Annotated in this window: 57 protein-coding genes (2 of these 57 only partly in view); 31 read left to right on the top strand and 26 right to left on the bottom strand. The window is 73.4% G+C overall.

The features are described from left to right. The 4 genes from ACGFWJ_RS04930 to ACGFWJ_RS04915 form a co-directional block, all read left to right on the top strand. Window positions 1-1,108, top strand: partial view of an aminotransferase class V-fold PLP-dependent enzyme gene (locus ACGFWJ_RS04930; RefSeq protein WP_392945305.1) — the 3' portion only. It extends 62 nt beyond the left edge of the window; only the last 1,108 of its 1,170 coding nucleotides appear in the window; the start codon falls outside the window, past its left edge; the stop codon is at window positions 1,106-1,108. Between the two features lie 89 nt (window positions 1,109-1,197). Beyond that, the gene (locus tag ACGFWJ_RS04925) at window positions 1,198-1,848 is read left to right on the top strand and encodes a hypothetical protein (RefSeq protein ID WP_392945303.1); all 651 of its coding nucleotides are present in this window, start codon (window positions 1,198-1,200) and stop codon (window positions 1,846-1,848) included. 147 nt (window positions 1,849-1,995) lie between these two features. Further along, window positions 1,996-3,198, top strand: coding sequence for an MFS transporter (locus ACGFWJ_RS04920; protein ID WP_392945301.1), 1,203 nt, complete (start codon window positions 1,996-1,998; stop codon window positions 3,196-3,198). Continuing rightward, on the top strand, window positions 3,195-4,397 hold the full coding sequence (locus ACGFWJ_RS04915; RefSeq protein WP_392945299.1) for an ATP-grasp domain-containing protein: 1,203 nt from the start codon (window positions 3,195-3,197) through the stop codon (window positions 4,395-4,397). Before ACGFWJ_RS04920 ends, ACGFWJ_RS04915 begins: the two co-directional genes overlap by 4 nt. Window positions 4,398-4,406: 9 nt before the next feature. Here ACGFWJ_RS04915 and ACGFWJ_RS04910 read toward each other — a convergent pair whose 3' ends face one another. From ACGFWJ_RS04910 to ACGFWJ_RS04900, 3 genes are all read right to left on the bottom strand, one after another. Next, window positions 4,407-4,928, bottom strand: a complete 522-nt coding sequence (locus tag ACGFWJ_RS04910) for a GNAT family N-acetyltransferase (protein WP_392945296.1) — start codon at window positions 4,926-4,928, stop codon at window positions 4,407-4,409. Window positions 4,929-4,969: 41 nt separating this feature from the next. Continuing rightward, a complete protein-coding gene (locus ACGFWJ_RS04905; protein ID WP_392945294.1) occupies window positions 4,970-5,296 on the bottom strand; it encodes a putative quinol monooxygenase in 327 nt (108 codons plus the stop codon). Window positions 5,297-5,627: 331 nt separating this feature from the next. Continuing rightward, window positions 5,628-6,710 (bottom strand): PRC and DUF2382 domain-containing protein, encoded by a 1,083-nt coding sequence (locus ACGFWJ_RS04900; RefSeq protein ID WP_392945292.1) that lies wholly within the window; start codon window positions 6,708-6,710, stop codon window positions 5,628-5,630. A 211-nt stretch (window positions 6,711-6,921) separates the two neighbouring features. Here ACGFWJ_RS04900 and ACGFWJ_RS04895 point away from each other — a divergent pair, with 211 nt between their 5' ends. The 3 genes from ACGFWJ_RS04895 to ACGFWJ_RS04885 are packed head-to-tail and all read left to right on the top strand — an operon-like array spanning window position 6,922 to window position 9,785. Beyond that, a complete protein-coding gene (locus ACGFWJ_RS04895; protein WP_392945290.1) occupies window positions 6,922-7,299 on the top strand; it encodes a hypothetical protein in 378 nt (125 codons plus the stop codon). 30 nt (window positions 7,300-7,329) lie between these two features. Next, complete coding sequence (locus tag ACGFWJ_RS04890; protein ID WP_392945287.1) at window positions 7,330-8,229, top strand: ABC transporter ATP-binding protein; 900 nt, start codon at window positions 7,330-7,332, stop codon at window positions 8,227-8,229. Beyond that, entirely contained in the window at window positions 8,226-9,785 is a 1,560-nt protein-coding gene (locus ACGFWJ_RS04885; RefSeq protein ID WP_392945285.1) for a hypothetical protein, read from the top strand. Before ACGFWJ_RS04890 ends, ACGFWJ_RS04885 begins: the two co-directional genes overlap by 4 nt. A gap of 836 nt (window positions 9,786-10,621) precedes the next feature. On the opposite strand, the gene ACGFWJ_RS04880 is transcribed toward ACGFWJ_RS04885, so the two are convergent. The 3 genes from ACGFWJ_RS04880 to ACGFWJ_RS04870 form a co-directional block, all read right to left on the bottom strand. Continuing rightward, window positions 10,622-11,290, bottom strand: a complete 669-nt coding sequence (locus ACGFWJ_RS04880) for a class F sortase (RefSeq protein WP_392945282.1) — start codon at window positions 11,288-11,290, stop codon at window positions 10,622-10,624. Continuing rightward, on the bottom strand, window positions 11,287-12,045 hold the full coding sequence (locus ACGFWJ_RS04875) for a hypothetical protein (RefSeq protein ID WP_392945280.1): 759 nt from the start codon (window positions 12,043-12,045) through the stop codon (window positions 11,287-11,289). Before ACGFWJ_RS04875 ends, ACGFWJ_RS04880 begins: the two co-directional genes overlap by 4 nt. Window positions 12,046-12,196: 151 nt before the next feature. Beyond that, window positions 12,197-13,453 carry an aromatic acid exporter family protein gene (locus ACGFWJ_RS04870; protein WP_392945278.1) on the bottom strand — a complete coding sequence of 419 codons (1,257 nt, stop codon included), beginning with the start codon at window positions 13,451-13,453 and terminating at the stop codon, window positions 12,197-12,199. Window positions 13,454-13,658: 205 nt separating this feature from the next. Here ACGFWJ_RS04870 and ACGFWJ_RS04865 point away from each other — a divergent pair, with 205 nt between their 5' ends. After that, window positions 13,659-14,873: an MFS transporter gene (locus ACGFWJ_RS04865; protein ID WP_392945277.1), complete on the top strand. Its 1,215-nt coding sequence runs from the start codon at window positions 13,659-13,661 to the stop codon at window positions 14,871-14,873. Between the two features lie 23 nt (window positions 14,874-14,896). Here the strand turns inward: ACGFWJ_RS04865 and ACGFWJ_RS04860 are convergent, their stop codons facing one another. From ACGFWJ_RS04860 to ACGFWJ_RS04825, 8 genes are all read right to left on the bottom strand, one after another. Further along, on the bottom strand, window positions 14,897-15,106 hold the full coding sequence (locus tag ACGFWJ_RS04860) for an arylamine N-acetyltransferase (RefSeq protein ID WP_392945275.1): 210 nt from the start codon (window positions 15,104-15,106) through the stop codon (window positions 14,897-14,899). 33 nt (window positions 15,107-15,139) lie between these two features. Then, entirely contained in the window at window positions 15,140-15,982 is an 843-nt protein-coding gene (locus ACGFWJ_RS04855; protein ID WP_392945272.1) for a helix-turn-helix domain-containing protein, read from the bottom strand. Window positions 15,983-16,030: 48 nt separating this feature from the next. Then, entirely contained in the window at window positions 16,031-16,915 is an 885-nt protein-coding gene (locus ACGFWJ_RS04850) for a class I SAM-dependent methyltransferase (protein ID WP_392945269.1), read from the bottom strand. Next, on the bottom strand, window positions 16,912-18,390 hold the full coding sequence (locus ACGFWJ_RS04845; RefSeq protein WP_392945267.1) for a 4-hydroxyphenylacetate 3-hydroxylase family protein: 1,479 nt from the start codon (window positions 18,388-18,390) through the stop codon (window positions 16,912-16,914). Before ACGFWJ_RS04845 ends, ACGFWJ_RS04850 begins: the two co-directional genes overlap by 4 nt. Continuing rightward, window positions 18,387-18,932: a flavin reductase family protein gene (locus tag ACGFWJ_RS04840; RefSeq protein WP_392945265.1), complete on the bottom strand. Its 546-nt coding sequence runs from the start codon at window positions 18,930-18,932 to the stop codon at window positions 18,387-18,389. Before ACGFWJ_RS04840 ends, ACGFWJ_RS04845 begins: the two co-directional genes overlap by 4 nt. Beyond that, window positions 18,929-20,758: an asparagine synthase (glutamine-hydrolyzing) gene (gene asnB, locus ACGFWJ_RS04835; protein ID WP_392945263.1), complete on the bottom strand. Its 1,830-nt coding sequence runs from the start codon at window positions 20,756-20,758 to the stop codon at window positions 18,929-18,931. Before asnB ends, ACGFWJ_RS04840 begins: the two co-directional genes overlap by 4 nt. Beyond that, window positions 20,758-21,510: a hypothetical protein gene (locus tag ACGFWJ_RS04830; RefSeq protein ID WP_392945261.1), complete on the bottom strand. Its 753-nt coding sequence runs from the start codon at window positions 21,508-21,510 to the stop codon at window positions 20,758-20,760. Before ACGFWJ_RS04830 ends, asnB begins: the two co-directional genes overlap by 1 nt. Window positions 21,511-21,633: 123 nt before the next feature. Continuing rightward, the gene (locus tag ACGFWJ_RS04825; RefSeq protein ID WP_392945258.1) at window positions 21,634-22,101 is read right to left on the bottom strand and encodes a helix-turn-helix domain-containing protein; all 468 of its coding nucleotides are present in this window, start codon (window positions 22,099-22,101) and stop codon (window positions 21,634-21,636) included. A 73-nt stretch (window positions 22,102-22,174) separates the two neighbouring features. Between ACGFWJ_RS04825 and def the strand changes: the two genes are divergently transcribed. Beyond that, the gene (gene def / locus ACGFWJ_RS04820) at window positions 22,175-22,822 is read left to right on the top strand and encodes a peptide deformylase (protein ID WP_392945256.1); all 648 of its coding nucleotides are present in this window, start codon (window positions 22,175-22,177) and stop codon (window positions 22,820-22,822) included. A gap of 37 nt (window positions 22,823-22,859) precedes the next feature. Then, window positions 22,860-23,201, top strand: a complete 342-nt coding sequence (locus ACGFWJ_RS04815) for a hypothetical protein (protein ID WP_392945253.1) — start codon at window positions 22,860-22,862, stop codon at window positions 23,199-23,201. Here ACGFWJ_RS04815 and galE read toward each other — a convergent pair. From galE to ACGFWJ_RS04800, 3 genes are all read right to left on the bottom strand, one after another. Further along, a complete protein-coding gene (galE, locus tag ACGFWJ_RS04810; RefSeq protein WP_392945251.1) occupies window positions 23,185-24,186 on the bottom strand; it encodes a UDP-glucose 4-epimerase GalE in 1,002 nt (333 codons plus the stop codon). The two genes, ACGFWJ_RS04815 and galE, sit on opposite strands and share 17 nt — an antisense overlap. Window positions 24,187-24,272: 86 nt before the next feature. Continuing rightward, window positions 24,273-24,746, bottom strand: coding sequence for an NUDIX domain-containing protein (locus ACGFWJ_RS04805; RefSeq protein ID WP_387635789.1), 474 nt, complete (start codon window positions 24,744-24,746; stop codon window positions 24,273-24,275). 317 nt (window positions 24,747-25,063) lie between these two features. Next, on the bottom strand, window positions 25,064-26,488 hold the full coding sequence (locus ACGFWJ_RS04800; RefSeq protein ID WP_387635787.1) for an amino acid permease: 1,425 nt from the start codon (window positions 26,486-26,488) through the stop codon (window positions 25,064-25,066). Between the two features lie 222 nt (window positions 26,489-26,710). Here ACGFWJ_RS04800 and ACGFWJ_RS04795 point away from each other — a divergent pair, with 222 nt between their 5' ends. The 4 genes from ACGFWJ_RS04795 to ACGFWJ_RS04780 all read left to right on the top strand — a co-directional run bounded on the left by ACGFWJ_RS04795 (window position 26,711) and on the right by ACGFWJ_RS04780 (window position 31,277). Next, window positions 26,711-27,121: a hypothetical protein gene (locus ACGFWJ_RS04795; RefSeq protein ID WP_392945248.1), complete on the top strand. Its 411-nt coding sequence runs from the start codon at window positions 26,711-26,713 to the stop codon at window positions 27,119-27,121. A 634-nt stretch (window positions 27,122-27,755) separates the two neighbouring features. After that, entirely contained in the window at window positions 27,756-28,505 is a 750-nt protein-coding gene (locus ACGFWJ_RS04790; protein ID WP_392945478.1) for an ABC transporter ATP-binding protein, read from the top strand. Further along, complete coding sequence (locus tag ACGFWJ_RS04785; RefSeq protein ID WP_392945246.1) at window positions 28,502-30,892, top strand: FtsX-like permease family protein; 2,391 nt, start codon at window positions 28,502-28,504, stop codon at window positions 30,890-30,892. Before ACGFWJ_RS04790 ends, ACGFWJ_RS04785 begins: the two co-directional genes overlap by 4 nt. Before the next feature lie 202 nt (window positions 30,893-31,094). Then, on the top strand, window positions 31,095-31,277 hold the full coding sequence (locus tag ACGFWJ_RS04780; protein ID WP_392945244.1) for a hypothetical protein: 183 nt from the start codon (window positions 31,095-31,097) through the stop codon (window positions 31,275-31,277). A 111-nt stretch (window positions 31,278-31,388) separates the two neighbouring features. On the opposite strand, the gene ACGFWJ_RS04775 is transcribed toward ACGFWJ_RS04780, so the two are convergent. Beyond that, window positions 31,389-32,222 carry a LuxR C-terminal-related transcriptional regulator gene (locus tag ACGFWJ_RS04775; RefSeq protein WP_392945242.1) on the bottom strand — a complete coding sequence of 278 codons (834 nt, stop codon included), beginning with the start codon at window positions 32,220-32,222 and terminating at the stop codon, window positions 31,389-31,391. Window positions 32,223-32,789: 567 nt separating this feature from the next. Between ACGFWJ_RS04775 and ACGFWJ_RS04770 the strand changes: the two genes are divergently transcribed. The 6 genes from ACGFWJ_RS04770 to ACGFWJ_RS04745 all read left to right on the top strand — a co-directional run bounded on the left by ACGFWJ_RS04770 (window position 32,790) and on the right by ACGFWJ_RS04745 (window position 40,125). Continuing rightward, the gene (locus ACGFWJ_RS04770) at window positions 32,790-33,737 is read left to right on the top strand and encodes an ABC transporter permease (protein ID WP_392945240.1); all 948 of its coding nucleotides are present in this window, start codon (window positions 32,790-32,792) and stop codon (window positions 33,735-33,737) included. A gap of 46 nt (window positions 33,738-33,783) precedes the next feature. After that, window positions 33,784-35,484 carry a dipeptide/oligopeptide/nickel ABC transporter permease/ATP-binding protein gene (locus ACGFWJ_RS04765; protein ID WP_392945237.1) on the top strand — a complete coding sequence of 567 codons (1,701 nt, stop codon included), beginning with the start codon at window positions 33,784-33,786 and terminating at the stop codon, window positions 35,482-35,484. Then, window positions 35,481-36,329 carry an ABC transporter ATP-binding protein gene (locus ACGFWJ_RS04760; RefSeq protein ID WP_392945235.1) on the top strand — a complete coding sequence of 283 codons (849 nt, stop codon included), beginning with the start codon at window positions 35,481-35,483 and terminating at the stop codon, window positions 36,327-36,329. The genes ACGFWJ_RS04765 and ACGFWJ_RS04760 overlap by 4 nt, the downstream gene beginning before the upstream one ends. Beyond that, entirely contained in the window at window positions 36,326-37,930 is a 1,605-nt protein-coding gene (locus tag ACGFWJ_RS04755; protein WP_392945232.1) for an ABC transporter substrate-binding protein, read from the top strand. Before ACGFWJ_RS04760 ends, ACGFWJ_RS04755 begins: the two co-directional genes overlap by 4 nt. A gap of 35 nt (window positions 37,931-37,965) precedes the next feature. Then, window positions 37,966-38,979 carry an LLM class F420-dependent oxidoreductase gene (locus tag ACGFWJ_RS04750; RefSeq protein WP_392945230.1) on the top strand — a complete coding sequence of 338 codons (1,014 nt, stop codon included), beginning with the start codon at window positions 37,966-37,968 and terminating at the stop codon, window positions 38,977-38,979. A gap of 66 nt (window positions 38,980-39,045) precedes the next feature. After that, complete coding sequence (locus ACGFWJ_RS04745) at window positions 39,046-40,125, top strand: LLM class flavin-dependent oxidoreductase (protein ID WP_392945228.1); 1,080 nt, start codon at window positions 39,046-39,048, stop codon at window positions 40,123-40,125. Between the two features lie 341 nt (window positions 40,126-40,466). On the opposite strand, the gene ACGFWJ_RS04740 is transcribed toward ACGFWJ_RS04745, so the two are convergent. Next, window positions 40,467-40,946: an ATP-binding protein gene (locus ACGFWJ_RS04740; protein WP_392945226.1), complete on the bottom strand. Its 480-nt coding sequence runs from the start codon at window positions 40,944-40,946 to the stop codon at window positions 40,467-40,469. Between the two features lie 227 nt (window positions 40,947-41,173). Between ACGFWJ_RS04740 and ACGFWJ_RS04735 the strand changes: the two genes are divergently transcribed. From ACGFWJ_RS04735 to ACGFWJ_RS04705, 7 genes are all read left to right on the top strand, one after another. Beyond that, window positions 41,174-42,046, top strand: coding sequence for a helix-turn-helix domain-containing protein (locus ACGFWJ_RS04735; RefSeq protein WP_392945224.1), 873 nt, complete (start codon window positions 41,174-41,176; stop codon window positions 42,044-42,046). A 2-nt stretch (window positions 42,047-42,048) separates the two neighbouring features. Then, window positions 42,049-42,279: a DUF397 domain-containing protein gene (locus tag ACGFWJ_RS04730; protein ID WP_392945221.1), complete on the top strand. Its 231-nt coding sequence runs from the start codon at window positions 42,049-42,051 to the stop codon at window positions 42,277-42,279. 209 nt (window positions 42,280-42,488) lie between these two features. Next, window positions 42,489-42,719 carry a DUF397 domain-containing protein gene (locus tag ACGFWJ_RS04725; RefSeq protein WP_387635753.1) on the top strand — a complete coding sequence of 77 codons (231 nt, stop codon included), beginning with the start codon at window positions 42,489-42,491 and terminating at the stop codon, window positions 42,717-42,719. A 794-nt stretch (window positions 42,720-43,513) separates the two neighbouring features. Continuing rightward, window positions 43,514-43,798, top strand: coding sequence for a hypothetical protein (locus tag ACGFWJ_RS04720; protein WP_392945219.1), 285 nt, complete (start codon window positions 43,514-43,516; stop codon window positions 43,796-43,798). Then, the gene (locus tag ACGFWJ_RS04715; protein ID WP_392945217.1) at window positions 43,795-44,061 is read left to right on the top strand and encodes an ABC-three component system middle component 6; all 267 of its coding nucleotides are present in this window, start codon (window positions 43,795-43,797) and stop codon (window positions 44,059-44,061) included. The genes ACGFWJ_RS04720 and ACGFWJ_RS04715 overlap by 4 nt, the downstream gene beginning before the upstream one ends. Next, complete coding sequence (locus ACGFWJ_RS04710) at window positions 44,051-44,290, top strand: hypothetical protein (RefSeq protein ID WP_392945214.1); 240 nt, start codon at window positions 44,051-44,053, stop codon at window positions 44,288-44,290. Before ACGFWJ_RS04715 ends, ACGFWJ_RS04710 begins: the two co-directional genes overlap by 11 nt. After that, entirely contained in the window at window positions 44,262-44,552 is a 291-nt protein-coding gene (locus tag ACGFWJ_RS04705; RefSeq protein ID WP_392945476.1) for a DUF2326 domain-containing protein, read from the top strand. The genes ACGFWJ_RS04710 and ACGFWJ_RS04705 overlap by 29 nt, the downstream gene beginning before the upstream one ends. Window positions 44,553-44,614: 62 nt before the next feature. Here ACGFWJ_RS04705 and ACGFWJ_RS04700 read toward each other — a convergent pair whose 3' ends face one another. After that, on the bottom strand, window positions 44,615-46,666 hold the full coding sequence (locus ACGFWJ_RS04700; RefSeq protein ID WP_392945212.1) for an MMPL family transporter: 2,052 nt from the start codon (window positions 46,664-46,666) through the stop codon (window positions 44,615-44,617). After that, window positions 46,663-47,613 (bottom strand): RNA polymerase sigma factor SigJ, encoded by a 951-nt coding sequence (sigJ, locus tag ACGFWJ_RS04695; protein WP_392945209.1) that lies wholly within the window; start codon window positions 47,611-47,613, stop codon window positions 46,663-46,665. The genes ACGFWJ_RS04700 and sigJ overlap by 4 nt, the downstream gene beginning before the upstream one ends. 277 nt (window positions 47,614-47,890) lie before the next feature. Between sigJ and ACGFWJ_RS04690 the strand changes: the two genes are divergently transcribed. The 4 genes from ACGFWJ_RS04690 to ACGFWJ_RS04675 all read left to right on the top strand — a co-directional run bounded on the left by ACGFWJ_RS04690 (window position 47,891) and on the right by ACGFWJ_RS04675 (window position 51,838). Then, window positions 47,891-50,140, top strand: a complete 2,250-nt coding sequence (locus ACGFWJ_RS04690; RefSeq protein WP_392945207.1) for a hypothetical protein — start codon at window positions 47,891-47,893, stop codon at window positions 50,138-50,140. Between the two features lie 87 nt (window positions 50,141-50,227). Continuing rightward, window positions 50,228-50,761, top strand: coding sequence for a GNAT family N-acetyltransferase (locus tag ACGFWJ_RS04685; RefSeq protein WP_392945205.1), 534 nt, complete (start codon window positions 50,228-50,230; stop codon window positions 50,759-50,761). 324 nt (window positions 50,762-51,085) lie between these two features. Further along, complete coding sequence (locus tag ACGFWJ_RS04680; RefSeq protein ID WP_387635726.1) at window positions 51,086-51,343, top strand: hypothetical protein; 258 nt, start codon at window positions 51,086-51,088, stop codon at window positions 51,341-51,343. Between the two features lie 3 nt (window positions 51,344-51,346). Beyond that, entirely contained in the window at window positions 51,347-51,838 is a 492-nt protein-coding gene (locus tag ACGFWJ_RS04675; RefSeq protein ID WP_387635723.1) for an acyl-CoA thioesterase, read from the top strand. 183 nt (window positions 51,839-52,021) lie between these two features. On the opposite strand, the gene ACGFWJ_RS04670 is transcribed toward ACGFWJ_RS04675, so the two are convergent. The 5 genes from ACGFWJ_RS04670 to ACGFWJ_RS04650 all read right to left on the bottom strand — a co-directional run. Next, window positions 52,022-52,147 (bottom strand): hypothetical protein, encoded by a 126-nt coding sequence (locus ACGFWJ_RS04670; RefSeq protein ID WP_387635721.1) that lies wholly within the window; start codon window positions 52,145-52,147, stop codon window positions 52,022-52,024. A gap of 48 nt (window positions 52,148-52,195) precedes the next feature. Next, complete coding sequence (locus tag ACGFWJ_RS04665) at window positions 52,196-53,542, bottom strand: hypothetical protein (RefSeq protein WP_392945201.1); 1,347 nt, start codon at window positions 53,540-53,542, stop codon at window positions 52,196-52,198. A 233-nt stretch (window positions 53,543-53,775) separates the two neighbouring features. Further along, a complete protein-coding gene (locus tag ACGFWJ_RS04660) occupies window positions 53,776-54,243 on the bottom strand; it encodes an SsgA family sporulation/cell division regulator (RefSeq protein ID WP_392945199.1) in 468 nt (155 codons plus the stop codon). Further along, entirely contained in the window at window positions 54,240-54,398 is a 159-nt protein-coding gene (locus ACGFWJ_RS04655) for a hypothetical protein (protein ID WP_392945197.1), read from the bottom strand. The genes ACGFWJ_RS04660 and ACGFWJ_RS04655 overlap by 4 nt, the downstream gene beginning before the upstream one ends. A gap of 130 nt (window positions 54,399-54,528) precedes the next feature. Next, window positions 54,529-55,549 carry the 3' portion of a hypothetical protein gene (locus ACGFWJ_RS04650; protein ID WP_392945195.1) on the bottom strand. The gene runs 89 nt beyond the window's last position, so only the last 1,021 of its 1,110 coding nucleotides appear in the window; its start codon lies off the right edge, out of view — the gene reads right to left on this strand; its stop codon occupies window positions 54,529-54,531.

Genomic DNA, 55,549 nt, shown 5'->3' with positions numbered 1-55,549 from the left:
CGCGGGCGCCGCGCTGCGCACCGAACACGTCACCAACACCGTCATCGACCACCTGACGCTGGAGAACCGCCTCGGCGGCTACGCCGCGGCCGAGCAGGAGGACGACCGGGTCGAGGCGGTGTACACCTCGGTGGCCCGGCTGCTGAACGCCCGGCCCGAGGAGATCGCCCTGGTGGACAGCGCCACCCGGGCCTGGGACATGGCGTTCTACTCCATCGCGTTCCGCCCCGGCGACCGCATCCTCACCTCGCGCAGCGAATACCCGTCCAACGGCCTGGGGTACCTGCAGGCCAAGCAGCGCTTCGGCGTCTCCGTCGAACCGATCCCCGACGACAAGCACGGCCAGGTCGACCTCGACGCGCTCGCCGAGATGCTCGACCAGGGCGGCGTCCGGCTGGTCGCCGTCAACCACGTGCCGACCTACAACGGCCTGGTCCAGCCCGCCGCCGAGATCGGCGCACTGGCCCGCCGGGCCGGCGCGCTCTACCTGCTGGACGCCTGCCAGTCCGCCGGCCAACTCCCGCTAGACGTACGGGAGATCGGCTGCCACCTGCTGTCCGCCGCCGGCCGCAAGTACCTGCGCGGCCCGCGCGGCACCGGCTTCCTGTACGTCGACCGCGAGGTGGTCACCACCCTGGAGCCGCCGGTGCTCGACCTGCGCGCCGCCACCTGGACCGGCCCCGACAGCTACCTGATCCGCCCCGACGCCCGCCGCTTCGAGAGCTGGGAACGCGGCGTCGCCGACCTGCTCGGCCTCGGCGCGGCCGTGGACGAGGCCCTCGAGCTCGGCATCGGTCCGATCCGCGAACGCATCGACACCCTCGCCGAACAGCTGCGCGCCGGGCTCTCCGCCCTCGACGGCGTCCGGGTGCACGACCGCGGGCAGGTCCGCAGCGGCCTCGTCACCTTCACCAAGGACGGCCGCGACACCCAGCACCTGGTCGACGGCCTGCGCGCCGCCGGAGTGATCACCCTGCTCTCCCGGCCGTCCGCCGCCAAGTTCGACACCCACCCGGAGAAGCCCACCGAGGTGGTCCGCGCCTCCGTGCACTACTACAACACCGACGCCGAAATCGGCCGCCTGCTCGACGGAGTCGCGCAGCTGTGACACCAGGAACCGACCGCGGCACCGGCGCACCACCTGGCGCACCACCCGGCGACCGCACGCGCACCCGCACCGAGGCCAGGCAGCAAGGCATGACGTACCGGTTCTTCACCGTCGACGACACCCGCTCCGGCGAAGGCCCGGCGGCGGCCTCGCTGCTCACCAGCACCGCGATCGGCGTGTTCCGCACCGACCCCAGGCGGCTGATGGAACGGCACTTCGACATCCACCTCGCCGCCTCGCCCTGGGGCACCCGGGAGGTGATCTTCCGGCTGCCCGGGGGCGGCGTCCCGCCGGACCTCGCCCAGCAGTACGGCGCCGAGGCGTGGACAGTCGGCGAACACTGCCTGGTCGCGTTCCGCACCGACTTCGCCGGCCGCGGCGCCAGGGCCGACCACCCGCTGGAGCGGCTGGCCGGCGTCCGGGCGGGCCTGGCGGCCGGCGACCACCGGGCGCTGTACCTCGGCTGGCTCGCCCTGCTGGGCAACCCCGAGCAGTACGGGCCGGACGAACTGCGGGAACTGGCCGAGGAGTTCGAGCCACCCGTGCCCGCCCGGCTGGCGGAGCCCGACGCCGGACTGCGGCTGCTCGCCGAGATCCTCTGCGTGGACACCCGGCTGCTGCGCGCCGCCACCCGCCCGGCCCCCGGCCCGACCCGCCCCGTCGCCGTCCGCGCCCGCACGGTCGCGGCGCTGCTGCGCGCCGCCGCCGCCCAGGGCCTCGCCCGCCAGGAGGCCGGCTGACCGCGACGCGCCCAGACACCACGCCCCATCCCCGGCCGGGCGCCTGCCACTCGCGGCAGCGCCCGGCCACCGCACGAGAAGGGATTCGCGGATGCCCCCGGCCGGCCTCTTCGAACGCTCCGTCACACCCACCGGGCGGTCCGCCCGGTGAAATCGTTCTGGCTCCTCACCGGCGCCTCCGCGGTCTCGACGATGGGGAACACCTTCCTCTACGTCGCCGTCCCGCTGGCGCTGCTCCAGTCCACCGGCTCCCCGCTGCTCGCGGTGCTGAGCGTCGCCGCGCAGAACCTCCCGTATCTGCTGGCGCCGCTGCTCGGCCCGTTCATCGACCGCTACGACCGGCGGGTGCTGTTCGCCCTCGGCGAGGTCGTCCAGGGCCTCGCGGTCGCCGCCATCCCGCTGGCGCTGTGGCACTCGCTGACCTGGGCGGTGTTCCTGGCGCTGTCCGTGATCGGCCTGGCCAACGTGGTCTCCGACGTGGCCGGCGACTACGGCCTGATCCCGCTGCTGGTGCCCGCCGAGCGGCTCGACCGCGCGTCCGCCCAGTTCACCGCCCTGCTGCTGGCCGCCCGCTTCGTCGGCCCCGCGCTGGCCGGCCTGATCATCGCCGGCCTCGGCTCCACCTGGGCGCTCGAACTCGACGCCGTCACCTTCCTGTTGACGGCGCTCACCACCCTCGGCATGCCCTACGCCCGGCAGGAGCCCACCGAGTCCTCGCTGGTCGCCATGCTCCGCGAGGGCGTCGCGTTCTTCCGCTCGCGCGCCGACCTGCGCCGGCTGACACTCGTCACCGCGCTGTACAACGTCGGCGCCGGCGCCCTCGAATCGACACTGATCACCGTCGGCCGCAGCGACTGGGAATGGTCGGCGCGCACCCTCGGCATCGCCATGTCGATCGCCGCGGTGGCCGCCGCGATCGGCGCCTGGCTCGCCCCGCGGGTGCTGATCGGCGACGACCGCAAACGCCAACTCGCGATCTGCCTCGGCGTGTGCGGCATCGGCACCCTCGGCCTGCTCACCCCGTGGCCGGTCGTGATGGTCGGCGGGTTCGCGGTGCTCTGCCTCGGCGAGGGCGGCATCAACGCCGCCGTCATGGGCTACCGGCAGCAGGCCATCCCCGACCACCTGTCCGGCCGCGTCAACGCGGTGATCCGCACCTTCGTCACCGGAGCCGTCCCGGCGTCCTCGCTGGTACTCGGCCTCACCATCTCGCTCGGCAGCTCCGCCCTGGTGTTCGCCCCCGTCACCCTCGCCGTCGGCGCCGCCTTCCTGCTCTGGACGACGATGCGCCAACCCGGGCCGCCCGAAACGACTTTGACGCCCGTCATCGAAGAGAGGATCGCACAGTGAAGAGGGTTCTCCTCGTCAACACCAGCGGCGACGTCGCGGCCCGCCGGCTCCAGGACCGCACCGACCTCCAGCTGTCCGTCATCACCAGCCCCAACTACCGCGGCTTCTACCGCGAGGACACCGACGTCACCTACGTCGACAACGTCGAGGACCTCACCCAGGTCCGGCTCGCCGCACTGGAGATCCGCCGCCGCAACGCCTTCGAGCACGTGGTCTCGCCGTCCGAGTACAGCCTGCAGGCCGCCGGGTACGTCCGCTCCTACTTCGGCATCCCCGGCGTCGGCTACGAGACCGCCAACGCCTTCTCCAACAAGTACGTGATGAAGCAGCGCCTGCACGCCGCCGGCCTGCCCGTCGCCCGGTTCCGGCTGCTCGGCTCGTTCGACGACGCCGCCGAAGCCGCCCGCGAACTCGGCTGGCCCGTCGTGGTCAAGCCCGCCCTCGGCGGCGGCAGCGAGGACATCTTCGCCGTCCACAGCGCCGAACACCTCGCCGAACTGGCCACCTCCGAACGGACGTTGTCGCTGCGCACCTCGCCCTACCCCATGATCGCCGAGGAGTTCGTCGACATCGCCACCGAATACCACTGCGACGGCATGGTGGTGGACGGCGAGGTCCGGTTCGCCTCCGTCGCCAAGTACTTCACCCCGCTGCTCCAGGCCGTCGGCGACCTGGTCGGCTCCTACACGGTGCCCGTCGACGACCCCGTCGCCAAGGAGATCCGCGACCTGCACGACGCGGCCGTCGCCGCCCTCGGCCTCACCGGCGGCGTCACCCACCTCGAGGTGTTCCAGACCTCCACCGGCTTCCTGATCGGCGAGGTCTCCTGCCGCCCGGGCGGCGGCGGCATCGCCGACCTGGTCGCCCACCACCACGGCATCGACCCGTGGCACGTCCTGATCGAAACCGCCCTCGGCGAATCCCCGGCCGTCGAGGCCCGCACCATGGACGGCTGCTCCGCCGTCTACTTCCTGCCCCGCCCCCAGGGCACCATCGTCGAACTGTCCACCGAGGCCGAACTCCGCGCCCTCCCCGGCGTCACCCACGTCGAGATCCGCGCCCGAATCGGCGAGCTCGAGACCGGCGCCATGCACTCCGCCACCCAGACCGGCTTCGTCCTGCTGAACGCCCCCACCGAGACGGAGGTCGCCGAACACGTAGCCGCCCTGACCCGCGCCTACCGGATCCGCACCGTCTGAGGCCGGCCCTCAGCCCGCCCCGGCCGCCCGTTCGGCGATCGCCGGGGCGGGCCAGGCGTACTCGTAGCCGGGGAGCCGGAAGCCGGGGAAGTCCACCTCGCGGTGGGCGACGGGCGTGCCGCCGTGGCGTTCGTAGAAGGCGATGGCCCGGGTGTTGTCGGCCAGTACCTCCAGGTAGAGGCTCTGGCCCGGGTGCCGGTGCAGCATTCGGCCGAAGACGTGGGTGAGCAGGCGGTGTCCGACCCCGGAGCCGATCAGTCCGGCCCGGACGTGCAGGTTGTCGAGCAGGACCCGGCCGTCCGGCTCCGGCACCAGGTAGGCGAAACCGGCGAGCACCGGCCCGTCCTCCGCCAGCGCCAAGTGGCCGTCTTCGCCGCTCAATCTCCGTTCCCAGAGCGCGAGTTGCTCGGCGGCCAGCGGCCCGGCCAGGTATTCGGCGGGCATCAGTGCCGCGTACGCGTGCTGCCAGCTCGACGTGTGGAGCCGGGCGATCTCGCCGGCGTCCCGGGCGCCCCCGGCGCGAATCCTCATCGTCCGGATCATACCGACGGCGCCCGATGCGGACCGGGTGGTCAGCCGCGCGGCTGGACCTCGGCCATCTGGGACCAGCCGTTGCCGGGGACCTTCATGTTGACGATCTCGGGGATGGTGGCGACCGCGCCGGACATCCTGTCCATGGCGTCCTTGAAGTGCGCGGAGTTGACGTGCTGCGAGCCGGCCTCGTCGTCGGCGAAGGCCTCGAGCAGGACGAACTGGTGCGGGTCGTCGACGCTGCGCGACCACTCGAAGAACAGGTTGCCGGGCTCGTTGCGGGTGGCGGTCGTGAAGTCGGCGACCAGGTCCAGCCACTTGTCGCTCTGCTCGGGGCGGACGGTGAACTTCACCGCGATGAAGATCATGAGGGTCTCCTTCGTTCGTTCTCGGACTCCGGGAACGGGCCCCGGAAAATCGTTCGTGCGAACTCCAACGATCCCCCACCTGCGGTGCCACACGCGCACCGGGGTCAACCCCAGGGCTGCCGTGGACGGTGTCGGCGGGTGTCTACGGGCTGTGCCTGCTGGTGGCACAGCGTGTCCTACTGACCCGCCCGGGGGGGGGGGGGGGGGGGGGGGGGGGGGGGGGGGGGGGGGGGGGGGGGGGGGGGGGGGGCGCCCGCGCCCCCCCCGCCCCCCCGCGCCGCCCCCCCCCCCCCCCCCCGCCCCCCCCCCCCCCCGGCCCCGGAGCGACCCCTCAGAGGCCGGCCCGGCCGCCCTTGTCCTCGCCGGACATCCGCCGGGTCGCCGTCTCGTCGGGCAGTTCGGCTTCGATGCGTTCCTTGCGGACCTCACCGGTGACGGTCTGCTGCTCGACGCGCTCCTCGGTCACCAGCCGCACCCGCTCGACCGGCACGGCCTCGGTGTGCACGATCGGGCGCTCCGCGTGCAGGACGACGTCGTACTCGGCCTCGGCGATCGGTTCGCGGGACATCGCCGCGGTCCGGTTCGCCTCGGTGATCGGCTCGCGCTCGATCCGGACCTCCTCGTGCCGGATCGGCACGGTCTGCCGTTCCTCCTCGGTGACGACGTACTTGCGCAGCCGGGCGCGTCCGGTCTCGTACCGCTCGACGCCGACGTGCAGCCGCTCCTCGGAGCGGGTCATCACGTCGTCCCGCCCCGCCGGGCCGCGCATCCGCTCCTCGGACCGGGCCATCGTCTCGTCCCGCGCCGTCCGGGCCTCGGTGGTCCGGGCGTCGGCCCTGCCCCCGGTCGCCGCCACGCCCGTGGCCGCGGCGCCGGTGGTGCCCGTCCCGGTGGTGGCGGTGACCCGGGTGCCGGACATGTCGGAGGCGCGGGTGGGGGACTCCCGGCCGGCGCTCGGCATGGTCGGCCTGGTCGCCGCCGTCGTGGTCTCGTCCGTGCGGGTCCGCTCGGACCTGCCCGTGGTGGCCGCGCTTCCGCTGTCCCGGTGCGCCCAGCCGCCCTCGCCGGGCTCGTTGGCGGCCTTCCAGGCGTCGTCCCACTCGATGCCGTAGTGGCTGAACAGCCGGCGCTCCTCCTGCTCGGACAGGTGGCCGCCGCGGTCGACGTCCACGTTCGGGGCGTCCTTGACCTTGTCCTTGCCGTACGGGACCTGGAGGTGGTCCCCGACCATCTCGGCGTCGCGGATCGGCACGAAGGACTGGTTGGACCCGAACCGCCCGGTCTTGATGCTGACCCACTCCGGCCGGCCGGTGGCGTCGTCGAGGAAAAGGTGGTCCGCGGTGCCGATTCTGTTGCCGTCGGCGTCGTGCACGGGGTGGTGCAGGACGGAGCGGATCTGTTCTTCGGTGATCATGAATTCACGCCTCCTTCACATATCCAGCGTCAGGGCGGATGGTCCAACGGCGCGAGTCCAAACCCCGGCAGAACGGTCCGCAACACGCCGGACGCGAACGGTGACGCACGAATGCCGGAAGGCCGCGGATATCTGCCGAACGGCAGATGGCGGCCGCGCCCGGATCGGCGAGGCTCGGCACCGCACCCGACCGAACCGCCCGGAGGAACCGGTGAACCGACGTCCGAAGACTCTCCTGCTCGCTCTCGCGGTGGCCGCCCTGCTGCCGCTGACCGCCTGCGCCGACGCCTCCGAGGCCAAGCCCGAGGAACACACCTTCGAGTTCACCGGCACCACCCTGAACGTCAAGGCGCACGGCAACCCCACCGACCTGATCCCCGCCGACCGCACCGACGTCAAGGTCACCCGCTGGTTCGACACCGGCGCCCAGGTCGGCAGCAAGAAGCTCAGCTGGACGCTGGAGGACGGCACCCTCGACCTGCACGCCGGCTGCACCGGACTGGCCGACTGCGAAGCCAGGTTCCGCGTCGAGGTGCCCCGCAACGTCGCCGTCACCCGCGACGGCAAGCCCACCGACCTCAAGGGCTGACAGCGCCCCGCGAACCACGGAGACCCACCCATGACCGACCTGACCATCGAACTCGCCGGCATCGGCAAGGAGTACCGCGGCGGCAAACGCGCCCTGGACAGCCTCACGCTGACCCTGCGCCCCGGACTCACCGGCCTGCTCGGCCCGAACGGCGCCGGCAAGTCCTCGCTGATGCGGATCCTGGCCACCGTCACCCGCCCCACCCGTGGCCACTACCGCTACCGGGGCGCCGACGCACTCGCCCAGCCCGACCGGGTGCGCCGCGAACTCGGCTACCTGCCACAGGACTTCGGCGTCTACCCCAATCTGACGGCACGCGAGTTCCTCAGCTACCTGGCCGCCGCCAAGGGCCTGTCCGCGCGCTCCGCCCGCACCCGGATCGACCAGCTGATCGAACTGGTCAACCTGACCGAGGCCGTCCGCCGCCCGCTGCGCGGCTACTCCGGCGGCATGCTGCGCCGGGTCGGCATCGCCCAGGCCCTGCTCGCCGACCCCCGGGTGCTGGTGGTGGACGAGCCGACCGCCGGGCTCGACCCCGAGGAACGGGTACGGCTGCGCAACCTGCTCGGCGAACTCGCCGCCGACCGGATCGTGCTGCTGTCCACCCACATCGTCTCCGACGTCGAAGCATCCGCCGCCGACCTCGCCGTCCTCGCCCACGGCCGACTGCTGCGCCGCGGCACCCCCGACCAGCTGCTGCGCGAACTCGACGGGCAGGTCTGGGAGGCGGTGGTCGCACCCTCCGAGGTGCCCGCCGTGCAGGCCCGCCACCAGGTCGGCCGCACGGTGCGCACCACCGACGGCGTCCGCCTGCGCGTCCTGGCCGGCTACCCGCCCACCCCGGACGCCGTGCCCGCGATGCCCGACCTGGAGGACGTGTACCTGGCCGCCGTGCACGGCGCGCCCACCCGGCCGGAGGCCCTGCGATGAGCGCGCTGGCCCGGCTCGCCGCCGGAGACTTCCGCGACCGGGTGCGCCGGCCCGTGTACGCGGTGACGCTGCTCGCCGCCGTCGCGCTCGGCTACCTCGCGGTGCCTGCCGCCGACAGCCACTGGGTGATCCTCGACGTCGGCGGCAACCGGGGCGTCTACAACAGCGCCTGGGTCGGCACCGCGACCGCGCTGGCCGGCGCCCTGTGGCTGACCGTCGGCGGGTTCTGGGTGGTCCGCGGCGGCATCGCCCGGGACGCCGCCGGCCGGGTCGGCGAGATCCTGGCCGCCACCCCGCTGCGCACCGCCGGCTACCTGGCCGCGAAGTTCCTCGCCAACCTGCTGGTGCTCGGCTCGATGCTCGGCGTGCTGGCCGGCACCGCGCTGGTCCTGCAACTCGTCCGCGGTGAGGACCGCGCCGTCGACCCGCTCGCCCTGTTCGGCCCGTTCGCCGTGATCGCCCTGCCGCTGATCGCGCTGACCGCCGCGGCCGCCGTGCTGTTCGAAACGGTGCCGCTCCTGCGGGGCGGCTTCGGCAACGTGGTCTGGTTCGTGCTGTCGCTGGTGCTCGCGATCGGCGGGCAGTCGGCGAACGCCCCGCTCGGCGGGATCGGCGTGCAGCAGCTGACGCAGTCCCTCACCGACGCCCTGAACCGGCAGCAACTCGCCGTCGGGGACGGCGAGTTCAGCCTCGGCCTGACCCAGGTACCGCAGCCGCTGCACACCTTCGTCTGGGACGGCGCCCAGTTCACCGGCGGCTTTCTGGCGACCCGCCCGGTGATCGTCCTGTGCGCGGCCGTGCTGGCGGTGCTGCCCGCGCTGTGGTTCGGCCGCTTCGACCCGGCCCGCAACCCCGGCCGTACGTCCTCGGCACCGGTGGCCGACGAACCGGCGGTGGCCGCGCCCGCGCCGTTCGGGGCACTGCCCACCGCGGCGCCGGTCCGGGCCTGGGCGTTCGGGCGACTGCTGGCCGGGCAGACCCGGATCCTGGTGCAGGGCGTGCCGTGGACCTGGTGGGCCGTCACCGGCGCGGTCGGCGCGGCCGCGCTCGCCGTGCCGCTGCCGATGGCCACCGGGCTGCTGCTGCCCGCGCTGTGGCTGTGGCCGGTGCTGATCTGGTCCCGGCTGGGCACCCAGCAGGTGGAGAACGGCCTGGAAGAACTGCTCGGCGCGCACCCCGCGCCCCGCCTGCGCCTGCTGGCCGAATGGGCGTCGGGCGTGCTGCTGGCGGCGGCCGCCGGCCTCGGTCCGCTGCTGCGGATGCTCGCCGCGGGCGACGCCACCGGCGCGGTGCACTGGCTGGCGGGCGCGCTGTTCGTCCCGGCGCTGGCCCTCGGGCTCGGCACGGTGGCCCGCAGCCACCGCCCGTTCCAGGCCCTGTACCTGCCGCTCTGGTACCTGCTGATCAACCACGTCGCCCCGGTCGACTTCATGGGCGCCGTCCGCGACGCCGGCCACCCGGCAGGACCGAACCCGCTACTGGTCGCGGCCCTCGCGGCGGCCCTGCTCGGCGCGGCGTTCCTGACCGGCGCGGCCCGACGCGACGTCAAACGCTAGACCCTGGTGGGTCGGGGGCGGAACGCCGGGCCCGGTGTCGGTCGTTTCGTCGGGCGGCGCAAGCCTGCCTCCGGCCCGGCGTGACGTCGAACGCTAGACCTTGGCGGGTCGGGGGCGGAACGCCGGGCCCGGTGTCGGTCGTTTCGTCGGGCGGCGCAAGCCCGCCTTCGGTACGACGTGACGTCAAACGCTAGGCCCTGGCGGGTCGGGGGCGGAACGCCGGGCCCGGTGTCGGTCGTTTCGTCGGGTGGCGCAAGCCCGCCTCCGGTGCGACGTGACGTCAAACCTCGGTTCCGGCCGGTGGGGTGGCGGCGGGTCCCGCGAGGCGCGGCCCTCGCGGCGTGGCCCCGCGCAGCGACGGGCGCCGACCGTCGGTCGGTCGGGGCCTGTTTCGTTCGGCCTCCGGCGTGTCGGCAGAGGTTGCTCGCAGCCGCCCGGCCGCCGCCGGCCCCGGCCCGCGCGGTTCGAGCGCGGGCCCCGGGACGTCAGTGGCAGCGGGTTCCTCGCGGCGTGGCCCTGCGCAGCGACGGGCGCCGACCGTCGGTCGGTCGGGGCCTGCTTCGTTCGGCCTCCGGCGTGTCGGCAGAGGTTGCTCGCAGCCGCCCGGCCGCCGCCGGCCCCGGCCCGCGCGGTTCGAGCGCGGGCCCCGGGAGGTCAGTGGCAGCGGGTTCCTCGCGGCGTGGCCCTGCGCAGCGACGGGCGCCGACCGTCGGTCGGCCGGGGCCTGCTTCGCTCGGCCTCCGGCGTGTCGGCAGAGGCTGCTCGCAGCCGCCCGACCACCGCCGGCCCCGGCCCGCGTGACAGCGACGGACGTCGACCGTCGGGCCCCCGGCGGGTCACGCGGGCGCCGGGCTGCTGGACGTCAGGTGCGCGAACACCACGGTGTTGGAGTCGTAGCCGTTCTTGTGGTCGTAGTGGCCGCCACAGGTGATGATCCGCAGCTCGGCCCGGCCGGTCGCCGCGTAGACCTCGTCGGACGGGAAGGCGGTCTTCGGGTAGGAACGCACCTGGTCGATGGTGAAGGTGACGACCTTCCGGTCCGCCCGGGTGACGGCGACGGCCAGGCCGGGGCGCAGCAGTCCGAGCCGGTAGAGCACGCCAGGGCCGTGCTTGTCGTCCACGTGGCCGACCACCACGGCGGTGCCGTCCTCGCCGGGCGCGGCGCCGTCCCGGTACCAGCCGACCAGGTTCGCCCGCTCGGCGGGCGGGGTCTCCAGCGCGCCCTTGGCGTCCAGGCCGAGGTCGGTGAACGTGGCGTCCACGGAGATCGACGGGATGCGAAGGCGGCGCGGCGCGGACGGGTCCAGCGCGGGGGAGTCCGGTGCGGACGCGCCGTCGTGCGACGGGCCGGCCGCAGCCCCGGCGGGCAGGGGCGGCTGGGCGCCGGACAGGCCGTCGCGCACCAGCATGGTGCCGAACAGCAACGCCACGGCCGTGGCGCCGACCACCAGCGGGTCGGCGCCACGGACCGGGCGGCGGCGGGGAGTCCGCCGACGTGCCGTCAACGGCGGGAGCGGCGCAGCCGGCGGGCCGCCAGCCATCCGGCTCCGAGGAGCAGCGAGCCGCCGACGGCGATCTCCGCCGGGTTCAGGTCCTGCGAGGCGCCGCCGACACCGGCCGCGATCCCGCCCTTGGGCATGTCGCCCTGGTGCTTGGGCGGGTCGGCCGGGTGCGCGCCCTGCTGGTTGCCCGGCTGGCTGCCGGTCTGACCGCTCTGCTGGTTGCTCTGCTGACTGCCGGTCTGACCGCTCTGCTGGTTACCCTGCTGGTTCCCGGGCTGGCCTCCCTGCTGGTTGCCGGTCTGGCTGGCGGGCTCGTTGGGCGGCGGGGAGGACGGGTCGCCGGACGCGCAGTCGACCGTGAACGTCTTCTGCTTGGCCGGCCCGGTCTGGCCGACGAAGCTCCAGGAGAGCTTGTAACTGCCGTCCGGCACCGAGAGGTTGGTGGTGTGGCCGGTGCCGCCGGCCAGCACGATCGTGCCGGACAGCGTCCTGGTGCCGGCCGGCTGCTGCTGGTCGATCTCCCAGGAGATCAGCTGAACGGTGTCGAAGTTGAAGGCGTCCAGGTAGAACTTGCAGACCTTCGACTCGTCCCGGGGATCGTTGAACGGAACGCCGGTACTGTGGATCTTCACGTCGCCGTGGTCGCCGGGCGCGGCGAACGCCGGCACCGCGGGCGCGGCCAGCGGCAGCGCGGCGGCACCGGCGAGGACACCGGCACGCAGGGCGAGCAGGCGCCGCCCGGCCAGGGTTGAGGCCATGGAGCACTCCAGAGGGTGGACGGGGGTTTTGCCGGCACCGCGCCGACACCCCACGAGGGTCACCGGGCCTTCGGCGCCCCGCCGCGACAACACTCCGGTCCGGTACGACGTTTCGCACCAACGGTCGAGTGCCCCCCGCTCCGACGGGCCGTCAGGCCGCCTGCCGGTCCGGCTCGCGGCGGCGGGAGCGGCGGGGGCGCAGGCGTTCGCCGCGGGCCAGGCGGCGGATGCCCGCGAAGCGGGTGAAGCGCGCACGGGTCGCGACCGAGGCCCGGTCGAGCTCCTCCATCAGGCGGCGGGAGCGGTGTTCCAGGTCCAGCTCGTCCAGGATCCGGTCCACCTCGGCGAGCAGGGAGCCGTGCAACTGCCAGGCCTGCGGGTCCGCCTGGACGCGGTGCAGCAGCAGTTGGGCGACGTTCTCCCGGCAGGCCCAGGCGGCGGCCAGTTCGGCGGTCAGCCGCTGCTCGGCCTCCTCCGCGTTCCGGCTGACCTGGGTGGTGACCAGCACCGCGAAGCTCACCAGCGCCCCGCCGATGTGCGCGAACAGCTCCTCCATCGCCACCGCGACGTCCGGCGGGAACAGCCGCTCGCCGGCCGCGCGGCGCTTGGCCAGATCGGTCAGCGAACGGGCGATCACCCGGATCACCACCACGCAGATCTCCAGCGTGTCCAGGCCGGTGCGCAGCACCAGCCGCGACAGCAGGCCCTCGCTGATCCGCGGGTTCAGCCGCAGACTGTCCTCGGCCTGCCGCAGCGCGCCGTCCACCTCGGCGATCGCCTGGTCCAGCGCCCGCGCCTCGTGCAGCCGCGCGGCGGCCCGCTCCACCGGCACCGGGCGGCCCAGCTCCTCCGCGAGGTCCAGCAGCAGGTGACGGGCCCGGCGGGCCAGGTCCTCGATCTTCTCCCCGGCCGTGTCCACCCACACCGGCGGCGCGAACACCACGTTGAACAGCAGCCCGACGGCCGCGCCGATCAGCGTCTCCAGCACCCGGTCCCACGCCTGCGTGGTGACCTGCGAGACGCCCAGGATCAGCATCGCGCTGATCGCCACCTCCTGGACGAACTCGTCCACCCGCACGAACCGCCCCACCGTCAGCGACGCCAGGATGATCAGCCCCAGGCTCCACCACGACAGGCCCACCACGGTGGAGAAACCGATCGCGATCAGCACCCCGACCACCACCGAATTGACCCGCCGCACACTGGTCTTCAGCGTCGAGTACACCGTCACCTGCACCACCAGCAGCGCCGTCAGCGGCGCCGTCAACGGCACCGGCTCCCGGCTCAGCCAGGTCGCCACCACGTACGCCAGTGTCGCCGCCACCGTGGCCCGCACCGTCTGCACGACGAACGGATCCCTGGCACCGCGACGCACCACCGCCGCCACTGACTCCGGAACAACACGCATGCGGCCCTTCTATCCCATCGGCCGCCGCGCACACGCGAACACTCCGTCAGCGTGTGAGCGGCGGTCACAGGACCAACGCCTGTCTGGTTGCGCATCCGGCCGCTGCCCAGGATGGCCGCATCGGACCTCTCTACCCCCTGCGCGCGGCCGACGGCGTCCGCGGTCCGAGGACGCGCCGCGCGCCGCCGACAAGGTGGTGGTCGCCGTGAGCGACGTGTCCGATCTTCCCCAGACCGCGACGACGGTGGCCGCGCCGGCCTTCCGGCGATGGCGGTACGCCGGCGTGTTCGCGCTGCTGTTCCTGTTCGGGACGGAGACCTTCCTGGTCTCCCCGCTGCTGCCGACCATCGCCGGATCGATCCACGTCAGCGAGGCCGCCGCCGCGTCCACCGTCACCGCGTACGTCCTGGTCTACGCCGTCTGCGCGCCGTTCCTCGGCCTGGCCAGCGACCGGTTCGGACGACGGCGCACCCTGCTGGCCGGCACCGCGCTGTTCCTCCTCTCCAACGCCGCCGCCGCACTCTCCACCGACCTCACCCTGCTGGTGCTCTCCCGCGCCCTCGCCGGACTCGCCGCCGCGGCCGCCGGACCCGCGATCTGGGCCCACATCGCCGAAACCGCCCCCGACACGGTGCGCGGCCGCGCCCTCGGCCTCGGCATGGCCCTGTTCTCCACCGGCCAGGTCATCGGCGTCCCCCTCGGCGGACTGCTGGCCGGCGCGGCCGGCTGGCGCGCCGCGTTCTGGGCCCTCGCCGCGGGCACGGCCGCCGCCGTCCCGCTGCTGCTCCGCCAGGTCGCGCCACGAGCGGCTGCTGCGGGCACTGGCACGATCCTCGCGGTGCTGGCGGCCTGGCGCGACCCCGCCCTGCGCCGCGCCCTGCTCGTCAACACCGCCTTCAACGCCGCCAACCTCGGCGCCTACACCTTCCTCGGCGCCGTCCTCGGCGAACGCTTCGACCTCTCCGTCCAGGCCCTCGGCCTGGTCGGCATCCTGGTCGGCGCCGGCAGCGTGGCCGGCTCCCTGCTCGGCGGCCGCCTCGGCGACAAGGCCCGCGCGGCGGGCCGCACCGACCTGCCGCTGCTCCCGCTCTGGGCCCTGCTGCTCGCCGCCGGCATCGCGCTCGCTGTCGCCGGGCCGGGGCTGGTGCTTTCGCTGCTGGGCGTGCTGCTGTGGTTCGTCGCCTCCGGCGGCTTCGTGACGGACCAGCAGACCCTGGCCGGCACCGTCGCCCCCGCCCACCGGGCGACGTCCAGCGCCTGGCTGACCTCCACGATGTACGCGGGTACGGGGGTGGGGGCCTGGGCGATCGGCGCCTTCGGCAGCGTCGCGCACGGGTCGGTGATCGTGGGCGTCGCGCTGGCGCTGCTCGCGGCCGGCGGGGCCTGGCTGGTGACGCGGAGCCTGCGGCCGAGGGGGTGAGCGCGAGGGCCGCTGACCGGGGCTCACTTCGGGAGCACGTCCAGGGCGATCCCGAAGTGGGTGCGGTAGGCGGTGCGGGCCTCGTCGTCGGTGCGGAGCTGTTCGGTGCGCTGCCCGGTGGGGGCGGTGGTGACCAGGCGGTTGCCGCTGAGGGTGGTGCGGCCGTCGTCGTCGGTGATGACCGAGCAGGTCGGCGTGCGGGTGAAGTGGGACTGGGGCGAGGTGGTCGCCATCGGCTCTTGGCCTTACGACCTGCGCCGGCCTTGCTATGCGGTTGCCCGGAGCGGACGCTCGATCAGGTCCGTCATCCGCGCGAAGTCGGTCGAGGTCCGCGGCGTGAACAGAAGCACCAGCGCCGACGGGTCGTCCACCGGGTGGAAGGAGCTGAGCGTGAGGTGCACAGCGCCGCTCGCGGGGGGTGAGACCACCACCTCGCGGGCGGTGAGTTCGGCGACGGTGTGGCAGCCCCACCAGTGGCGCAGGTCGGGGGCGTCGGCTTCGAGGCGGCGGTAGAGCTGGTCGGTGCGGGGGTCGGCGATCGCGGGGCCGGCCTGGGCGCGGAAGTGCTGGAAGACGTTCATGGCGAGGGGTTCCCAGTCGTGCAGGACGCTGCGCAGGTGGCGGTCGGCGGCCATCAGCCACATCAGGTTGCGGCGGTCGGCGTCGACCTTCTCGGGGGAGCCCCACAGGGCCGTCCAGGCCGCGTTCCAGGCGAGCAGGTCGAAGTGCCGGTCGAGCAGCGCGGCGGGGCTGGCGGGCCAGGAGTCGAGGACGGGGCGGACCGCGTCGGCGAGCCGTTCGGCGGCGAGTTCGGTGGGGGCGGGCTCGTGGTAGCCGGCCAGTCGCATCGCGTGGCGCAGGCCCGCCGCGTCCAGGCGCAGGGCGCGCGCCACCGCCTCCAGGACCTGCCGGGAGGCGGTGACGCGGCCCTGTTCGAGCCAGGTGTACCAGGCGAGGCCGACGCCGGACAGCGAGGCGACCTCTTCGCGGCGCAGCCCGGGGGTGCGGCGCCGCGCGGTGGCGGTGAGTCCGACGTCGGCGGGCTGGAGGCGTTCGCGGTGGGCGCGCAGGAAGGCGCCGAGCTCCTGACTGACGGCGGGGGTGGACACGGGTGGCTCCTCGTCGCGGGTGGTTCCGGGGTCGTCGGGGCACCCACATTAGGTGCGTGACGGGCGGTTTCCGGTTCCTGAAACAAACTCCTCATGTGCCGTCAACTCCCAGAGGCGGACCGGCATGTGGCTGACATGCCCGTGTGCGTTCTGGCGGCGCCAGGCGGCGGCCCCGACGGCCCGGTAGAAGTCGGCGTGACGCTCCGCGGGCAGGACCCGGGCGTAGTAGTCGCCGAAGGTCGCGGCGTGGAAGTGCTCGTACTGCGCGGCGGAGTCGACGGTGACGACGGCGTCGCGTTCGGCGTGGCCGGCGACGCGCAGGTGCGGGGCGAGGACGGTGTGCAGGTCGTCGGCGGTGCGGGTGCGGGTGGCGATCGGCAGGACGCCGTGCGCGGCGAGCAGCGCGGGGACGTCGGCGGCGGGGGTGCCGAGTGCGGTGAGTGCTTCGCGGACCAACTCGTCCTCGCCGCCCAGGCCGTGGGCGTCGCGGGCCGGGTGGTAGGTGGTGAGCAGGAAGCGTCCGCCGGGGGCGAGGTGGGCGGCGACCCAGGCGAAGGTCCGGTCCTCGTCCGGGTACAGCCAGTGCAGCACCGAGGTCTGGGTGATCACCTGGGCGCGGTACGGGAGTTGCTCTGGTTCGGTGAGGTCGGCGGTGTGCAGGACGGCCCGACTTCCGTACGGGGCGAGGCGTTCGGTGGCTTCGGCGATCCGGTGTTCGGAGCGTTCCAGGCCGACGGCGAGGCGGAGCGAGGGGAAGCGTTCCAAGGCGGTGGCGAGCAGCTGGCCGATGCCGCTGCCGAGGTCGATCAGTGTCTCGGGGGTGCCGGTGACGCGGTCCAACACCCAGTCGCGGTCCTGGACTTGGCGCAGTCGGCTGGCGTCGGCGTACCCGGCGAGGGTGCGGGCCTGGATCTCGACGGCGGACGGGCTCACGCGCGGGCCTCCTGGGCATCGGTGGTGGGGTCGCTGAGCAGGGCGAGCAGCCGGGCCCTGGTCGCGGACTGGTCGTAGCGGTGGAAGACGGTGATGCGGTTGCGGGCGAGGTCGCCGCGGTGGACGTACTCGTACAGGTCCTGGCGCTGGCCGAAGCCGTCCCCGGTGAGCTCCCAAGCCAGCCTGAACAGGCGGGACTTGTCCTCGACGCCGATGTCCCGTCCGCGCATGTAGCGGTCCAGGTGCGGGCGCAGCCGCGGGTTGGCCAGGTCGCCGGGGGAGGGCTGCATGAGCAGGCCGGAGGCGCCGATCTTGCGGACGATCTCGACGGCGTGGCCCGCGACTTCGGCGGACCAGACCCGGGAGGCGAAGGTGTCGCCGGGGGCGAACAGGCCGGCGTCGGTGAGCGCGCCGCGGTTCTCGGCGGCGTCGAGGAAGTACTCGGTGAGTTCGGCGTACCCGGCGAGGCGGCCCAAGTCCTCCTGGATGTTGCGGAATTGGCTGACGCCGATCGACTCGGCGAGCAGCGTGGCGGTGGCCAGCAGGGTGCGCAGGCGCTCCCGGTAGCGGATGTGGCCGACGTACGCGCTCCAGGCGTTGATCCGGGCCAGGCCGCGGCGGGCCAGGTCGGCGTCGCGGAGCAGGAACACCCGGTCCCACGGCACCAGGACGTCGTCGAAGAACAGCATCGCGTCCTGCTCGTCGTAGCGGGCGCCGAGCGGGTGGCCGTGCCCCCACGGGGCGGTGCCGAGCGGTTCGCGGGCCAGGGTGATCAGGCCGGGGGTGTTCAGCGGCAGCGCGAACCACACCACGAACTGCTCGGCGCGGCCCTGGGTGAAGGACGCCGACAGGTACACCAGCACCTCGTGCGCGAGCGGTGCGAGTGTGGTGAGCTGCTTCGCTCCGCGCACCACGATGCCCTGCTCGTTCTCCGACAGGACGCGCAGCGCCAGGTCGGGATCGTCCAGCGGGCTGGCCGACCGGTCGATCTGCGGGTCGCCGAGCGCGTGCGAGAGCACCAGGTCGTTCTGTGCGCAATGCCGGTACCAGGCCTCGGCGTTGGTGCCGAACCGGGGGTCGGCGGCGGCCAGTTGGTGGCGGAAGTCGTGCACGCCGACGGCGATCGAGGCCATGAAGGCGGGGGAACGGCCCTGCTGGCCGAGCGCCTCGGCGTGCCAGAACTCGGCGCTGCGGCGCTGGACGCGCAACTCCTCGAGGCTGGTGGGTGGTTGGTAGGCGCGGGCCAGCCGCAGGCCGGTGTCCGGGTCCTTGAAGGTGAGCAACTCGCGGTGTTCGGGCCGGTGTTGCAGGTCGAGCAGGCGGGCCAGTTCTTCGGCGGCCGGTCGGAACGCCGGGTGGGTGGCCGGGTTGGCGACGCGCTGCCCGTCCAGGTACAGCTCGCGGCCGTCGTCGAGTTCGGTCAGGTAGCGGGCGCCGGTGAGCAGGCCGCGCGGCTCCGGGGGTGACTGGGTCATGCGTCAACTCCTTGCGCTGGAACGTCATTTCGGGGAAGTTCTGGGCCGAGCCGCCGGTAGCGGGCGGCGTGGTGCAGCAGCGGGCGGTCGGTGCCTTCGCCGACCGCGAGGGCCTCGCCGACCAGCAACAGGTGGTCACCGACCGGGAGTTCGGCGTGCAGCCGGGCGTCGAACCAGGCGGGCGCGCCGGCCGGGACGGGGGCGTCGACCGGATCGGCGAGGACGGTCAGGTCGGTGAAGTGCCCGACCGCCCGGCCCGCGCCCGGGGTGGCGAACCGGCGTGCCAGCGCGTCCTGTTGCTCGCCCAGCACGGTGACGGCGAAGCGCCCGGCCGCGCGCACCGCGGCCGTCAGCGGGCTGCGGTGGGAGACGGCGACGCCGATCAGCGGCGGGTCGAGCGAGAGGGTGCTGAAGGAGGAGACGGTCTTCGCGTACTCGACGCCCGCCCAGCGGACGGTGAGCACGGCGACGCCGGTCGGCCAGTGCCGGGCGGCCGAACGGAACGCGGCCTCCGTGAGCGCCGCGCGGGCCGGCGCGCTCACCGCAGGCCGACCCGGTAGGCGCGCAGCCACTCGTCGACCTGCACCAGGTGGTCCAGGCCGCCGACCGGGTTCGGCGCGGTGCGCGGGCTCGGCAGCGGGCGGCCCTCCGCGAGGTGGCGGCGCACCAGCGCGCGGTCCACCAGGTCGAACACCGGCGCGGCCGGGTCGGCCAGCAGCTCGTGGGCGCGGGCGGTCAGCACCTCGGTGTAGCGCACCGCCGGGGTGGACGGGTAGCCGGACTTCGGACGGTCCGCCACCTGCGGCGGCAGCAGGTCGCGCACCGCGTCCCGCAGCAGGCCCTTGGGGCGGCCGCCGGGCGACTTCAACTCCCATGGAACGTTCCACAGATACTCCACCAGCCGGTGGTCGCAGAACGGCACCCGCACCTCCAGGCCGACGGACATCGACACCCGGTCCACCCGGTCCAGCAGCGGCGGCAGCCAGCGGGTCAGCGCCAGGTGGAAGGTCTCCCGCACCTTCGCCGCCGCCGGGTCCTCCCCGTCCAGCCGGGGCGCCGAGGCGAGGCTGCCCCGGTACGCGGCCTCGGTGTACTCGGCCGGCCGGACCTCGGCGCGCACCTCCGGGCGCAGCAGCGCGGCCGGGGTGGTGCGGCCGTGCAGCCACGGGAAGGTGCCGGAGGCGAGCGCCGGGGCGTCGTGGAAGTACGGGTAGCCGCCGAAGACTTCGTCCGCGGCCTCGCCGGACAGTGCGACCGTGGAGCGGCGGCGCACCTCGCGGAACAGCAGGTGCAGCGAGGCGTCCATCTCGCCCCAGCCGGGCCGGTCGCGGGCCCGCAGCACCGCGTCGCGGGCGTCCAGCAGGTCGTCGTCGGGGATCAGCACGCTGGTGTGCACGGTGCCGATGTGTGCGGCGGCGGCCTGCACGAACGGGGCGTCCTGGCCGGTGCGCCAGGCGTCGGGGGCGCGGTCGGCGCTGCCGGGGAAGTCCACCGAGAAGCTGGTGATCTTGTCGTGCCCGTCGCGCTCCCGGGCGGCCGCCGCGAGTGCGGTGATCGCCGAGGAGTCGACGCCGCCGGACAGCAGCGTGCACAGCGGGACGTCGCTGACCAGCTGCCGCTCCACCGCGTCCGCGAGCAGCGCCCGCACGGTGGCCCGGGTGGTCCGCTCGTCGTCCCCGTGCGGGGCCGACTCCAGCTGCCAGTAAGGGAGTTCGCTGACTCGCTGACGGCTGGCCACCACCAGGTGTCCGGGCCGGACCTCCCGCAGGCCCCGGAACAGCCCGTGCCCCGGGCTCGGTGCGGCCGGCAGCGCGAACAGCTCCGCGATGCCGGACGCGTCCAACTCGGCGGGCAACAAAGGGTTCGCGAGCACCGCCTTCGGCTCGGAGCCGAACAGTACGCCGTTCGCGTGCCGGTGCCAGTACAGCGGCTTGATGCCCAAGTGGTCGCGCACCAGCAGGAGTTCCTCGCGCAGGGCGTCCCACAGCGCGTACCCGAAGATCCCGTTGAACCGGGCCGGCGCCCGGTGCCCCCACTGGAGGTGCGCGCGGAGCACCACTTCGGTGTCCGAGCGGGTCCGGAACACGTGCCCGTGCGCCTCCAACTCGGCGCGCAACTCACGGTGGTTGTACAGCTCGCCGTTGTACGCCAGCACCGCGCGGACCGGCTCGCCGTCCGCGAACGGCTGCAGCCCGCCCGCCAGGTCGATCACCGCCAGCCGGGTGTGGCCGAGCGCCGCGTGCCGCGACAGCCACACCCCGTCCGCGTCCGGACCCCGGCAGGCCAGGGTCTCCGTCATCCGGCGGACCGTCCCGGCGCGCAGCCGCAGATCCTCCGCCCAGTCCAGCCAGCCCGTCACTCCGCACATCAGGACGCCCCCGTCGTCTCGTCGGCCTCTTCTTCGGCGCGCGCCTCCCAGTGGCAACCGTGGCCGGTCGGCCCCGAGAGCAGGCGGTGCGACGGGCGGAAGCCCTTGGCGCGGACGTTCGCCGACAGCGCGTGCGTGCAGTACGTGCACGGCGAGGCGAGCGTGATCGTCACCCCGCTGCGACGGGCCTGCTCGCGGTAGTCCCAGATCGCGCAGTGCGTGATGGTCAGCGCGGCCTGCCGCGGTCCGGGCGGCGCGGCGTCGTCGAACTCGTAGTCGGAGCCGTACAGTTCGGCCTGCCGGGCGATCCGGTGGATCGGATCCGCCGCGCCCCGGCCGTGGTCCGGCTCGACGGTGCGGTGCACCTCCGCGTTGGACGCCGCCCACGCCGCGAGCACCTGCTCGCCGTAGTGCCGCACCAGGAAGCGCTCCATCAGCGCCTGCCCGCGGAAGAACAACCGCTGCCACTGCGCGGACGGCGCGGCCCCGTCCGGCAGATCGGCGAAGATCTCGCCCTGCAACGCGAACCACTCCGCGAGCTGCGGCTGATCGCCGAGACTCACCAGGTACCTGGTCAGCCCCGCCTCCGCCTCGTGCAGCCTGCGCCGCCAGAGCGCGGAGCGCTCGGCATCCGGCATCGACCGGTACGGCGAGCGCCAACTCTCCGCCCCCGCCCGCTCCTTGGCCTTGTCCGTGCCCGGCAGGAGTGCGACCCTGTCCGGCCCCGTTCTGCGCTCGGGTACGACGCCCATCGGTGCTCTCCCTCCGACCTCGCGAGGCTCTGTCCTGCGAGCCACGCTAGGCAGCACCGACCGGGCCCCAGAAGCCCCGAACGGATCCCCCGGGGGCGACCTTCGTCGCCCTCCGCGCGGTGCTCAGCCGGGCAGCAGCGGGACGATCCTGGCTGCTGCGGCGTACGGCCGGGCGCCCCGGGGGCGGTGCTCGCGGTCGGCGTATTTCGTGAGCAACTTCCGTACGGCGTGCTGGAGTTCGTCGGCCTCGGCGGGCGTCAGGTGCAGGACGGCGGTGAACGGTTCGGCGGCTTCCTCCGGCGGGTGGACGGGGTGCGGTGCGGGGGTGGCGTCGGTCTCCCAGCGCAGGCGCCACGGCCGGGCGCGGCCACCCTGCGGGACTTCCTCGACCAGGCCGTAGCGGGCCAACTGCCGCAGGTGGAACGAGCAAAGGCCCGAACTGAGCCCGAGCCGCGCTGCTGCCTCGGTGGAGGTCACGGTGCCGGCCTCGGCCAACAGGTCCAGCAGGGCGATTCGGACGGGGTGGTCGGGCAGGGGCCTGCGGACGCCGGGCGGCAGGGGGTGGGAGGTCTCGCTGATCTCATCGGTCACTTTGCAAAGCGTGCTACTTTGCAAAGCGAATGACAAGCCGTCAGGTAGCGAGTTGCAGAGAGGCTTTCCACACATGGCCGACACCCCGCAGGACCGCCGGGTCCGCGTCCAGGGCGAACCCGTCGACGCCTACCCGTCGCTCGCCCCCGAGACCGAACGCGGCGCGGTCCGCCGGATCACCGTGGTCGGCGAGCCCGTCCTGCACCGCCGCTGCCGCCCCGTCGCCGACTTCGGCACCCCCGAACTCGCCCGCCTCGTCGACGACATGTTCGCCACCAACCACATCGCCGAGGGCGCCGGCCTGGCCGCGAACCAGGTCGACGTCGACCTCCAGCTGTTCGTCTGGGACATCACCGACGACTGGGGCGTGCGCCACGTCGGCCACCTCGCCAATCCCGTCCTGGAGGAACCCCCCGCCACCCACCGCCGCCTGCTCGAAGAACCCGAGGGCTGCCTCTCCGTTCCCGGCCCCCACCGCGAACTCGCCCGCCCCGACCACACCATCGCCCACGGCTTCGACCTCCACGGCCGCCCTCTCACCATCGAAGGCCACGGCTACTTCGCTCGCTGCCTCCAGCACGAGACCGACCACCTCCACGGCCGCCTCTACCTTGACCGCCTTCCGGCCCGCGCCCGCAAGTCCGCGCTCCGCGAGATGGCCGACCGGCAGGCCGAGGTCTTCGCCCGGCGCGAGGCAAACGCGGTGCGCCTAGGAAAATAGCTGTCGCACCCGGGAGTTGAGGCCCTAGCGTGGCCAAATGTCGAGTCGTCAGAGCATGTTGCCGGTGAGCCCCGACCGCGAGTTGAGCTACCCGCGGTCCCTGCACCGCCTCGCGGCCATGGGCGGAATCCCGCTGATGTGCACCGAGTTCGACGACGGCACCACCTGCCTCGTGATGATCACGCCCGAGGGCGCCGAGGTGGTGGCGACGGGCCGCAGCTACCTGCGCGCCAGGTTCGAGTTGCTCAACTGGCCGGCCGTGAGGGTAGTTGCTCCGGATGGCCGCTTCCGCTATTTCATGGTCCCGGACGCCAAGCGCTCGACCCTGGACGCCTTCCTCGCCCTCCTGGCCGTGGGGCCGATCAGTCCGCGCCGATGACGCTGTCGCGGACCTCGCGCCAGCGCAGCGAGTCCCGGATGCCGTCCGCGAGGGTGAACTGCGGGCTCCAGCCGAGGAGTTCGCGCGCCCGGCTGCTGCGCGTGTAGGCGCCGGCGGCGTCCCCCGGCCGGGGGCCGGTCTCCTGGACGGGCACCGTCTCGCCGGTGACCTGCTCGTAGGCGGCGATGAGTTCGCGGACGGTGGTACCCGTGCCGGTCCCCAGGTTGACGACCTGGTACGGGAGTTCGGCGGTCACGGTGTCGAAGCGGTCGAGGGCGGAGCAGTGCGCCTCGGCGAGATCGCGGACGTGGACGTAGTCCCGGATGCCGGAGCCGTCGCGGGTGGGCCAGTCGGTGCCGGTGAGGGGGAACTTCTCGCCCGCCGCCTGAACGTCGAGCAACTTGCCCAGCGCGTGGGTGGGCCGGCGGATCTGCAGGCCGGTGCGGAGTTCGGGGTCGGCGCCGATCGGGTTGAAGTACCGCAGCGAGACGACACGGAGGGGCCCGGCAGCGGCGATGTCCGCGAGGAAGGTCTCGACCAGCTGCTTGGTGCGGGCGTACGGGCTGAGCGTCTCCAGCGGCGAATCCTCGTCCACCGCCCAGTCGTTGGCCGGGTCGGCCCGGTAGAGCGAGGCGGAGGACGAGAACAGCAGCCGTTCGCAACCGTTGCGGGTGAGGTGCTCGGCGAACGCGATGGTCTTGGCGACGTTCTCGCGGTAGTAGCCGAGCGGATCGGCGACCGAGTCCGGAACCACGATCAGCGCGGCGCAGTGGACGACGGCCCGGATGTCGGGGTGCTCGGCGAAGACCCGGTCGAGCAGGGCGCCCTCGGCGATGTCGCCCTCGTAGAACGGGAATTCGGCGGCGAACTCGCGGCGGCCCGTGACGAGATTGTCGAGGACGACCGAGGTGTGGCCGCCGTCCGCGAGGGCGTTGGCGATGGTGGAGCCGATGAAGCCGGCACCGCCGGCGATCAGGTACTTCACGGGTCCTCGCTGAGGTTCGGGGCCGCAGGCCGTGGCCGGAGGGCGTCGACTGTAGCCCTTCGGCCGTAGGACGCACACTCACCGTCCTACGGTTGCGGCACCCCGTGTTCCAGGTAGGCCGTTGCGCCCTGTGCCCGGGCGGCGACGGCGGCGTGCACGCGGCGGGCGAGCCGGGGGATCAGCAGCGCGTCGAGGTGGGCCGGGGGGTGGAACTCGTAGGTGCTGACCTCGAGTTGGTCCACCCTGATGGCGTCGCGCTCGGCGTCGGGGAGGATCCCGCCGTCGAAGACGAACAGCAACTTGTCGCCCTCGGCCGGGTGCGGCGCCCAGTCGGCAACCAGCAGCCGGCCGATCGGCGGGGCGATCCCCAGCTCCTCCGCCACCTCCCGGGCCGCGCCCGCGCTCGGCGTCTCGCCCGCCCGCAGGTAGCCGCCCGGGATCTCCCAGCCGTCCTTGTACGTGGGCTTCACCAGCAGGAGTTGGCCGACGGGATCGAAGAACAGCACCCCGGCGGCGGTGCGCGGCCGGGCAACGACCTCTTGGGGCTCGGAGTCGGTCACGGTGACGACCGTAGTCGTCCCGGCGGGGTGACGCGGTTCGCACGGCCAGGGGCGGCCGACGGGGCACGCGCCGGTGGGCGTCTTCAGCCGAAGTTCCGGATCGCCACGCTGCAGGCCAGGCCACACATCACGCTCACGGCGGATGCGAGGAAGCGCCAGGGCGCCCAGCGCATCCGGGGTGGCAGAGCACACGCCGGACCAGCACGAACAGGCTGTCCCGATGTCCGGCCCGTCACGAGCGGGTACCGGAACGCCACCGGGCCCGGAAGCCTCCGCAACGGCTTCCGGGCCCGGGGTTCCCCGGGCGGGGCGGTGGCTCAGGCAGCCGCCGCCGTCCGTCGCCGGCGGCCCACCACGGCCGACGCCACCAGCACGATCGCTGCGGCGACCAGCGAGAAGTACATCTGCTTCCGCCCGTCGGCGTCCGTGAACATGTACACCACCACGAACCCGATCATGCCGATGGCGGCCCAGGTCAGGTACGGGTACAGCCACATCCGCACGGTCAGGCGCTCGGGGGTCTCGCGCTCGATGATCCGCCGCATCCGCAGCTGCGAGAAACAGATCACCAGCCAGACGAAGAGCGCCACCGCACCGGAGGAGTTCAGCAGGAAGGCGAAGACGGTGTTGGGGGAGGTGTAGTTGAAGAAGACGGCGACGAAGCCGAAGACCACCGAGGAGAGGATCGCGACCCGCGGCACCCCGCGCTTGGTCACCGAGGCGAACGCCCGGGGTGCGTCCCCGCGCCGGCCGAGCGAGAAGGCCATCCGGGAGGCGGTGTACATCCCGGAGTTGAGGCAGGACAGCACGGCGGTCAGCACGATCACGTCCATCACCTGGGCGGCGCCCGGGATCCCTATGTGCTCCAGCACGGCCACGTACGGGCTGCCCTTGATCGAGGCGGAGTCCCACGGAAGCAGGGTCACCACCAGCAGGATCGAGCCCAGGTAGAAGATCCCGATCCGCCAGATCACGCTGTTGGTCGCCTTGCGGACCGCCTTCTGCGGGTCCTCCGACTCGCCGGCCGCCAGGGTGACGATCTCGCTGCCCATGAAGGCGAAGACGACTGTGAGCATGCCGGTGAACACCGCCCCCACGCCGTGCGGCAGGAAGCCGCCGTGGCCGGTCAGGTTCGTCATCCCGACCGCGTGGGTGCCGGGCAGCAGCCCGAACGCGGCCAGCGTGCCGATCACCAGGAAGGCGGCGATCGCCACCACCTTGATCCCGGCGAACCAGAACTCGAACTCGCCGTAGGAGGCGACCGAGAACAGGTTGGTCGCGGTCAGTACCACCATCACGATCAGTGCGAACGCCCACTGCGGCACACCTGGCATCCAGTTGTTGAGGATCTTCGCGCCGGCGGTGGCCTCCACGGCGAGCACCACGACCCAGAAGAACCAGTACAGCCAGCCGATGCTGAACCCGGCCCACCGGCCGAGCGCCCGGTCCGCGTACGCCGAGAACGAGCCGCTCTGCGGGTCGGCCGCCGCCATCTCGCCGAGCATCCGCATCACCAGGACGACCAGCGCGCCGGCGAGCGTGTACGAGAGCAGGATGCCGGGGCCGGTGGTCGCGATGCCCGCGCCGGAGCCGACGAACAGGCCGGCGCCGATCACGCCGCCGATCGCGATCATCGACAGGTGGCGGTTCTTGAGTCCCGCCTTCAGGTGACCGTCGGCCGGGGGTGGGGTGGAGCCGCCGCCGGGGGGCGAGACAGCGGGGGTGGTGGTTTCCACATTCATCAAGGGCGCCTGTGCCTTTCCAGCGCGGCCTGCCCCTCGGCACGTACGCCGGAGGGTGGGGGGGACGGATCCGCGCATTGCGGTGCAACCTAACTTCTCCCTCCGCAAATATGAACAACGTTCCGGTAAATGTTTGATTGCCGGACATAAAGGACAAGGTCAGCGTGGGTGGAATGGGGTCCGGAAAAGCTCAGATCTGACGCAGCGAAAGACGCCCGGGAGATGTCGGAGCCCGGCGCGGGGAGTCGTCAACGGGCCGTACATGCCGGCGGCGCGATGATCGCCTCCGTGGTGCTCGGCCTCATCGCCGCCCTCGCCCTGCCGGCCCTGGCACACTGGTACCTGTGGCGGCGCCCGGTGTGCGACGTCTCCGCACCGGACGGCTGGTGTCGCCGGGCCGGTACGGTGCTCGCCGTCCTGCTGCCCCTGCTCGCGGTCGGCGCCCTGGTCGGCGGGTGCGTGCTGCCGCTGGCCGTCGAGCGCTGGCTGGCCTGGCCCGGCTACCTCTGGCGCGCGGTGCTGGGGCCGCCGGCCGTGGTCGGAGGTGAAGCGACGGTAGTGCGTACGCGCGTGGTGCCGGATCGTCGTGCCCGGGCGGGGAGCCCGCGGCGTTCGGAGGAGGTGTCGTTGTAGCTCCTGGGGGTTGTAGGCGGGCAGGTCCACCGCGCGGGCGTTCTGGCACGAGTCGTTCGTGTCGAACAGGGAGACGGTGTACCCGGTCATGTTGTAGACGCTCCGCGCGGGGATGCCGCTGCTGGTGCAGAATCCGAGATTCCAGTCGGAGTTCTGTACGACGTCACCGGTGAAGTCCGCGCCCGAGCAGAAGCACACCCCCCCTTCTCGCAGACCGGGGACACCCGGAACGACTTCACGTCGGATCCGATGCTCGCCGCCGAGAAGCCGGGCGGGTGGATGGCGACGGGGGCTCCGGAGCAGTCCTCGTTCCCGTAGGTTTCGAACTGGAACCTGGTGTTGTCGTAGAGCGACTCGACCCTCGACCTGGTCCCGTCGGGCCAGGTGACTTTTCCGCCCTTGGCGCACCCGCCCGGCATGAGCATCCTTGGGGTGAGCAAAGGGATGGTGGACGAACGAGCAGACGGTAACGGCCGTCCCGGGCCTGCGGCGCGGACGACGGACCGGAACGACCCGATCGAATGAAGCCCTGCGTTCCGTCGCAGGTCGGGGACAGATCAGGGTCGGGATCAGGGGGGTTCCCGGAGGTGCTGGGGGTGGACGGGGGTCTAGCGTCTGGGCGGTGGAGAACGACATGGTGGCGGCGGAGCAAGTGGTGCGGCTGGCCGGGGTGCGGCGGGCGTACCGGCGGGGGGAGGGGGTGGTGCGGGCGCTGGATGGGGTGGATGCCGGGTTTGCGGCGGGGAGTTTTACGGCGGTGATGGGGCCGTCGGGGTCGGGGAAGTCGACGCTGCTGCTGTGTGCGGCTGGGCTGGAGCCGGTGGACGCGGGGGAGGTGCTGCTGGACGGCGCGCCCGTGCACCGGATGTCGGAGCGGGCGCTGACCGAACTGCGGCGGGAGCAACTCGGGTTCGTGTTCCAGTCGTTCAACTTGGTACCAGTGCTGACGGCACGTCAGAATGTGGAGCTGCCGCTGCGGTTGGCCGGGCGGCCCATTGATTCGACGGAGATCGACCGGCGGCTGGCGGAGGTCGGGCTCGCGGAGCGGGGCAACCATCGTCCCGCCGAGTTGTCGGGCGGTCAGCAGCAACGGGTCGCGATCGCACGGGCGTTGGCCGCCGGGCCGAAGGTGATCTTCGCGGACGAGCCGACCGGCGCCCTGGACTCGCGTTCGGCGCGGGCGGTGCTGGCGTTGCTGCGCGAGGTGGTGGAGCGGCACCGCCGGACGGTGGTCATGGTGACGCACGACCCGGTGGCCGCCTCGTACGCGCAGCGGGTGCTGTTTCTCGCGGACGGCCGGGTGGTCGGCGAGCTGCACGAGCCGACGGCGGAGGCCGTCGCGCTGCGGATGGCCGCGCTGGAGCCGGAGGAGCAGGCGTGTTGAGGCTCGCGGCAGCCACGTTGAAGGGGCGCTGGACGAGCTTCCTCGGCGCGTTCGTCGCGCTCGCGCTCGGTACGACGATGATCGGGGCCATGGCGCTGGTCCTCACCGCGACCTTCGGCACCCCGCACCCCGGGCCGCAGCGCTTCCGGGACGCGGGGACGGTCGTCGCCCCCGCCGGGTTCGCGGGGCGTCCGATGAAGGCCCCGGCGGTCCTTCCGCCTGAGCTGGTCGGGCAGTTGGCCGGTGCCGTCGCCGACCGCAGCTTCCCGGTCCGATTCGACGGCGACGCCACCGGACACCCCTGGTCCTCGGCCGCGTACGCCGACTACCACCTGCGCGCCGGACGCCCGCCGCAGGCGGCCGACGAGGCGGTGCTGACCGGCGCGGACGCGCAACTGATCGGCCGGCAGGTGGAGTTGGGAGTCGGACGCTACCGGGTGGTGGGCGTCACCGAGGGGCGCTGGTTCGAGCGGGCCGCGTTCTTCACCGACACCGAGGCGCAGCGGCTGTCGCCGGGCATCAACGCGCTGGTCTCGGACATGACGCCCGATCAACTGCGGGCCACAGTCGGCGAACGGGCCGTCGTGCTGGCCGGCCAGGACCGGACCGGGCTCGACCCCGACGACACCGGGGGCGCGCAGGCGCTGGCCAACGCGCAGGCGATGGCGGGCAGCACCACCGGACTGGCCGTCTGCGTGGCCGTGTTCGTGGTCGTCGCGACCTTCGCGTTCGCCACGGAGCAGCGCCGCCGCGAACTCGCCCTGCTGCGCCTGGTCGGCGCCGCGCCCCGGCAGGTGCGGCGGCTGGTGCTCGGCGAGGCCGCCCTGATCGGCACGGCTGCCGCGCTGCTCGGCTGCGCGCTCGCGCCGCTCGCCGTCGGCCCGCTGCGCGGATGGATGCTGCGGCACGACGTCGCCCCGTCCTGGTTCACCGTGCCCGTGCACCCGCTGCCGCTGCTGGTCGCGTTCGTGCTGGGAGTGGTTGCCGCGCTGGCCGGTTCGGCGGCGACGCTGCTGCGGGTGTCGGTGATCCGCCCCGCCGAGGCGCTGCGGGAGAGCGCGGTGGAGCGGCGCGGCCGGGTCCCGGTGCGGCTGCTGCTGGGCGGTGCGCTGCTGGTCGGGGCGGTGGTCGCGGGCGCGGTCGTCGCCCGTTCCGAGCCGTACCTGGCGGCCAACGTCCGCAAGTACCAGGCCGTCCCGGTGCTGTACGTCGGTGCGTTCGCACTGCTCGCGCCGGTGCTTCTGCCGCCGCTGGTACGGCTGTTGACCTGGCCGATGCGGCGTTCCACGCAGGCGGGCCCGATGCTGGTGCGCGAGAACGTGCTGACCGAACGGCGGCGCACCGCCGCGACGGTGGCGCCGATCGTGATCGCGGTCGGGCTGGTCGGCACCCTGCTGACGGTGCAGCAGTCCGCGGACGCCGCCGTCCTGGCCCGCCAGCGCCAGGAGGTGCGGGCGACGGACGTGGTGCTGGCGCCGCCCGGCGCGACGGGTCTGGCGGAGCGGCTGGCCGCCGTGCCCGGTGTCCGGGTCACGCCCGTGATCTCGCTGAACGTCAAGATCGGGACGCCGGCGGGCGAGCAGCTCGACTCGCTGCGGGTGCAGGCCGTCGCGGCGGCGGCGTTCGGCCGGACGTTCACGCCGCCGGTGCGGGACGGGTCGGTGGCGGCGCTGCCGGACGACTTCCTGGTGATCGACGAGCACGCGGCCGAGTCCGACGGCATTGCCGTGGGCGACCGCCTGGTTGCCCTGCTGCCGACGGGCGCCCGCGTTCCGGTGGTGGTCGCGGCGGTGGTGGCGCGCGGGCTCGGTGGCGACGACGCGTACCTGTCGGCGTCGGTGACCGGGGCAGTGGCGCCCACCCTGCTGTATCTGGACGGGCTGGGCGAGTCCCAACGCCCGTCGGTCGAGCGGGCGTTGGCGGGGACGGGTGCGCGGTTGACCACCCGGCAGGCCGTATTGGCGGCCGCGCACGCGAAGGCCGCCGAACAGGCCGACAACGCGGCCGTGGTGGTCCTCGGCATCGCACTGGCGTACTCGCTGATCTCGGTCGCCGGCACGCTCGCGATGGCCGTGGCCGGACGCCACCGCGAGTTCACCCTGCTCGGACTCGCGGGGGCGGTGCGCCGCCAGATCGTGGCGGTGGTGGCCGCCGAGGCGGCGATCGCCGTCCTGGCCGGTACCTTGCTTGCGGCGGCCGCCACCGCGCTCACCGCCGTGACCCAACACGCCGCGCTGACCGCCCTGTTGGCCGACCCGTCAATCGCCGTCGCCTGGCCCGAACTGCTGGCCACCGCCGCCCTCTGCGCAGCCGTCACCCTCACCACCGCCGCCGGCTGCACGGCCCGCGCCACCCGCGGCGCGGCGGCCGGTACGAGAGGGGAGTGACGGGCGCGGGCGTAGCCAACCGGCATCGCCTCACGCTGGTGACCGGCTGCACCTCCGACCGGGCCCCGGTCCCGTTCCTACCGGTCCGGTTCCGCCGAGCACCCCCTCGACCCAACCCCCGCCGGACGTCGCGCTGTTCGCCGGCGAGTGGATCGCGCACGGCGCCGGGTTCACCGTCCACCAGGACGGCACCTTCGAGGCCTTGGGCCGCGTCTACCGCGACTGCGCCTCCTCCTCGCCGCCCTGCGACACCTGGTCCGGCGATGAGATCATTGACGGCTACCGCGTCGTCGGCCACCTCACCGGTGTCGACGGCATCACCACGACCGGCACGGTGACCGAGACCAACGGCCCAAACTGGATGCCCGCCGGCCCCTCACCCTGACCCTGGACCCGGCCACCCACAGCATCTCCAGCGGACGCTTCAAGTTTGTGCGCCGGCAAGACCACCCCGTCGCACATCTGCTACTGATCGGGGGCGCGGCCGGGCGGGCGCTCAGCCGGTGAGGCCGTGCCGGACGGCGTAGAGCGCGGCGCGGAGGCGGTCGGACTGGCCGGTTTTTCGCATGGCGTGGGTGAGGTGTTTCTTGACGGTGGCTTCGGCGAGGGTGAGGCGGCGGGCGATCTCGGCGTTGCTGAGGCCGAGGGCGAGTTGGGTGAGGACCTGGCGTTCGCGGTCGGTCAGGCCGGCCTGGTCGAGGGGGCGTTCGGCGGGGGCGGGGTGTGGGCGCAGGGGAGTGGGGGCGGGGAGGAAGAGGGTCGCGCCCGCGGCGGCGAGGTGGACGGCGTCGATGATCCGGTCGGGCGGCAGGTCGAGGGGGAAGCAGCCGCTGCCGCCGGCCATCAGGATGCGGCTGGCCTCGGTGGTGGTCGCGGCGCGGCGCAGCAGCAGGACGCGGGCGTCGGGTGCGCCCTCGGGCCGGCGCAGTGCGGCGACGGCGGCGAGGTCGGCGTCCAGGCCGGGCCCCCGTCCGAGCAGGATCAGGTCGGGCCGGGCCCGGTGGACGGCGGCGACCGCGTGCGCGGCGTCGGTCGCGGTGCCGATCACCGCGAGTTCCGGGTCGGGCGCGAGGAGGCTGCGCAGTCCGGCGCTGACCACCGGGTGGCGTTCGATCAGGAAGATCCGGGTGGCGGCCGGCCGGTGGGCGCCGCCGGACGGGCAGAGCGGGTGGCCGCAGGCGCAGGTGGGAGCTGCGTCGGTGAGTAGTTGATGGCCCGCCAGCAGGTCGAGCGGGTTGTCGATCTCGGTGTGCAGGGCGTCCAGCGACCGGGTGCCGCGCCGGGTGGGCGGGCGCAGGGTGCGAGTGGAGCCGCGGGTCAGCGCGGGCACGGCACCTCCCGGCGGCGGGAGGGCGTGACGGGATACGGGTGCATGGCGGATCGGTCCCCTCGAAGGTGGCGGGCCGGGGCGCGGGGCCCCGGCACGGGACGTGGGGATCGGCGACGGCGGCCGGACGACGGCGTACGGCGCGGATCCCGGCGGAGGACGGGCGGCGCCCAGGGCCCGGTCAGGCCAGGGGGCGGCGTGCCGTGCCGGGGCGACACGTCTCGTCGAAGCACCTGCGGTGCCACGAGCCGCCGATCCCCCAGAGGGTGAAGTCGGTCCGCCGATATGCCATGCCGGAAATCGTATGTACGCCGCGAACGGGCGGTCAAGGACGATCCGCAGCCCCAGGGGCGACCCCAGCGCGATACCCCGTCCCGCCGGTCCTATGACCACCGGTACCGGCATGAACGCCTGGCTGGCTGCCCACGCGCACTGTTCGCAACCCTCGTGGACAACCCGACGGGCCGCGCCGCAAGCACCAGGACAGCCTTCGGTGCCTCGCGCCCCGTCGCCGAACCGGAGGAACCGCAGCCCGATGCCCGCCACCGTCGTTTTTGACCCGAGCACCCCGTGAGCGGATTCCTGCTGCGCCGACTGCTGCTCGCCGTGCCCACGCTGCTGGGGGTGAGCGCCGTCGTGTTCGCCACCGTCGCACTCGTCCCTGGCGACCCCGTCACCGCGTTCCTCGGCCCCGGCGCACCCGCCGAGGCCCGGCAGGCGCTGGCGGAGCGGATCGGACTCGACCGGCCCCTGCCCGTCCGCTACCTCGACTGGCTCGGCCACGCCCTCACCGGCGACCTCGGCACCTCGACGTCCACCCAACGCCCCGTCACCGCACTGCTGCTGCCCGCCCTCGGCCAGACCCTCACCCTCACCGCCGCCGCCTTCGCCCTCGTCCTCGCCGGCGGCGTCCTGCTCGGCACCCTCGGCGCGCTGCGCCCGCGCGGCCCGTGGGGACGCCTGTGCAGCGCCGCCTCCACGCTCGCCGTCTCCGCCCCCCAGTACTCGGTGGCGCTGCTGCTGATCGCGGTGTTCGCCGTCCACTGGCAACTGCTCCCGGCCGGCGGCACCCACGACGCATTCGGCTCCGGCGGCGGGCCCGGCGACCTGCTCCGCCACCTGCTGCTGCCCGCGACCGCCGCCGCCATCGTCCCGCTCGGCCTCACCGCACGCGTCCACCGCGCCGCGCTCTCCGCCGTCCTCGACGGCGACCTCGCCGACGGCCTGCGCGCCCGCGGCCTCGGCCGCGCCGCCGTACTGCGCCACTGCGCGCACAACGCCTCGCCCGCGCTGCTGACCATCGGCGGCCTGCAACTGGCCTACCTGCTGGAGGGAGTGGTCTTCGTGGAGACCCTGTTCGCCTGGCCCGGCCTCGGCCGCCTGCTCTACGACGCGCTCACGGCCCGCGACCTGCCGCTGATCCAGGGCGGGGTGCTGATCGTCGGCGCGGCCTTCGTCGGCATCAACCTGCTGGTGGACGCCGCGCACGCCGCGATCGATCCCCGGGTGCGGGGCTGATGACATGACGACAAATCGACTTCCTGTTGTTGCGTTGGGCGTAGGCGTGTTGCTGCCTGTCCTGCTGGCCGTCGCCGCGCCGCTGCTCGCGCCCGCCGATCCCGCCGCCGGGCAGCTCGCCGACCGGCTGCTCGACCCCGGCAGCGCGGGGCACCTGTTGGGTACGGACGCGCAAGGGCGGGACCTGCTGAGCAGGCTGCTGTGGGCGGCTCGGCCCTCGCTGACGGCCGGACTGCTGCCCGTCGCGGTGGCCGGGGTGGCCGGTGCGCTGCTCGGCATCGCCGCCGGGCTCGGCGGGCGGGTGACCGAGCAGGCCCTGTTGCGCACGCTGGATGTGCTGTACGCGTTCCCCGGCGTGCTGCTGGCGATCGCCGTCGCGTCGCTGCTCACACCCGGCTTGAGCGCGACGGTGCTGGCGCTGTCGGTGGTGCTGACACCGGCGGTCGCGCGGGTCGCGTTCACCGAGACGCGGCGGATCCGGGCCGCGGAGTACCTGGAGGCGGCGAGGGTCAGTGGTGCGACCTGGACCGCGCTGGTCCTGCGCCAAGTGCTGCCGGTGGTGGCGCCCGTGGTGCTCGTCTATGCGACCTCGCTGGTCGGCCTCGCGATCGTTTACGCCGCCGGCCTGTCGTTCCTCGGCCTGGGGGTCGCTCCGCCGACCCCCGAGTGGGGCGCGATGCTTGACGAGCTGCGCCCGGCGATCTTCACCCACCCCTGGCTCGCGGCCATTCCCGCGCTGGTGATCCTGGCGGTCTCGGTGCTGTTCAACACCCTCGGCGAGACGCTCAGAGCGCGCGCGGGGGAGGGTGCGAAACCGGGGGCGCGGGGAACTGCGCGACAAGCGCAGGCCGGTCCGCAAGGTCGCGATCAACTGCAACTGACTGTCCCGCGTCGCGATCTGGCTGGTGGACGCGTTCCTCTTCGCGCAGTTCCGCCCCTTCGCTTCGCTGGGGGTACCCCCAGCGCCCCTGGTGGTGCTCTCCCTGGTCGTGCACCGTCTGGCGTGCTGACGATCGAGGACCTGACGGTCGAGTACCCCGGTGGGGTGCGGGCCGTGGACGGGGTGAGTCTCACGCTCCCGGCCGGGCAGGCACTGGTGTTGCTCGGGGAGTCCGGGAGCGGGAAAACCACGGTGGCGCGGACCGTTCTGGGGCTGCCCGGTCGCGGTGCGGCCGTGCGGGGGTCGGTGCGGCTCGGCGATGCCGAGCTTCTCGGGCTGCCGGAACGGGAGTTGTCGCGCATCCGGGGGCGGCGGATCGGCTACGTCCCGCAGGATCCGTCCGCGACCCTCGACCCGCTGCGCCGGATCGGCGCGCAGCTCGTGGAGGTGCTGCGCCGGCACGGCCTGGCGGACGGGCGGAAGGCGGCCCGGGCGGCGGCTCTTCCGGTGCTCGCCGCCGCCGGGTTGCCGGACCCGGAGCGGGCCGCCGCCGCGTACCCGCACGAGCTGTCCGGCGGGTTGCGGCAGCGTGCGGCAATCGCACTCGCGGTGGCGTGCGGGCCCGAGTTGCTGATCGCGGACGAGCCGACCACCGCCCTGGACGCCCTGGTCCGGGCCCACATCCTCGACCTCTTCACCGCTCTGCGCACCGAGCGGGGCCTCGCCCTGCTGCTGGTCACCCACGACCTCTCCGCTGCTGCCCGGATCGGCGGCACCGTCGCTGTTCTCCACCACGGCCGCCTGACCGCCACCGGCCCCGCCGGGACGCTCCTCGTCCCGGCCGACTCGGAAGGATCGCTTCGATGACCGTCGCGGGGTCGAGCAGTGCGGACGCACCCCTGCTCCGGCTGGATGCCGTCTCCAAGAGCTGGGCGGGCCGGGCTGCCGTCAGTGAGGTGAGTCTGGAGGTGCGGGCCGGGGAGGCCGTCGGGCTGGTGGGGGAGTCGGGGTCGGGGAAGTCGACGGTGGCACGGCTCGCGTTGGGGCTGCTGCGGCCGGACGGTGGGGCGGTGGCGTTCGAGGGGCGGGATCCGTCGCGGTTGCGGGCGCGGGCGGATCGGGCGGTGCGGGGGAGGCTGCAGTTCGTGCCGCAGCATCCGCGCGGGTCGCTGAATCCGGCGTTGCGGGCCGGTGAGGCGGTCGGGTTCGCGTTGCGGGCGCACGGGGTGCCCCGGCGTCAACGGGCCGAGCGGGTCGGGGAGTTGTTCCGGCAGGTGGGTCTCGCTCCGGAGCTGGCCCGGCGGTTCCCGCGTGAACTGTCCGGCGGACAGCTGCAACGCGTCGCGGTGGCACGGGCGTTGGCGACCGGGCCGGCCCTGGTGGTGTGCGACGAGCCGACCTCCGCGCTCGATCCGTCCACCCAGCGGCGGCTGTTGGAGCTGCTGACCGAGCTGCGCGAACGCACCGGCACCGCCTACCTGTTCGTCTCGCACGACCTCTCGGCCGTCGCCCGGTTCGCGCACCGCACCCTGGTGCTGCGGGCCGGCCGAGTGGTCGAGCAGGGACCCACCGACACGCTCTGGACCGACCCCCAACACCCGTACACCCAAGCCCTGTTGGCCGCCTCAGGGCCGCACGTGGAGCTGGTTGGCCCGCGCCGCGCCGACGACCGAAGCACCCGTACCACCGAACCCAGCGAAGGACCGTCATGAGCAAGTACGTCCGCATCCGTTCCAGAGCCGCCGCGCTGGCGGCCGCCACCGTCCTGCTGGCGACGGCCGGTTGCGCCGGTGCGGAGGCCGGGGCCGGGGGAGAGGCCGGCGGGGGCACGCTGGTGATCGGGGCGACCGGGAAGCTGCCGAACCTGGACACCGTGATCGGTGGCGCCGGGTTCGAGGGCAAGCGACTGCTGAGCTTCCAGATCTACGAAGGGCTCACCCGCTACGAGCTGTTGAAGGACACCGACCGGCCGCCGCAGGTGACGGGCGCGCTCGCCGAGTCCTGGCAGGTCGCGCCGGACGGGCTGACCTGGACGTTCACCCTGCGCAAGGGCGTCACGTTCCAGGACGGCACGCCGTTCGACGCCGACGCGGTGCTGTTCAACCTGCACCGCTACCTGGACAAGTCCAGCCCGGAGTACACCGATGCGCTCGGCGCCGCCGCCAAGGAGTACGCGGGCGACATCGCCTCCTACCGCAAGACCGACGACGCGCACATCGAGCTGGTCACCACCGCACCCAACGGGCACTTCCCCGAGGACCTGGCGCACGTACTGATCGCCAGCCCCACCGCCGTCCGCAGGAGCGGCAGCACCGACTTCGCCCAACACCCGGTCGGCACCGGCCCGTTCGGGTTCGTCTCGCAGACCGAGGGACAGCAGGTCGAGCTCGCCGCCAACCGGACGTACTGGCGCGGCGCCCCGAAGCTCGACCGGCTGATCGTCAAGGCGCTGCCCGACGCGGCGGCCCGAACTGCCGCGCTGCGCTCGGGCGGTGTCAACTGGATCGAGTACCCGAACCCCGACGACCTGGAGAGCCTGAAGGCCACCGGCGCGCAGATCCTCACCAACAGCTACGACCACCTCTGGTACTGGATCCTCGACACCACCAAGGGGCCGTGGGCGGACGTGCGGGTCCGGCAGGCGGCGAACTACTCCATCGACCGGCAGGCCGTCGCGGACAAGCTGCTGCACGGCACCGCCGACCCGGCCTACCAGGCTGCGCCCCGGGCCACCGCCGCCAACGACCCGGCCGGCGACCGGTACTCCCACGACCCTGCCAAGGCGCGGCAGTTGCTCGCCGAGGCGGGCTATCCGAACGGGTTCAGCACCTCCGTGACGGTGCCCACCGGCGGCTCCGGCAACCTGCTGCCCGTGCCGATCACCGAGGCACTTCAGCGCGACCTCGCCGCCGTCGGCATCAAGGTGGAGATCCGCACCACCGACTGGACCACCCTGATCGGCGCCGAGGCCAAGGGGCAGGTCGCGCTCGGCTCCGACGCCATCGCCCAGTCCACCACGCTGTTCCAGTCCGAGGCGCTGCTGCCACTGTTCGTCGGCTCCAACAGCCCCTTCTGGACCGGGCATTACACCAACCCGAAGGTCGACAGCCTGCTCGCGAGCGCCGCCGCCAACCCCGAGCAGTCCGCCCGCCAGGCCGACTACCGCAGCGCGCTGCGGCAGGTCACCGAGGACGCGCCATGGCTGTTCGTGGTCAACGACCGCAACCCGCGCGCCCTCGCCCCCACCGTCCACGGACTCGTCCAGCCGCAGTCCTGGTTCCTCGACCTCACCACGGTTCGGGTCGGTAAGTGACTCGTCGTCAGGTCGGCTATGAGAAAGGCAAGTTCGTGACGAATGCTCTCCCGCACCACCGGGCGGCGCCCGCCTGGGGCATCACCCTGCCGCTGCCCGGACTCACCATCGACCGCCACCGCTTCCTGGTCGAGCGGCTGCCGGAACTCGGCTACGGCGACGTGTGGAGCGCGGAGGGCGGCGGCACCGACGCGTTCACCCCGCTCGCCGCCACCGCGGCCTGGTCGCCGCACCTGCGGATCGCCACCGGCATCGTCCCCGTCCACACCCGCGGGCCGGCCGTGCTCGCCCAGACCGCCGCCACGCTCGCCCAACTCGCGCCAGGGCGAGTCCTGTTGGGCATCGGGGCGTCCGTGCCCGCGCACGTCACCGACATCAACGGCATCCCGTTCGACGAGCCCTTCAAGCGCACCCGCGACGTGCTGCGATTCCTGACCGCCGCGCTGCGCGGAGAACACGTCGCCGGAGAGTTCGACACCTTCTCCATCACCGGCTACCGCCTGCCCCACCCGCCCACCGAACCGGTCAAGGTCATCCTCGGCGCGCTGCGGCCCGGCATGCTGCGGCTCGGCTTCACCGAAGGCGACGGTGCGATCACCAACCTGCTCGGCGCCCACGACCTGCCGAAGGTGCTCGACGCCGTCGGGCCGCAGCCGCCCGGCAAGGAACTCGTCGTCAAGGTGTTCGTCTGCCCCACCGAGGACACCGCGTACGCGCACCGCGCCAGCCGGCCGTTCCTCGCCTGGATCCTCAACCGCGAGCCCTACCGCAAGTTCCACCAGTGGCTCGGCAACGGGGAGTTGCTCGCCGAGACGCACAAGCGCTGGGCCGACGGCGACCACGAGGGCGCGCAGCGCGCCCTGCCCGACGAGGTCGTCGACGCGCTGTTCATCAGCGGCTCGCCCGAGGAGTGCCGCGAACAGATCCTGCGCTACCAGCAGCCCGGCGTCACCGCCATCCAGCTGTACGTCTCGCTGCCGCCCGAGGTGTTCGCCAGCCGCACCCGGCTGCTCGACACCCTCGCCCGGCTCGGGCCCGCCGCAAGGTGACCGCCAACTGTCCTGAGGCGGGCCGCAGTTGGTCGGCCCGCCCGCCACCCCTCGTGGAGGAACCCCATGGAACTCGAACTGCGCGGAGGCGTCCGCGCTGCCCCCGTCCTCGGCGACACCCCCGCCGAACGGCAGGCCCTGCGCTGGGCACCAGATCCGCGCGAACGCACCGCCGACCCCGCCCACATCAGCCGCACCGCAAGGGAGTTGGAGGAGGACGGGCTGGACAGCGCACTCGTCGTCCAGTCCTCCTCCTGGCCCGACCCCTGGCTGGTGGCCGGCTGGGCGCTCGCCGCCACCAGCCGCCTGCGGATCGCCGCCGCGCACCGCATCGGCACCAATTCGCCGACCGTGGCAGCACGTTCACTCGCCACGCTCGATCGGCTCTCCGGCGGACGGATCAGCGCCCACGTGATCATCGGCTCCAGCGACGCGGACGTCGCCCGGGACGGCGACACCCTTCCCAAGGCCGAACGGTACCGGCGCGCCGAGGAGTACCTGTCGGTCTTCACCCGCTACCTCGCCACCGAGACCGACCTCGACCACTACGGGGAGTACTACACCCTGCGCGCTGCCAGACCCGGTCTGCGGCCCGCCCCCGGCAGCGAGTTGATCTCCTTCGGCGGCTCCTCGCCGCAGGGCGTCGAACTCGCCGCGAAGTACGCGCAGGTGTACGCCGTCCCTCCGCTCCCGCTGCCCGACACCCGCCTGCGGATCGCCGAAGCCCGCGCCGCCGCCGCCCGCCACGGCCGCACCCTGCGCATCTGGCGGCACGTCACCGTCGTCCTCGCCGAGACCGACACCGCCGCACAGCAGCACCTCCGCCGACTCCGCCGCGAAGCGATACGGCTCACCGCCGGCCCCGACGCCGCCCGGCACTTCGACGCCGTCGCGCTCGACCGCGACCGCGAACGCGGCCGCGAAGGTGCCGGTGCGGACCAGGTCGCTTCCTACATCCGCCGCAACCTCACCAACGCCTACACCGGCTCCCCCGCGACCGTCGCCACCCGCATCCACCTCCTCCGCGCGGCCGGCGTCGACATCGTCCAACTCGACCTCCCCACCGAGACGGCGCGCGACCGCGCCCTCCGCCGCGAGCTGGTCACCCACCTGCGGAACCCGCTGTCGGTGCGGCGGGCGTGGTGAGACGCGGCCTGCGGCCGGCGGCCGGGTGGGGCAGTGGCCTGCGGCCGGCGGGGGCGGTTTCGGGGAGAGACGGGGGCCTGCGGCCGGCGGTGGGGGCGAGGGACTTCGTCGCCAGTTGGCCGCCCACCGCTGCGACGCGCTTCGGCGGCCTGCGGAGGCGGCCGGGAGGCGGGGCGGGTGTCGGGTCGTGGGGTTGTCGTGACGGTGGTTCGGTCAGTTGATCAGGCGGAGGACCGCGTCGGGGGCCCGGAGGGGTGGGAGGTGGTCGACAGTCCGTCCCATGTCATGGCGGTCATTGTGCGGAGCAAGTCGCCTGCCGCGCATCGGAATTCCCGGGGGCCTCACGCCGCGGTGGTGCGGTCGCGGGGCAGGGTGCAGGTGATCTGCTTGCCGAGCGGGGTGGGGGTGACCGTCCAGCCGGGGGCGAGCGCGTCGAGGATCCACAGGCCGCGGCCGGTGCCCGTGCGCGAGTTGTCGGGTGGCTCGGCGGAACGGGTCGGCAGGACGGCGGGTTCGGGGTCGTGGACCTGGACGACGAACTCGTGGCCGGCGTCGGCCAGTCGGACGATCACCGGCGCGTGCGGGCCGCACAGCCGTACCGCGTTGCCGACGAGTTCGCTGGCCACCAGGCGGGCGGCCTCGGCGACTTCCTCGGCGGCGCCGGCCGAGGTGACCGTCTTGAAGACCCGGGCCCGCATCTCGACCAGGTGTTCGGCGCTGGCGTTCATGTGCAGGACGAACCCGTCGGGGCGCGGCGAGAGGTAGAAGCCGCGGGTGGCGGAGTCGGGTTCGGGCGGTGCTGGGGCGCGGTGTTCGCGCATGGCGGGCTCCCGTGCGGCTGAGCAAACCGCCGAACGTGAGGGCGAGTTGAGGCGCCCCTCGGTCGGCGCAAGGAAGGCAGCGGCGTGTGCCACGAGGCGTGACCGGGCGGTCGCGCCGTGCTACCGGGAGTCAGCATGCCTGCCAGGTTGCCCGGTGGGCAATATGCCCAGCCGGTTTTCCCTCGATCGGTTGCTGTGTGCTTGCGGAGCAGTGGAGACTGGCGCCCATGGCGAAGAGGAACCCCGCCCCCAAGTCCGTGTACCGACGTCAGCTCGCCTCCCGGCTCAAGGAGTTGAGAGATGTCCGGGAGCTGACGCTCACGCAGGTGGCCGAGGTGGTGGAGGTCAACCAGAGCTCGCTGAGCCGGATCGAGAACGGCGACCGTGGCACAACTCCGTTGTTGGTCAAGGCATTGCTGGACTGCTACCAGGTCATTGACCCGGTCGAGCGGGAGGACATCCTCGACCTGGTCCGCGCGGATCAGGCCCAGCGGCAGCAGTGGTGGAAGAAGTACTCGGCCGTCATCAACACCACGCAGTACGGCGGTTACCTGGCGCTCGAGTCCAGCGCCACCAGCCTCCGCTCCTACGAACCGCAGCTGATGCCGGGCCTGCTGCAGACCGCCGACTACGCGCGGCGGGTCATCACCGAGATGCGAGTGGATCTGACGGCCAAGCAGGTCGACGCGCTGGTGACGGTGCGGATGGAGCGCCAGGAGAAGGTGCTGGGACGCGAGGACGCGCCGAAGCTCTGGGCGGTGATCGATGAAGCCGCCATACGAAGGATCGCGAGCAACCGCTCAGTGATGAAGGGGCAGTTGGAGCACCTGCTGGAGGTCTCGCCCCGTCCGGGCCTCACACTTCAGTTGCTGCCGTTCTCGGCCGGATTTCATCCCGGGCTGTACGGATCGTTCGTGCTCATGGGCTTTCCGGAGACAAATTCGGATGTCGTGTGGGTAGAGAATGGCCCCAACTCGGTGTACTTCGAGGGGTCCGAGGATGTGGAGCGCTACACCGAGGTCTTCGACCACCTGCGGGCCCGTGCCCTCGGCCCACCCGAGACCCGCAGCCAGATCAGCAAGATCATCAAGGAGCTGTAAGAGTGAGCACCACCAAGCCCGCCCCTGTCGAGCTCGACTTCTCGGATGTCGTCTGGGAGAAGTCCCCGTTCAGCGGCGGCCACGACAACTGCGTGGAGTTCGGCGTGGTCGGCGCGTTCATCGCCGTCCGTGACTCCAAGCGGCCGCAGCAGACGCCTCTCGTCTACACCCGTGACGAGATCCGCGCCATGGTCCAGGGCGTGAAGGCCGGCGCCTTCGACCACCTGGTCTGACACCGGTAGGCCCATGGATGTCACGGCCCCGTTCGGCGCACCACACCCTAGGTGAGGCCGGGCGGGGCCGTTTCGGACGGTACGTCAGGTCGCTCGAAATAGTGAACTTCTCGGTGCTTTCACGCGCGAGCGCCCAGTGGGAGAAGAGTGGGCCTCGGCCCATCCGGGGCCCGCAGCAGGATCGCCGAGATTCCCAAGGAGTGGTCAGAGTGAGCACCACCAAGCCCGTCCCCGCCGAGCTGGACTTCTCGGATGTCGTCTGGGAGAAGTCCCCGTTCAGCGGGGGCAACGACAACTGTGTGGAGTTCGGCGTGGTCGGCACGTTCATCGCGGTCCGTGACTCCAAGCGGCCGCAGCAGACGCCTCTCGTCTACACCCGCGACGAGATCCGGGCCATGGTCCAGGGCGCGAAGGCCGGCGCCTTCGACCACCTGGTCTGACGGCAGTTGGCCCACTGACGTCAACGGCCCCGTTCGACGCACCACACCCTGGGTGCGGCCGAGCGGGGCCGTTTTGGACGGTTCGTCAGATCGCCCGAAGTGGTGAACTTTTCAGCGGGTTGGAGGGTGACCGGGAGGTGTCCGGCATCGTTCTCCAGGCGAACGGACGCTGTCCGGGGTATCAGGGCGTTACCGTTCCCGCAGGGATCGTGCGGGACGAGGAGGGGAACCGTGCTTCTTCCGCATCAGCGGCAGTACACGCGGGCCAGGTGGCGCGCGATGCTGGAGGCGGGTTCGGGGAGTGAGTTCGAGAAGCTGTTCCATCGGCTGATGGAGCTCTGCGACGACGGCTACGTGCCGGTGGCGACGTGCGGGAACCTCGGCGACCTGAGCGCGGACGGCCTCGGGCTCGGCGGGCGGTGGCTGTACGCGTGTTACGCGCCCGAGACGGTGGATGCGGCCCATATCCGCTCGGAGTTCCGCAAGGATCTCGCGGGTGCGCTTGCCAAACGCTTCGGTCAGTTCGACACCTTCGTGTTCGTGCACAACATGAAGCGCGGAGTCGACCCCCGGCTGGAGACGCTGTTGGGCGAGAGCATTTCGGTCCACGAGGTCGCCTACGGAGTCGGCATGGCCGAAATCGAGCCGCTGCTGCGGCACTTGGCGGAGAACCGTTCGCACGGTACCGCCGGACCGGGGCCGATCCCACTGCCGGGCGTCCGTAAGGCCGACTTCAACCGGCTCTCCGCCCGGTCCCAGGAGATCCTGCGGCGGGCCAGGGCGTTCACCTACAGGTGGGCCGGTACTGCCAGGGGCTGCTCGACGTCAACGAACGCGACGAAGTGGCCGAGGACTTCGCGGCACAGTGCCGGGTGCTGCGCGCCGAACTCGGGGACAGTCCCTACGACATTCTGTGGCAGATGCAGGGCTGCGTGCTCGGCCGGACCCGGGCGACCTGGGAGCGTTCGGATGCGGCGGACGTGGTGCTGACCTACTTCTTCGAGGAGGGCGACATCTTCGAAGTCCCGCCCGCGGGCTGGGAGTCGGGGGCGCTGCCGATCCAGCGGGAAGCCCGGTGATCACGCCGACCAAGGGAATTGCGCCGGATCGTGCGCTGCTGGCCATCGGGGCCCGGATCGCCCTGCAGCTGGACCGTCCGCTGACGGTCAGTCAAACCTGCTCGCGGCTGCGGGAGTGGCGGCTCGGCCACGGGCCTGCGTCGCCGGTGTCGTTCGGCTGGTTCGTCCTTGCCCTGGATGTTCTGCATGCGCTGGGAGCGCTCGAACTGACCGACGACCTGCTGACCTTGAGGAGGGCCGATGCTGAGGCGATTGAGCGCTGACGACCGGCGGTTCAGGACGATCGAGTTCCGGCCGGGCCTCAACCTGCTGGTCGCGGGCAGCGTGTCCGACGCGAGGGCCACGGACAGCCGCAACGGTGCGGGCAAGTCCAGTGTGATCGAGTTGCTGCACTTCCTGCTCGGGGCGCGGGCGGACCGGGGCCAGCTGGCCATGCACGCCGAGCCGGCTCTTCTGCTTCGACCTGACACTCGCCGTCCTGGCGCACCGTGACGGCCGGGCCCCCGACTTCCTTGTGCACGACAGTCACCTGTTCGACGGCGTCGACGAGCGGCAGCTGACCCGGGCGCTGGAGCTGGCCGCGGAGGTGATGGACCGCGAGCGCATGCAGTACCTGGTGACGATCAACGAGGACGAACTCGCCAAGGCCGAGTCGTGCGGGTTCGATGCGGGCCCGTACGTGATCGAGCCCAGGCTGACGGACCGCTACGACGAAGGCCGGCTGTTCGGGTTCCGCTTCGACCGGCGTACCTGAGCCCCCGGAGACCGGCCGGCGCGGATGGCGGTGCATCGTGACGCCGACCGGTGGTGGGTGGGTCAGGGATGGCGGGTGGGCCACCAGAGGCGGGGGCCGGTGTCGAGGGTGAGGGCGGTGACGAGGACGGAGCGGACGAGGAGGGTGTCGAGGAGGACGCCGAAGGCGACGGTGAAGCCGAGTTCGGCGGCGAAGACCAGGGGGAGGGAGGCCATGGCGGCGAAGGTGCCGGCGAGGACGAGGCCGGCGGAGGTGATGACGCCGCCGGTGGCGGTGAGGGCGGTGCGGGCCGCGCGGCGGGTGCCGAGGGTGCGGGCGTCCTCGCGGACGCGGGTGACCAGGAAGATGTTGTAGTCGACGCCGAGGGCGACCAGGAAGACGAAGGCGAGGAGCGGGAACGAGGCGTCCGTCCCGGCGAAGTGGAACAGGTGGCGGAAGACCAGGGCGGAGACGCCGAGCGCCGCGCCGAACGAAAGCACCACGGTGCCGATCAGCAGCAGCGGGGCGAGGGCCGAGCGGAGCAGGACGGCGAGGATCAGCAGCACCGTCAGCAGGACGACCGGGATGATCAGGGCGTCGTCGCGGGAGGCCGCGTCCCGGGTGTCGAGGGCGATCGCGGTGGTGCCGCCGACGAGTGCGTCCGCGCCCGGTACGGCGTGCACCGCGGTGCGGGCGAGGGAGACGGTGCGCATGGCGTCCCGGCTGGACGGGTCGGCGGAGAGTTCGGCGGTCAACAGCACCTGGTGGCCGGTCAGGAGGGGTTGCTGGACGGCCTGGACGCCCGGCACACCGGCCAATGCATCGCGGACGGTGGAGGCGGCGTCGGAGCGGGCCACCACGTACAGCGGGTCGCCCGCGCCGGCCGGGAAGTGCGCCGCCTGGACCTGCTTGCCGGCGGCGGTCTGCGGGCGGCCGGTGAACTGTTCGGTGTCGGCGAGGCCGTCCGCGCGCAGCGCGAAGCAGCCGAGGGCGAGGGCGCCGAGGGCGAGTGCGGTGCCGATCCAGACGGTGCGGGGGCGGCGGGCGATGGCGTCGCCCAGGCGGGTCCAGGCCCGGCCGCCGTCGGGCGCGGCGGCGCCGTACCCGGGGCGGCGCGGCCAGAACGCCCGCCGCCCGCAGGCCACCAGCAGTGCGGGCATCAGCGTCAGCATGGCGAGCCAGCCGACCAGGACGCCGATCGCGCAGGCCGGCCCCATGCCGCGGGTGGAGTTGAGCTCGGCCAGGACGAGCAGCAGGAGCCCGGCCGCGACGGTCGCCGCCGAGGCGGTGATGGCGGGTGCGCAGCGGCGCAGGGCGCGGGCCATCGCCTCGTGCGGGTCCCGGTGGCGCGCGAGTTCCTCGCGGTAGCGGGCGATCAGCAGCAGCGCGTAGTCGGTGGCCGCGCCGAACACCAGCACCACCAGGATGAACCCGGTCTGCTTGTTGACGACCAGCCCGGCGTACCGGGCGAGCACGAACACCAGCGCCTCCGCGACCGCCAGCGCCCCGCCGACGGTGAGCAGCGACAGCAGCGGCAGCCACGGACTGCGGTAGGTGAGCAGCAGGATCAGCACCACCACGACCGCCGTGATCGTGGTCAGGCCGCCGCCCGCGCCGAACGCCTTGATGGAGTCGGACGCGTACCCGGCGGGCCCGGTGACGTGGAACCCCGGGCCGTCGGGGTGCGCGGTGCCGATCGCGGTCAGCGCGTCCACGGTGCGTCCGAGGCCCTCCCAGCCGTCCTGCCCCTTGTGCAGCTGGACGACGGTCTGCAGCGCCTGCCCGTCCGGCGAGGCCACCGGCCCCTGCACGGCGCCGACCACCGACTCGACGGCGGCGAAGGCCCTCGCATCGGCCTGGGCGTTGATCAGATCAGCGGATGTGATGCCGGTCTGGCGGTCGTACAGGACGATCGCCGGGACGGTGTCCGCCGCCCCGAGCGCGGCGGCCCGCTGCACCACGGCGGTGGACTCCGCCCCACCCGGCAGCCACGCCGCGTTGTCGTTCTGCTCCACCTCACCGAGCCGCCCCGCCAGCAGCAGGGCCGGTATCAGCAGCACCGCCCAGGCCGCCAGCACCACCCACTTGCCGCGCCGACCGGCGGGCACCGTCAGCCATCCGGCCAGCCTCTTCACGCCAGACCCCCCAGCTTGTCGGGGTTGGACACCGCGTAGATGCCGGAGATCCGGTCGCCGTCCGGCACCAGGTCCAGCACCAGCACCGCGAACGCCCGGCCGAACGCCGAAACCACCACCGCGGGCGCGCCATTGACGCTCCGCCAGTCCATCACCAGCGCACGACCGCCGAACTTCGGTGCCAGGGCCGCCAGCAGCCGCGCCACCTTGGCCCGGCCGGCGAGCGGACGCAGCCCCCCGGGCGCCTTCCCGCCGCCGTCGCCCCACAGCGTCACGTCCGGCGACAGCAACTCCAGCAGCGCCGCCAGATCCCCGCCGAGCGCCGCCGCAAGGAAACGTTCCGTCACCTGCCGCCGCACCGCCGGCTCCGGCTCGTACCGGGGCCGCCTGGCCTGCACGTGCTCCCGCGCCCGCTTCGTCAACTGCCGCACCGCCGCCGGGCTGCGCCCCAGGATCCCGGCGATCTCCGCGCCGCTGTACCCGAACACCTCGTGCAGCACGAACGCGCTGCGCTCCAGCGGCGACAGCGTCTCCAGCACCACCAGCAGCGCCAACGACACCGCCTCGGCACGCTCCACCGCCGCCTGCCCGTCCCCGACCGGCGCCCCCGGTTCCGCCAACGGACCCACCAGCGGCTCCGGCAGCCACGGCCCCACGTACGTCTCGCGCCGCCGGCTCACCGCCGCCTGCTGCGCCAGCGCCCGGTTCACCGCCACCCGCACCAGGTACGCCTTCGGGTGCTCCACCGGCCCCGCCGCCCCGTCCGCGCGCCGCGCCGCCCAGGCCAGCCAGGTGTCCTGCAGCACGTCCTCGGTGTCGGCGACGCTGCCGAGCAGGTTGTAGACGAGGGCGAACAGCAGCTCGCGATGCTCGGCGTACTCCCGCGTGGCGTCCTCGGAGGCTGTTCCTTCCGCGCGCTCCGCATGCCCCGTCCGGTGCCCGGTCATCCTGGGTGTCCTCTCCGCCGATCGCGTTTGATCGTGTTGATCGTGTCGGGGATGAGAGCGCTGCCGGGCCGCGAAAGTGACATGGCGGTGGACGGTGTGAGCCAGTTCACAGGGAGGGCTCGGCGGTTCGAACGGACGTACCCGCACCTCCAGTAGGCTGACCGGCGCCGGAGATGTACGGGGGACGGGCCACGCCGGGCGCAGCAGCCGCGCCGTGCACGCCGCCCAGTGGAGGGGGCCGGCGCACGGGGACGGACACGAAGGACAGCGCGGAACAGTGAACGGCACAGCGGTGGACGACGGCACGCAGGAGCAGGGCGTCAACATCTGGCGGTACGCCCTCGACGAGGGCGCGGACCCCGCCGGGCGGGTCCCCGTCCATGCGGTGCAGGGCAGTTGGCCGCCCGGCCCGGACGCCGCGTACCGGCCGCACCCGCGCCACCGCCGCCCGCTGACCGACCCCGTCCCCGCCGACGCGCCGCCGCCCGGCCTGCCCCCGCTCGGCGCCGGACGCCGGCCCGCCGGGCGCGCCCTGCTGTCCTGGCTGGAGGACACCCGGGGCCCGCGCCTGTGCCGGGTGGCCGGCTCGTCCGGCAGCGGCCGCACCCACCTGCTGACCTGGCTCGCCGCCGCCTGCCCGGCCGACCACCCGCGGCCCGGGCGCCGCGTCCACGCACTGCTGGACGTCGAGGGGCTGACGGTCCGTTCGGCCACCACCCGGCTCGCCGACCTGCTCGGCCTCACCGCCGGCACCCCCGCCGACCTGCTCGAAGCACTCCAGGACGGCACCCCGCGCACCGTCGTCGTCACCGACCTCGACCGGGCCGGCGGACCGGACCTGCCCGGCACCCCCGAGCGGATCGCCGCCGAGCTGCTCGCCCCGCTGCTGTCCGTCCCCTGGCTGCTGCTGGTCGTCGAGGCCGCCCACGGGCCCGCCGCCGACGAGTTGACCGCCGCCGCCCCCGGCGCCGCCGTCCTCGACCTCGACCAGCCCCAGTGGACCGACCCCGCGAAGTACGCCGACTGGTGCGCCCGCCTGACCGGCCACCAGATCGAGCCCGCCACCACCCATCCCAGCCCCGGACTCGCCCAGCTCGCCGCCCGCACCCCCGGCGCCGTCCTCGACCCCGCCCGGACGCCCGCCGAACGCGCCACCGCCCTCGCCGACACCTGGTGGACGGCTCTCCCCGACGCCGAACGCGGCGCCCTGACCGCCCTGTCCACCGCCGACGGGCCGCTCAGCACCGAACTGTGGGCCACCCTCCCCGGCGCGGGCGGCGAACAGGTCGTCAAATCCGCCGCCGACCTGCTGCCCCCGCCGCCGATGGCCGACCGCTGGCGGCTGCGCCCCGACGAGGTCGCCCACCGGGTCGCCGCCGACCGTCCGCCCGTCGACCACGGCGCCATGATGTGGGAGGTCGCCGGCGGCATCCCCGTCCGCGACGACGGCGGACCCGACCTCGCCGCCAGCGACCCCGAACGCCTCGCACTGCTGCTGCGGCACGCCTCCGCCGCCGACCCGGCCACGCCGATGCTCGACGAACTCGACCTGCTGCTGTACGCCGAACCCGCCACCGTCACCGCCGCGTTCCAGCGCGCCGAGGACGCCGGCACCCCCGCCACCCCGCTCGCCGAGGCCTGGCGGCTCGCCGCGCCCGACCGGGCCGCACTCGCCCGCCCCGCCGACCGGGCCGCCGTCCTGCACGCCTGGCTCACCGGCCGCGACGACGCCTCCGCCGCGCACTGCGCCGAACTCGCCGCCGCCCGCTGGCACACCGTCTGGAACCGCCCCGCGCCCGGCCCCTGCATGACCGCGCTCGGCATCGGCCCGCGGACCGGCTCCCTGCTGGTGTTCGACGGCGCCGCACTGCACCTCGCCGACCCCGCGACCGGTGAACTCACCTCGTCCGGCGAGCCGTTGACCGAACGCCACCCGCGCGCCCTCACCGCCACCGCGTTCGGCGGCGCGCTGCTGCTCGACGCCTCCGGCACGCTGAGCTCTCTCGTGGTGGACGGCGCGGTCGGCGCACCGCCCGGCACACTCGAAACGCTCGGCCCGTGCACCGCCGTCGCCGGCCACCACGATGCCCTCGTCCTCGGCCACCCCGACGGCTGCACCAGCCACACCACCCTCTCCACCGGCCTCACCCACCGCCCCGAGACCCCGCTGCACGACGGGCCCGTCACCGCGCTCGGCGTCACCGACGCGGACGGCGGCACCCTGGTGGTCAGTGGCGGCGAGGACGGCCGCGTCTGGACCTGGATGCCCGGCCGCCCGCCCCTCCCCGCCCCCGTCGACCAGCGCCCCCACCCCGTCACCGCCACCGCCCTCGGCGCCACCCCCGCCGGCCTCCTGCTCGCCGCCGCCTGGTCCGACGGCCTGCTCCGCCTGCGCCGCTGGGGCGAACGCCACCGCGGCGCCGACATCCGCCTCGGCGCCCCCATCCACTCCCTCGCCGTCACCCCCGACGGCCTGGTCATCGCCGCCCTCCCGGAGGCCGTCCTCGCCCTCACGCTGGTGGGGTGACACCCTCGGCCGGCCGCGCCCGCAGTGGGCTCGGGCCGGTAGCAAAAGCGGTTGTCGGAAAGGCAGTTGGTCGGATAGGAAGCTTGGATGCTTCGAGGCGAGAAGATCGGGCTACGGGCCCAGCACGACGAAGACCGGCCGATCCTGCGGCGCGAGCTCCACAACGACGTGCTGCTCTCGGCACGCTCCGTGGGGCGGCCGTGGCGGCCCGTCCCGGTGGACGGCAAGCCCCCGGAGATGCCGGACGACCCGAGCGTGGTGCACTTTTCCGCGGTCGAGCTGGAGACCGGCACGCTGATCGGGGTGGCGGACCTGTGGGGCATCGACACCCACAACCGGTCCGCGCACCTGGGGCTCGGCCTGCTGCCGGCCGCCCGCGGCAAGGGCTACGGGACGGATGTGGTGGCCGCGCTGTGCCAGTACGGCTTCACGGTGCGCGGGCTGCAGCGGCTTCAGGTCGACACCCTGACGGACAACCACGCGATGATCCGGGCCGCCGAACGCAACGGCTTCGTCCGGGAGGGCACGCTGCGCGCCTCGGCCTGGGTGATGGGCGAGTTCCTGGACCAGGCCGTGCTCGGCCTGCTCGCCCGCGACTGGAAGCCGGCCCCGCGCGTCTGATGGCAGGACGTTTCACCTGATCATGTGATCCCCCTATCGTCGCGTGTTTTGGATCATTCCCGGGTGTCGATCACGTCCTCTGGGTTGGTGTACGTACGGTTCGGGAGGTCGGCCACCGCTGAAACAGGGTCCGGTGGAGGGCTGTGTTGAAAGAGTCCGGGAACGCAGCGATCTTCAACCAAACACAGGGAGCCCCACCATGTCCGGCTGCGGGGGGACCGAGTTTGATCACCGGAAGGACCTTGGCGTCAACGGATCCGCCTGTCCTTCCCCTCGGCGGATGAGGCCCTACACACATCAAGTCCGACAGGAAATGAGGAACCGATGACTGAGTACCGTGGCGGGGTCGATCAGGTGGAGAAGGTGTGCGCGGCCCTCGCGGGCCTGCCCGCATCCCAGCGACTCACCGAACTCGAACACCTCTGCCGGCGGACGGAGAAGATTCTCGGCCTCGCCGTCCTGGACACCGCGAGCGAGGTCTACGAACAGGGCGACGACGCCGCGCTGCACCGCTCCCCTTACGCCTACGGCTACCTGCGCCGCACTCTCGGCTTCGGGACCGACCACCGGATGGACGGCTGACCGTTGTACACCTACCTGTGCCGGACCCGCTGGGGCGACATGGACGCCTTCGGACACATCAACAACTTGAAGGTGCTGCAGTACGTGCAGGAGGCCGTCTACTGCCTGCTGTACGACGAGAGCGAGGGCCAGGAGCTGTTCGAGGACGGCTTCATGATCGCCCGCCATGAGATCGACTACCGCTCGCCGCTCTATCACTGCCCGACCCCGCTGCCCGTGCAGATCTGGGTGGAACGTCTCGGCACGGCGTCCATCGCCACCACCTGCGAGGCGCGCCGCGACGGCGAGCTGGCCTTCGAGGCCCGGACGGTCACCGTGCCGACCGACGCCGGAACCGGCCGCAGCCGGCCGCTGCGCGACGCGGAACGCCGGCACCTGAACCGCTACCGGATCCGCCCCATCGGACCGCTCTCCACCGTCGCCCCGGTCGGTCGGGTGCCCGTCCCGGCCACCGCCCGCCTCCGGGTGCCCGCGATGGGCGGACGGGCCTCCTGAGAACCCCCCGGGGAGAACCCTTTCTGCCCCGGATCACGACGAAGTCGCGAGGAAGCGGGCCGGCCTCGGCCCCGGGCAACCCGCCCGACCCGGGGCCGGCCCGGAGCAGGTCCGGGGCCGGCCCGGAGCAGGTCCGGGGCCGGTCCGGAGCAGGTTCGGGGCCGGTCCGGAGCCGGTCCGGTCTCAGCGGGACGCCGCCACCGGCGCGGAGTCCTCGGCCGGCGGAGCGTCGGTGCGTTCGTCGGGCGGGGGTGCCTCGGCGGGAGAAGGCGGAGGGCGGAGCAGCGGGTAGTACGAGGGATCGTTCATGCCCCCATTGATCACCCCACCGGCGCGCGGCGGTTCCCGCGGCCCGCGCTAACCACCCAGGCGGGCGAACCGGCCCTCCAGGCGGGAGAGTTGCAGTGCGGTGGCCGGTGAGCGCAGCGCGTCGTGCCGCTCGCGGAAGCTCGTGTACGCCCGCCGGGCCTGGTGGATGTTCCCGGCGTCCAGCTCCAGGTGGGCCAGCTGGAGCAGCGACACCCCGATGGTGCGGTGCTCGCCCGCCGGCCGGGCCCGCAGCGAGGCCCGCAGGTACGACAGCGACAACTCGGTGGCCCGCAACGACCGGTGGACCTGCGCCGCCTGGTACAGCAGGGCCGGCTCCGGGTACCGGTGCGGGCCGCCCTCCGCCACCGACCGGGACGCCCACTGCTGGGCCGCGTCCAGCACCCGCAGCGCCTCGTCGGACTGCCGCAGCCGGGCCGCCGCCACCGCCTGCTGCGCCAGCACGAACGCCCGCACCCCCGGCGCCGCGTCCGACGGCAGGTGCTCGACGGCCGCCTCCGCCAGCCGGGACGCGTACGCCTGGTGGCCCAGCGCCCCCGCCTGGGTGCTCTGGTCACGCAGCGCCATCGCCTGCGCCTGGCCGTCCTGCGCCTCCGCCGCCAGCCGGTACGCGAACCGGTAGTGCCGCTGCGCCTCCCCGTGCCGGTTGTCGTCGGTGTACGTCCGTCCGATCAGGCGCACCAACTGGGAGGCGGCGACCATGAGTTCACGGTGCCGCAGGTCGCCCGCGGAACTGGTCAGCCAGGGCAGCACATGGTCGCGCAGGTACCCGAGCAGCGGGCTGCGGGCGATCGCGCCGCCGTACCCGTCGTAGTGCCGCGACCCGAACGCCGTCATCTCCCGCACCGCCTCGACCTGCCGCGCCCCCACCCGCTCCGGGCCCGAGCGGCGCAGCACCGGCACGAATCGGGTCAACGGCGCGGAAGGGACGGGCGGGGCCGGCGCGGTGGGCGCGGCGGGGGGAGAGGTGCGGGGCGAGGGCAGCAGGCGGATTCGGAACAGCGGAGGCTGAAACGTTTCGTCCGCGGACTCCCCGAACTGCGGCCTGGCGTGCAGCCGCCGCAGCCCCGCCAGCGCGTCCACCGGTTCCGGATCGCCGTCCTCACCGGCTGCCGCTCCGATCGGCCGGAGCCCCAGCTCCGCCCGGGACACCGGCCGGCCGAGCCGCCGGGTGAACGCCTCCTCCAGCAACTGCGGCCCCGGATGCCGGGGTTGGGTGCCCGACAGCCAGTGCGCCACCGTCGTCCGGTCGTAGCCGACACCGAACCCGCTCTCCCGGGCCACCTTCTGCAGGGCCGCCGCGAGGGCCGGCCCGTTCCAGCCCGCTTCCGCCATGCGGGCGCGCAGCGCGAGATTGGGTCCACGGACGTGCGGCATCGACAACTCCCAGGGGCGGACCGCCGAGAGGCCGGCCCCCGGATCAACGGTCGGCGTCGGCGTCGGCGGCGAGAACCGGCATGCGGAAACGCCCCCTGTTCAACGCGCGGAACCGGAAATCGGTGCGGCGGGAACGCGGTTCGGTGCCGGCGCCCCGCGCGCCGGGCCCAGGCCGGGCCCAGGTCGGGCTCAGGCCGGGCCCAAGTCGAGCTCAGGCCGGGCCCAAGCCGGGCTCACTCCGGGTGGGTCGGGTGGTCGGGGAGGAGGTGGCGGAGGAGGGCGGTGATGTCCAGGTGGTGGTGTTCGGTTCCCGGCGGGACGACGCGGTGGGAGCGGCGGAGGAAGTCGCGGATCGGGGCGGCGGGGGTGTGCAGGACGGCGGTGTGGCCGGGAGTGGTGAGGGCGATGGCGAGGCGGCCGGGGTCGGTGGGGGAGCGGCGGACCGTGACGTCGCCGAGGCCGGCCCGGCCGTTCAGGCCCTCGGTGAGGAGTTCTCGGCCGAACAGCCAGGTGATGGGCTCGTCGAGGTCGGCGTGGCAGTCCAGGTGCACCGCGTACGGGTCGGTCCGGTAGTAGCGCAGGCGGGCCGGGACGGAGACCCGTAGTCCGGGGCATGGGCGCACGGTGACGTCCAGGAGTTGGACGCAGTCCGGGTCGTCGGCGCGGCGGAGCCAGGTGCTCGGCGTGTTCTGGTGGGTCACCGGGTCTCCCTCGGGTGGTCGGACTCGGGCGGGGTGATGCTCTTGGGGGTCGCGAAGCGGGGTGGGGTCGCGAAGCGGGGCGGGGTGGTCAGGCGGGACCACTCCTGGTCGGTGCGGCCGGGCACGGTGCGGCCGGACTGGTGCCAGAGGGTCACCAGCCCGGCATAGATCGGGGCGTGCTGAATCGTTTCGTCACGAACGCCCGTCGGGGCCAAGGAGTCGGCACTCACGTTCGGGCATAACGATCGAACCCGGGGGCGGTAACGGTGCCCGTCGGTCGAGTGTTCAGGCCGCGGGGGCGTGGGTCGCGGCGACGGCGCGGGCGTGGTCGAAGGCGCGGACGGGGTGCGAGGTGGAGGTCCAGGGGTGGGCGCCGCACCAGGGACCGAGCAGGCGGAACTGCTCCAGGGCGAGCGCGGGTTGCCGGGCGACCAGCGCGAAGTGCGCCAACAGGTGCCGCAGCAGCGGGAGTTGATCGTGCGGCGTCGGAACGGCGTCCAGCGCCGACGCCACGGCGGGCAGCAGCTCGCCCAGCCGGCCCGCGTCCGGGAGGCCGTACAGGCCGTGCCGCTGCTCCAGTTCGGTCAGCGCCTGGAGGTACAGCCCGGGGAGCACCGAACCGGCCGGGGCGGTGCGGACCGCCTGTTCCGCGAAGCGCAGCATCTGCGCGTCGCTGCCGTGCCACTTGGCGCACCAGTACTGCATGGCCTGCCAGTGCCCGCCCACGTGGTGCGGGGCGCGTGCCGTCAACTCCTGCCACAGAGCGCGGAATCGGCGGTTGCTCAGCGGAACGCCGCGGGCCGTGGTGACCAGCACCGCCCACGGGCCGGGGTCGCGCGGGTCCAGGACGGCGGCCTCCCGGGCGGCCGTGTTCGCCTCGGCCAGCAGCGACTTGAAGGCGGTCAGATGTCCGGCCGGCACCTGGTGCGCGAGCGCGCTGCCGCGCGCCTCCCAGGCCCGCTGCACCAGCAGCCGGGCGTACACGGTGGTGGCCGCGCACGCCTCGGTGCCGGACTCGCGCCACGCGGTGAGCCACTCGTCGCGCTCGGCGGCCACCCGGGTCAGGAAGTCCAGCCGGGACCACCGTTCGTCCCAGTCCTCCCCGGCCGCCACCACGTACGCCGCGGCCGCCCGCCAGCCGCCGGCCAGGCAGGAGTCGGCCAGCGCCTCCAGCTCCTTGCGCCGCAGCAGCGCCAGCGGCGGGCCCGCGCGCCCCGGGTCCAGCTCCGCGCTCGGCACCAGCCCGTACTGCCTCGGATCGAACCCGTCGGGCGTGGGCGCCACCGGGGGTTGCGCCGGAGCCGGC

This window comes from Kitasatospora sp. NPDC048407 (assembly GCF_043200475.1).
Classification (GTDB): Bacteria; Actinomycetota; Actinomycetes; order Streptomycetales; family Streptomycetaceae; genus Kitasatospora.
Note: the sequence above shows the minus strand (reverse complement) of the source record. Positions and strands in the feature narration are given on the sequence as shown.

Coding starts and splice junctions, on each gene's coding strand:
- ACGFWJ_RS04925 (WP_392945303.1), top strand. CDS start 1,198: ATGACGTACCGGTTCTTCACCGTCGACGACACCCGCTCCGGCGAAGGC.
- ACGFWJ_RS04910 (WP_392945296.1), bottom strand. CDS start 4,928: ATGAGGATTCGCGCCGGGGGCGCCCGGGACGCCGGCGAGATCGCCCGG.
- ACGFWJ_RS04905 (WP_392945294.1), bottom strand. CDS start 5,296: ATGATCTTCATCGCGGTGAAGTTCACCGTCCGCCCCGAGCAGAGCGAC.
- ACGFWJ_RS04900 (WP_392945292.1), bottom strand. CDS start 6,710: ATGATCACCGAAGAACAGATCCGCTCCGTCCTGCACCACCCCGTGCAC.
- ACGFWJ_RS04890 (WP_392945287.1), top strand. CDS start 7,330: ATGACCGACCTGACCATCGAACTCGCCGGCATCGGCAAGGAGTACCGC.
- ACGFWJ_RS04885 (WP_392945285.1), top strand. CDS start 8,226: ATGAGCGCGCTGGCCCGGCTCGCCGCCGGAGACTTCCGCGACCGGGTG.
- ACGFWJ_RS04875 (WP_392945280.1), bottom strand. CDS start 12,045: ATGGCCTCAACCCTGGCCGGGCGGCGCCTGCTCGCCCTGCGTGCCGGT.
- ACGFWJ_RS04870 (WP_392945278.1), bottom strand. CDS start 13,453: ATGCGTGTTGTTCCGGAGTCAGTGGCGGCGGTGGTGCGTCGCGGTGCC.
- ACGFWJ_RS04860 (WP_392945275.1), bottom strand. CDS start 15,106: ATGGCGACCACCTCGCCCCAGTCCCACTTCACCCGCACGCCGACCTGC.
- ACGFWJ_RS04845 (WP_392945267.1), bottom strand. CDS start 18,390: ATGACCCAGTCACCCCCGGAGCCGCGCGGCCTGCTCACCGGCGCCCGC.
- asnB (WP_392945263.1), bottom strand. CDS start 20,758: ATGTGCGGAGTGACGGGCTGGCTGGACTGGGCGGAGGATCTGCGGCTG.
- ACGFWJ_RS04830 (WP_392945261.1), bottom strand. CDS start 21,510: ATGGGCGTCGTACCCGAGCGCAGAACGGGGCCGGACAGGGTCGCACTC.
- def (WP_392945256.1), top strand. CDS start 22,175: ATGGCCGACACCCCGCAGGACCGCCGGGTCCGCGTCCAGGGCGAACCC.
- ACGFWJ_RS04815 (WP_392945253.1), top strand. CDS start 22,860: ATGTCGAGTCGTCAGAGCATGTTGCCGGTGAGCCCCGACCGCGAGTTG.
- ACGFWJ_RS04800 (WP_387635787.1), bottom strand. CDS start 26,488: ATGAATGTGGAAACCACCACCCCCGCTGTCTCGCCCCCCGGCGGCGGC.
- ACGFWJ_RS04795 (WP_392945248.1), top strand. CDS start 26,711: ATGTCGGAGCCCGGCGCGGGGAGTCGTCAACGGGCCGTACATGCCGGC.
- ACGFWJ_RS04790 (WP_392945478.1), top strand. CDS start 27,756: ATGGTGGCGGCGGAGCAAGTGGTGCGGCTGGCCGGGGTGCGGCGGGCG.
- ACGFWJ_RS04760 (WP_392945235.1), top strand. CDS start 35,481: ATGACCGTCGCGGGGTCGAGCAGTGCGGACGCACCCCTGCTCCGGCTG.
- ACGFWJ_RS04755 (WP_392945232.1), top strand. CDS start 36,326: ATGAGCAAGTACGTCCGCATCCGTTCCAGAGCCGCCGCGCTGGCGGCC.
- ACGFWJ_RS04745 (WP_392945228.1), top strand. CDS start 39,046: ATGGAACTCGAACTGCGCGGAGGCGTCCGCGCTGCCCCCGTCCTCGGC.
- ACGFWJ_RS04740 (WP_392945226.1), bottom strand. CDS start 40,946: ATGCGCGAACACCGCGCCCCAGCACCGCCCGAACCCGACTCCGCCACC.
- ACGFWJ_RS04735 (WP_392945224.1), top strand. CDS start 41,174: ATGGCGAAGAGGAACCCCGCCCCCAAGTCCGTGTACCGACGTCAGCTC.
- sigJ (WP_392945209.1), bottom strand. CDS start 47,613: ATGACCGGGCACCGGACGGGGCATGCGGAGCGCGCGGAAGGAACAGCC.
- ACGFWJ_RS04685 (WP_392945205.1), top strand. CDS start 50,228: ATGCTTCGAGGCGAGAAGATCGGGCTACGGGCCCAGCACGACGAAGAC.
- ACGFWJ_RS04680 (WP_387635726.1), top strand. CDS start 51,086: ATGACTGAGTACCGTGGCGGGGTCGATCAGGTGGAGAAGGTGTGCGCG.
- ACGFWJ_RS04670 (WP_387635721.1), bottom strand. CDS start 52,147: ATGAACGATCCCTCGTACTACCCGCTGCTCCGCCCTCCGCCTTCTCCC.
- ACGFWJ_RS04665 (WP_392945201.1), bottom strand. CDS start 53,542: ATGCCGCACGTCCGTGGACCCAATCTCGCGCTGCGCGCCCGCATGGCG.